Source organism: Chloroflexota bacterium (assembly GCA_013152435.1).
Classification (GTDB): domain Bacteria; phylum Chloroflexota; class Anaerolineae; order DUEN01; family DUEN01; genus DUEN01.
Map to the genome: position 1 here is coordinate 1 of JAADGJ010000111.1, position 57,671 is coordinate 57,671.

42 protein-coding genes (1 of these 42 running past the window's edge) are annotated in these 57,671 nt (G+C 63.1%); 19 read left to right on the plus strand and 23 right to left on the minus strand.

The features are described from left to right. The 4 genes from GXP39_15720 to GXP39_15735 all read right to left on the minus strand — a co-directional run. Window positions 1-1,889, minus strand: a 1,889-nt coding sequence (locus tag GXP39_15720; GenBank protein NOZ29483.1) for an alpha/beta fold hydrolase, incomplete at its 3' end; no start/stop codon positions are given. A gap of 12 nt (window positions 1,890-1,901) precedes the next feature. Beyond that, window positions 1,902-2,969, minus strand: a complete 1,068-nt coding sequence (locus tag GXP39_15725; protein NOZ29484.1) for a hypothetical protein — start codon at window positions 2,967-2,969, stop codon at window positions 1,902-1,904. A 4-nt stretch (window positions 2,970-2,973) separates the two neighbouring features. After that, entirely contained in the window at window positions 2,974-4,401 is a 1,428-nt protein-coding gene (locus GXP39_15730; GenBank protein ID NOZ29485.1) for a sulfatase-like hydrolase/transferase, read from the minus strand. A 317-nt stretch (window positions 4,402-4,718) separates the two neighbouring features. Continuing rightward, window positions 4,719-6,041, minus strand: a complete 1,323-nt coding sequence (locus tag GXP39_15735; GenBank protein ID NOZ29486.1) for a hypothetical protein — start codon at window positions 6,039-6,041, stop codon at window positions 4,719-4,721. A gap of 294 nt (window positions 6,042-6,335) precedes the next feature. Here GXP39_15735 and GXP39_15740 point away from each other — a divergent pair, with 294 nt between their 5' ends. Then, the gene (locus tag GXP39_15740; GenBank protein NOZ29487.1) at window positions 6,336-8,444 is read left to right on the plus strand and encodes a glycosyl hydrolase; all 2,109 of its coding nucleotides are present in this window, start codon (window positions 6,336-6,338) and stop codon (window positions 8,442-8,444) included. Window positions 8,445-8,684: 240 nt separating this feature from the next. Here GXP39_15740 and GXP39_15745 read toward each other — a convergent pair whose 3' ends face one another. From GXP39_15745 to GXP39_15785, 9 genes are all read right to left on the minus strand, one after another. After that, window positions 8,685-11,918, minus strand: a complete 3,234-nt coding sequence (locus GXP39_15745) for a glycoside hydrolase family 31 protein (GenBank protein ID NOZ29488.1) — start codon at window positions 11,916-11,918, stop codon at window positions 8,685-8,687. 36 nt (window positions 11,919-11,954) lie between these two features. Further along, a complete protein-coding gene (locus GXP39_15750) occupies window positions 11,955-12,923 on the minus strand; it encodes an acetylxylan esterase (protein NOZ29489.1) in 969 nt (322 codons plus the stop codon). A gap of 154 nt (window positions 12,924-13,077) precedes the next feature. Further along, complete coding sequence (gene bglX / locus GXP39_15755; GenBank protein ID NOZ29490.1) at window positions 13,078-15,240, minus strand: beta-glucosidase BglX; 2,163 nt, start codon at window positions 15,238-15,240, stop codon at window positions 13,078-13,080. Between the two features lie 429 nt (window positions 15,241-15,669). Next, window positions 15,670-16,821 (minus strand): mandelate racemase/muconate lactonizing enzyme family protein, encoded by a 1,152-nt coding sequence (locus GXP39_15760; GenBank protein ID NOZ29491.1) that lies wholly within the window; start codon window positions 16,819-16,821, stop codon window positions 15,670-15,672. A gap of 183 nt (window positions 16,822-17,004) precedes the next feature. Beyond that, window positions 17,005-18,372, minus strand: a complete 1,368-nt coding sequence (locus tag GXP39_15765) for a polysaccharide lyase 11 (protein ID NOZ29492.1) — start codon at window positions 18,370-18,372, stop codon at window positions 17,005-17,007. A gap of 328 nt (window positions 18,373-18,700) precedes the next feature. Then, window positions 18,701-19,600, minus strand: a complete 900-nt coding sequence (locus GXP39_15770; protein NOZ29493.1) for an aldo/keto reductase — start codon at window positions 19,598-19,600, stop codon at window positions 18,701-18,703. Between the two features lie 64 nt (window positions 19,601-19,664). Then, window positions 19,665-20,531, minus strand: coding sequence for a carbohydrate ABC transporter permease (locus GXP39_15775; GenBank protein ID NOZ29494.1), 867 nt, complete (start codon window positions 20,529-20,531; stop codon window positions 19,665-19,667). A gap of 15 nt (window positions 20,532-20,546) precedes the next feature. Beyond that, on the minus strand, window positions 20,547-21,461 hold the full coding sequence (locus GXP39_15780) for a sugar ABC transporter permease (protein ID NOZ29495.1): 915 nt from the start codon (window positions 21,459-21,461) through the stop codon (window positions 20,547-20,549). Window positions 21,462-21,549: 88 nt separating this feature from the next. Continuing rightward, the gene (locus GXP39_15785; GenBank protein NOZ29496.1) at window positions 21,550-22,845 is read right to left on the minus strand and encodes a sugar ABC transporter substrate-binding protein; all 1,296 of its coding nucleotides are present in this window, start codon (window positions 22,843-22,845) and stop codon (window positions 21,550-21,552) included. Window positions 22,846-23,138: 293 nt separating this feature from the next. On the opposite strand from GXP39_15785, the gene GXP39_15790 reads away from it, so the two are divergent. Continuing rightward, window positions 23,139-24,374, plus strand: coding sequence for a response regulator (locus GXP39_15790; GenBank protein NOZ29497.1), 1,236 nt, complete (start codon window positions 23,139-23,141; stop codon window positions 24,372-24,374). On the opposite strand, the gene GXP39_15795 is transcribed toward GXP39_15790, so the two are convergent. The 6 genes from GXP39_15795 to GXP39_15820 all read right to left on the minus strand — a co-directional run bounded on the left by GXP39_15795 (window position 24,360) and on the right by GXP39_15820 (window position 32,944). After that, the gene (locus GXP39_15795; protein NOZ29498.1) at window positions 24,360-26,600 is read right to left on the minus strand and encodes a response regulator; all 2,241 of its coding nucleotides are present in this window, start codon (window positions 26,598-26,600) and stop codon (window positions 24,360-24,362) included. The two genes, GXP39_15790 and GXP39_15795, sit on opposite strands and share 15 nt — an antisense overlap. A gap of 114 nt (window positions 26,601-26,714) precedes the next feature. Continuing rightward, window positions 26,715-28,457 carry a glutamine--tRNA ligase/YqeY domain fusion protein gene (locus GXP39_15800; protein NOZ29499.1) on the minus strand — a complete coding sequence of 581 codons (1,743 nt, stop codon included), beginning with the start codon at window positions 28,455-28,457 and terminating at the stop codon, window positions 26,715-26,717. A 49-nt stretch (window positions 28,458-28,506) separates the two neighbouring features. Next, complete coding sequence (locus tag GXP39_15805; GenBank protein ID NOZ29500.1) at window positions 28,507-30,021, minus strand: glutamate--tRNA ligase; 1,515 nt, start codon at window positions 30,019-30,021, stop codon at window positions 28,507-28,509. Between the two features lie 49 nt (window positions 30,022-30,070). Beyond that, window positions 30,071-30,565, minus strand: a complete 495-nt coding sequence (locus GXP39_15810; protein NOZ29501.1) for a four helix bundle protein — start codon at window positions 30,563-30,565, stop codon at window positions 30,071-30,073. 83 nt (window positions 30,566-30,648) lie between these two features. Next, window positions 30,649-31,845, minus strand: coding sequence for an MFS transporter (locus tag GXP39_15815; protein ID NOZ29502.1), 1,197 nt, complete (start codon window positions 31,843-31,845; stop codon window positions 30,649-30,651). 16 nt (window positions 31,846-31,861) lie between these two features. After that, the gene (locus GXP39_15820) at window positions 31,862-32,944 is read right to left on the minus strand and encodes a DUF362 domain-containing protein (GenBank protein NOZ29503.1); all 1,083 of its coding nucleotides are present in this window, start codon (window positions 32,942-32,944) and stop codon (window positions 31,862-31,864) included. A 237-nt stretch (window positions 32,945-33,181) separates the two neighbouring features. Between GXP39_15820 and GXP39_15825 the strand changes: the two genes are divergently transcribed. Continuing rightward, window positions 33,182-34,567 carry an NTP transferase domain-containing protein gene (locus GXP39_15825; protein NOZ29504.1) on the plus strand — a complete coding sequence of 462 codons (1,386 nt, stop codon included), beginning with the start codon at window positions 33,182-33,184 and terminating at the stop codon, window positions 34,565-34,567. 67 nt (window positions 34,568-34,634) lie between these two features. Here the strand turns inward: GXP39_15825 and mgtE are convergent, their stop codons facing one another. Next, window positions 34,635-35,984, minus strand: coding sequence for a magnesium transporter (gene mgtE, locus GXP39_15830; GenBank protein NOZ29505.1), 1,350 nt, complete (start codon window positions 35,982-35,984; stop codon window positions 34,635-34,637). A gap of 561 nt (window positions 35,985-36,545) precedes the next feature. On the opposite strand from mgtE, the gene GXP39_15835 reads away from it, so the two are divergent. From GXP39_15835 to GXP39_15885, 11 genes are all read left to right on the plus strand, one after another. Then, window positions 36,546-38,969 (plus strand): AAA family ATPase, encoded by a 2,424-nt coding sequence (locus tag GXP39_15835; protein NOZ29506.1) that lies wholly within the window; start codon window positions 36,546-36,548, stop codon window positions 38,967-38,969. Next, window positions 38,962-39,804 carry a universal stress protein gene (locus GXP39_15840; GenBank protein NOZ29507.1) on the plus strand — a complete coding sequence of 281 codons (843 nt, stop codon included), beginning with the start codon at window positions 38,962-38,964 and terminating at the stop codon, window positions 39,802-39,804. The genes GXP39_15835 and GXP39_15840 overlap by 8 nt, the downstream gene beginning before the upstream one ends. A 20-nt stretch (window positions 39,805-39,824) precedes the next feature. Further along, a complete protein-coding gene (locus tag GXP39_15845; GenBank protein NOZ29508.1) occupies window positions 39,825-41,450 on the plus strand; it encodes a DUF3459 domain-containing protein in 1,626 nt (541 codons plus the stop codon). A gap of 37 nt (window positions 41,451-41,487) precedes the next feature. Beyond that, window positions 41,488-41,934: a protein kinase gene (locus tag GXP39_15850; GenBank protein NOZ29509.1), complete on the plus strand. Its 447-nt coding sequence runs from the start codon at window positions 41,488-41,490 to the stop codon at window positions 41,932-41,934. A gap of 44 nt (window positions 41,935-41,978) precedes the next feature. Continuing rightward, a complete protein-coding gene (locus tag GXP39_15855; GenBank protein NOZ29510.1) occupies window positions 41,979-42,464 on the plus strand; it encodes a hypothetical protein in 486 nt (161 codons plus the stop codon). Window positions 42,465-42,670: 206 nt separating this feature from the next. Beyond that, a complete protein-coding gene (locus tag GXP39_15860) occupies window positions 42,671-44,698 on the plus strand; it encodes an ABC transporter substrate-binding protein (GenBank protein ID NOZ29511.1) in 2,028 nt (675 codons plus the stop codon). Window positions 44,699-44,896: 198 nt separating this feature from the next. Beyond that, a complete protein-coding gene (locus tag GXP39_15865) occupies window positions 44,897-45,886 on the plus strand; it encodes an ABC transporter permease (protein ID NOZ29512.1) in 990 nt (329 codons plus the stop codon). Window positions 45,887-45,955: 69 nt separating this feature from the next. Then, on the plus strand, window positions 45,956-47,065 hold the full coding sequence (locus tag GXP39_15870) for an ABC transporter permease (GenBank protein ID NOZ29513.1): 1,110 nt from the start codon (window positions 45,956-45,958) through the stop codon (window positions 47,063-47,065). Between the two features lie 25 nt (window positions 47,066-47,090). After that, window positions 47,091-48,131 carry an ABC transporter ATP-binding protein gene (locus GXP39_15875; GenBank protein ID NOZ29514.1) on the plus strand — a complete coding sequence of 347 codons (1,041 nt, stop codon included), beginning with the start codon at window positions 47,091-47,093 and terminating at the stop codon, window positions 48,129-48,131. Window positions 48,132-48,143: 12 nt separating this feature from the next. Continuing rightward, a complete protein-coding gene (locus GXP39_15880; protein ID NOZ29515.1) occupies window positions 48,144-49,235 on the plus strand; it encodes an ABC transporter ATP-binding protein in 1,092 nt (363 codons plus the stop codon). Between the two features lie 5 nt (window positions 49,236-49,240). Next, window positions 49,241-50,764 (plus strand): hypothetical protein, encoded by a 1,524-nt coding sequence (locus GXP39_15885; protein NOZ29516.1) that lies wholly within the window; start codon window positions 49,241-49,243, stop codon window positions 50,762-50,764. Between the two features lie 200 nt (window positions 50,765-50,964). On the opposite strand, the gene GXP39_15890 is transcribed toward GXP39_15885, so the two are convergent. Then, window positions 50,965-51,165 (minus strand): hypothetical protein, encoded by a 201-nt coding sequence (locus tag GXP39_15890; protein ID NOZ29517.1) that lies wholly within the window; start codon window positions 51,163-51,165, stop codon window positions 50,965-50,967. A gap of 309 nt (window positions 51,166-51,474) precedes the next feature. On the opposite strand from GXP39_15890, the gene GXP39_15895 reads away from it, so the two are divergent. From GXP39_15895 to amrB, 5 genes are all read left to right on the plus strand, one after another. After that, window positions 51,475-52,560: a cytochrome c biogenesis protein ResB gene (locus GXP39_15895; protein ID NOZ29518.1), complete on the plus strand. Its 1,086-nt coding sequence runs from the start codon at window positions 51,475-51,477 to the stop codon at window positions 52,558-52,560. Then, window positions 52,557-52,997, plus strand: coding sequence for an NUDIX hydrolase (locus GXP39_15900; protein ID NOZ29519.1), 441 nt, complete (start codon window positions 52,557-52,559; stop codon window positions 52,995-52,997). The genes GXP39_15895 and GXP39_15900 overlap by 4 nt, the downstream gene beginning before the upstream one ends. Next, window positions 52,991-53,797, plus strand: coding sequence for a c-type cytochrome biogenesis protein CcsB (gene ccsB, locus GXP39_15905; protein ID NOZ29520.1), 807 nt, complete (start codon window positions 52,991-52,993; stop codon window positions 53,795-53,797). Before GXP39_15900 ends, ccsB begins: the two co-directional genes overlap by 7 nt. A 294-nt stretch (window positions 53,798-54,091) precedes the next feature. Further along, window positions 54,092-55,330 carry an AmmeMemoRadiSam system radical SAM enzyme gene (amrS, locus tag GXP39_15910; protein ID NOZ29521.1) on the plus strand — a complete coding sequence of 413 codons (1,239 nt, stop codon included), beginning with the start codon at window positions 54,092-54,094 and terminating at the stop codon, window positions 55,328-55,330. A gap of 55 nt (window positions 55,331-55,385) precedes the next feature. Continuing rightward, window positions 55,386-57,134, plus strand: coding sequence for an AmmeMemoRadiSam system protein B (gene amrB / locus GXP39_15915; GenBank protein NOZ29522.1), 1,749 nt, complete (start codon window positions 55,386-55,388; stop codon window positions 57,132-57,134). Here amrB and GXP39_15920 read toward each other — a convergent pair. Together GXP39_15920 and GXP39_15925 are read right to left on the minus strand one after the other, a co-directional pair. Continuing rightward, window positions 56,980-57,378: a hypothetical protein gene (locus GXP39_15920; protein ID NOZ29523.1), complete on the minus strand. Its 399-nt coding sequence runs from the start codon at window positions 57,376-57,378 to the stop codon at window positions 56,980-56,982. The two genes, amrB and GXP39_15920, sit on opposite strands and share 155 nt — an antisense overlap. A 30-nt stretch (window positions 57,379-57,408) precedes the next feature. Then, window positions 57,409-57,671 carry the final stretch of a universal stress protein gene (locus tag GXP39_15925; GenBank protein NOZ29524.1) on the minus strand. Its footprint extends 571 nt past the window's final position, so only the last 263 of its 834 coding nucleotides appear in the window; the start codon falls outside the window, past its right edge; the stop codon is at window positions 57,409-57,411.

Genomic DNA, 57,671 nt, shown 5'->3' on the forward strand with positions numbered 1-57,671 from the left:
CGCCGGATGCCGCCGGTGCGTCTCTCATCCGTGTCCAGTCGAAACGGCGGCGGTCCACACACGGAGATGAGCCCGGCCAGCCGCTCGTTCAGGGCGCCCAGGTGTAGCCCGACCAGAGCACCCAGGCCGTATCCCAGCCCCCAGATCTGTTTCGGGTCGACATAAGGAAGCTGGGCGAGCGTATCCAGCGCCGCTCGGGCGTCTCGCACCATCTTCCCAAGCAGTGACCACCGCGGGTGTCGCTCGTAGAAGCCCTCGGCCTCCTCCACGCGTCGGCCGAATCCGATCTGGTCGAAACAGAAGACGACGAAGCCGGCGCGCGCCAGCGTGCGGAATACCTGCTCGCCGCGGCGGTACGAGGCGACGTAGCCGCTGGCGAAGGAGAAGGGGTGAAGCCAGAGGATCGCTGGCGCCCGCTGGCCCGACTCGCTCAGCCCGGCGGGCATATACACGTCCCCGTTGATGTACTCGCCGAAGACGATCTGTGCCTTCTCCAATCCCTCGCCAGCGTCCTCCCGCCCCAGCATGGCGGCGATATGTGCGGGCTCTTCGCCGTAGTGCCCGCCGGGACTGCCCGCCCGTGGCGGCGATTCGCCCAGCATCCATCGCACCTGAGCGCGTATCTCCTCCCGTCTCGCCTTCCACTCTGCCACAGTACGCACTGGGGCGCCATTCTCCCGGATCAGGACGTCGTCTAGACCGCGTGCGGGGAAGCTCGTGGGCTCTACCCGGTCGTCGTTGCGTTGACGCCATGTCTCCCAGTCCCAGGGATGCACGAATCGCTCAGGGAAGGCGTACTCGCCGCGGCCGAAGTGCGTATCGCACCAGTCGAGGTACCGCTCGATGACGGTTGGCCACGTCTCGTGGCGGCCGGGGCGCCACAGGATGCGTAGCCGACCCTCGACGCCCAGTAGCCTATACACCTCTCGGACGGCCAGGTAAGTTTGTTGCATGGCCCAGGTGCTCTCCACGCCGTCGTTCAGCGCGATGCTGAGCAGGCACGGGCGTGGCGCGCTGAGGGCTACCAGCGCGTGGAGGTCCACGGGCAGCTTGTGCTCGCGGCCGACGAAGAAGCGCAGCCGAGGATGGAACCAGTCGGGGAACACGCGGGTGAGGAGCTCGATCCCCTCGCCGAAATGTTGTTCGGAGAAGTGACGCGTCGTCATCGTGCCGCCTGCCCCGGAACTGCTGGAGATGACGACGGCGATGCGTTCGTCCAGCGCGGCGGCGATGAGGGACTGCTTGCCGTTGCGGGAGTGACCGGTGATGGCGATCCGCTCGATGTCCGCCTGCGGTACGGTGGCCAGGTAGTCCACGCACCGGCTGGCGGCCCAGGCACGGCGGGTCAGCCGGGACCAGTCGTACTCGGGATACGCCTCCGCGAACGTGTCCGTGTCATCCCGGGAATCGGAACCGGCGTAGACGCAGGCCAGATATCCTCGCCGCAGGGCGATCAGCGCCCAGGCCCGGTGGTTGTGCTGCGTCATGAAGACGGGGAAGGGCCCGTCGCCGGGTGGGATGAGCAGCTCCAGCCACAGCCGAGCGCGGTGTCCCGGCCCGAAGGCGAGCTGCACCTGGCGCACCGTCGCCTCATCTTCCACTCGCTCGTCCAGGATATGGGCCTGTAGGTTGCCCGGCGGAGGCGGCACCTGTCCCAGCATCCACCGCTGCAAGCGGGTTTTCAATTCCTCCCGGCGCTCCCGCCACTCGTCTGCGCTCGTGACAGGTTGTCCGTCTTCGCGGGTCAGCAGGTCGGGCAGATCGGCGTGGGAGGGCAGCGCGTCGAAATCGGGGGGTAGCTCTCCCGTTCGCGCCAGCCATGCCTCCCATGGCTCGCTGGGTGGCAGGATGCGACGCAGTTGCTCCAGATACGCGTGGCGTTTCTCCATGGCCTGTCTCCATCACCATCTGCTATCCAGCACGGCTTGCCAGAAGGCCCGGATGTTCTCCAGCGGGGTATCCGGGATAATGGTGTTGCTGGTGAAGAACACCAGCGAGGCCCTATCCCGGCAGATCTCTATGGCCCGACGCACCTCGGCGCGCACGTCCTCCGGCGTGCCATGCGGCAGCGTGGTCGTCACCGACATGGGGCCAAAGATGAGCAGCGGGTCGCCGTCACGGGTGCGCAGATCGACGATCCACTCCAGCTTCATGCCGCATTCCCTCTGGAAACCCTGTAGCCCGCCGATGCCGCAGGCCAGCACGTCGTGGATCAGCGGACGCCAGTCGCCGTCGCAGTGCCACACGATCTTGGCCCCCACCTCCAGTAGCGGCTCCAGGGCGTACTCGACCCATGGGAAGTACTCACGGCGCAGGAACTCCGGCGAGACCATCGGCCCTTTTTGAGTGCAGATGTCCTCGCCGGTGAGGATGGCGCGCGGGTGGATCCCCTCCCGGATAGCCCGTGCCCGCAGGATGGCGTGCTGGCGGCCGCGCTCGGCGCTGAAGCGGATCAGCCTGCGGTAGCGCTCGGGATAGAGGGCCAGCGCCGTCAGCGCGCTCTCGTAGCCGAACTCGTGATACCATAGCGCCTTGGGGATCAGCTCCCAGTCGGCCGGGCACCACACGATGTCACCGCACTGGGCCTGTCTGGTCTGGAAATCGGCCAGAAAGTATTCGTAAGCTTGTTCCTCGTCGAAGCTATCCTCCATCTCCTCTGGATCGGGCAACGCCTCGGTGGCGGCCAGCACGTCGTCCACGGTGTGGCTGCTTCGCTCCTCCAGGACGTTATGATCCACGCAGCGGTAGGCGCCTCGGGCGATGGGGACGAAGATGTCGATGACGCCGTCGGAGCCCAGGACGCGCTCCGCCTCCAGCCCCCAGCGAAATGGATCGGCCCAGTACTCCTCCTCGGAGCAGCCGGTTAGCGCCTGGATGTGGTTCGGCGCCGCCAGCCAGCCGCCCAGGACCGGCGGCCGGTCGGGCCGTTCGAGGGCGAACGCTTTCGCCAATCGTTCCTTTTTCTCCACGGGTCTACCTCGCTGATCTGCCCGAAGCTCGGTGCTGGAGGAAGAAATGCATAGGAGATGGTGCGGGGTGATCGCACACCTCGTTCAGTTGCGCCGGGAGGGGCTGCCCCACCACGGCCTCCAGCCGCGTTCGCTGCCTGGCCACAACCTCCGGATACCGATCGTGGACGTTGTTCCTCTCCTCGGGATCGCTGGGCAGGTGGTATAGCTCGGGCTGGGGATCCTCCTCGCCCACGCTGACCACGTAGTTCCACTCCGCGTCGCGCACGGAGGCCCGCCCGCCGGCGTTGCCGGCCACGAAATCGGCCCACCCGATCACGACGTGGTCTCTGATCACATCTCGCTCGCCGGTGACCAGCGACCAGGCATCCTCCCCATCGACGTTGGCGTAGGGCACTTCGAGCAGGCGCAGGGCTGTGGGCAGGAGGTCGTGGCTCTGCACGAAGGCGTCGATCTGTTTGCCTCGTGGGCCGTCGGGATGGCGGATATACCACGGGATCTGCGTGTTGAAGGGATGCAATTCATCCGGCCCCTTGCCGAAGCGCGTGTGATCCTGGAGCTGGGTGCCGTGGTCGCTGGTTACCATCACGACCGTGTCATCCCATAGCTTCAGCTCGTCCATCTTGTTCAGGAACGCGCCCACCCATTTGTCCACGAACGTTACCTCTCCCCAGTAAAGCGCCTTCATGCGCTCCTGTTCCTCGGGTGTGGTGTCCTCGTTGTTCGGATAGATGAAGTCGATCCCATCGTAGGGATAGTAGCGATCGGCGTACGCTTTGGGAGGGTCCCAGGGCTCGTGGGGGTCAAAGGAGTCGATCCAGAGGAAGAAGGGGGCGTTGGCGACGTTGTCCTCCAGCCATCGCATCGCCGCGCGGAAGACCCGCGCGCATTGATAATCCTCCTCGCGGGCGCGGCCGCGCTGATTCCACAGGTATTGGACCAGGTGCAGTTGAGGCGAGTCCAGAGGCTGCCGGGTGTGCTTTTTGAGCTGTTCCTCGATCATCTCCAGCGTGCCGCCGCGCCAGTTGTCCGTCTCCTGGCCTCGGACGAACTCGTAGGTGCAGAATCCCCGGGTATAGTTCATGGTGGGCTTGAACATATGGTAAGTGTCGGCGATGAGACCCGTGAAGTAGCCGCGCTTCACGAGGATCTCGGCCAGGGTGTCCTGCTCGGGCGGGATCTTGTGCCAGCCCGGGGCGTGGTGCCAGTGTCCCCGGCGGTCGAAGTTGTAGCGCCACGGGAAGGATCGCCTGCCCGTGAAGAAGGCTCGGCGCATCTGCAACGTGGGCTGCCCTTCCCCAAAGGCCTGCTCGAAGGACACCGCCTCCCGGGCGAAGGCGTCCAGATTGGGCGTCTCGATGTGGCTCATCTTCTTGCCCGGGCCGATGATGTCGGCCCGGAAGGTGTCCAGGCAGATGACGATGAGGTTCATGGCCGACTCCTTCTAGGAATCTGATGAAGATGCACCGTCGAGACGCAGAGAGCGCAGAGATTCTCAAAGCGAGTATGAGGATCTTTGTGTACATAACTGTACACAACTGGAGTTTGGCCTTTTTCTTTGAGGCCCTATATATGCGGCCTCTTTTATGGCATCCCCCTATATCTTGGTATGGGTAGCGAAGGGCACTGCCCTTCGCTACCCAAAGGGCCAAACCAGAGTTTGTGTACATCACTGTACACGAGAGATCCCTCTCAGCTTCGCTATTTCCTCTCTGCGTCCTCGGCGTCTCTGCGGTTTTCAGTGGACCGCTAGGCGAACTGGGGCAGGTGCTCGCGATGTGCCTCGAACAGCTCCCGCATGAGCTTCTCGATGTCCTCCATCGCCAGCCGTGCCTGCGTCTGTGGATCCTGGATGAAGGCCTGGAGCGCCGTCTTGTAGTCGCCGGTCAGCGCTGCCTCGGCGGTGAGCTGCTGCGTGGTGATGTGGTTGCGCAGGGTGGCGGCGAGCGGCTCCGGCAGCGCGCCGATGTGTACCGGCTGGATGCCGTAACCGCCGACCAGGGTGTTCACCTCCACGATGGCGTCGTCGGGCAGGTTCTCGACGGCTCCCTGGTTGGGCACGTTGACCACGTGGATCGCGTTGCCGTGGGTCAAGAGCGCTTCCATGATCTCCACGACCTCGATGGCCTCGGCGCTGGGGAGCACGTCCAGGGAGACCTCCTCCTCCTGGCCGCTGGTCCACGCCTGCACCAGGCGCTCCCACCGCTCGCTGCGCTCTCGTTCATGGCTCATGTCGTGCACGTGGATGCCGTACTTCATCGCCAGACCCTGCAGCCGACCCTGATACGGCTCCTCCAACTGGCTCAGCGCCGGGAAGAACTCGGTCACGTGGCTCCAGCAGTAGGGGAGCACCCCGTACGTCTCCAGTCCCCAACGCACCACCGGCTGCTCGACGTGCTCCAGTATTAGAGGAAAGGCGCTGCGCCCGTCCCGGAGCCGCACGTCCAGCATGAAGGCGCAGTGGTTCAGCCCGGCGGCCGGGGCTGGGACCAGGATCTCCTCGGGATCGACCTGTGCCCATTCCGCCAAATAGCGGGCATTGCGGGGGATGGAAGCACAGGTGCACAACCCTACGGATCTCACCTCCGGGCGATGACGGCGCAGGGCTGTGATGATGGCGCTCACCGGGTTCGAGTAGTTGAAAACCCACGCCCCAGGTGCCACCTGGCTGACGTCGTCGGCCACGCTGGCCAGCACGGGGATGTGGCGGAAGGCGCGCATGATCCCGCCCGGCCCGATGGAATCAGCGATGGCCATGTAGACCCCGTATTTGGCCGGGATCTCGATGTCCTTCTCCCAGGCGTCCATCCCGCCCACGGAGATGGCTGTGATCACGAAGTCGGCGCCGACCAGCGATTCCCGTTGGTTCGTCGTGCTCTCGATGGTGAGATCGGCTCCCTCCCTCTCGACCAGGATACGGCACAACCGATCCATCACCTCCAGCCGATGCGAATCGATGTCCATGAGTGTGATGGTGCTGCCCGCCAGCACCTCGGAGCCGATGAACAGGCGCATGAGCTGGGGGACGAAGGTGCTGCTCCCGCCGCCGATGATGGTGATCTTCGTACCCATGAGCTTCTCCTAGTGTGATGGAAATTTTGCGAAACAGCCCACGATGTCCATCGCAAGCCCTTGAGGGGCGCAGCCCCTCAAAGCCTCCCCGCCGTATTTCCACGCGAAAAGCATCCGCTGCCGCAGTAGAGACGCTGACTTTGCAGTTCTTTTGGTGATATAGTAGCCCAGGTTGACGGGAATATCAAGGAGCCCTGCGTGGAATACACGGATGAGTGAGGGGTCCCTTGGGCGCCTGTGCCGGGTCTGTTGACAGATCGCCGCCGCCGATCTAGGATAGGTTCCGTCCGGGGGATGGCGGATCGGACGGCCGATCGGTCGCAAGTGATAGCCCGAAAGGAGCGGTGGTCCGTGAACAGGAACGAGATAGCCAACCGACTGGCGGAATATGATCGGCGGGCGGGGGAGCTTGTCGCCCGGATGAGCCTGGAAGAAAAGGTGGACCTGATGGGCGGGAGGAGGAGCCTGCTGAGCATACAGCTCCGGGACGGCGGGCGCTACAACAAGGTCCCCTATCCGGCTGGCGGCAATGAGCGTCTGGGGATCCCTCCCCTGCTGTTCTGTGACGGCCCTCGCGGGATGGTCCCCAATCACGGGACGTGTTTCCCGGTCTCCATGCAACGGGGCGCCAGTTTTGACGTGGAGTTGGAGGAGCGCGTCGGCGAGGCCATCGCCAAAGAGATCCGGGCGGTGGGTGGCAACTATTTCGGCGGCGTCTGCATCAATCTGTTGCGGCATCCGGCGGGCGGCCGGGCGCAGGAGACGTACGGGGAGGATCCGTTCCATGTGGGGCAGATGGGGGCGGCGCTGGTCCGGGGCGTGCAGAAGCACAACGTGATGGCGTGCGTCAAGCATTACGCCCTTAACAATCAGGAGACCACCCGGTTTAAGGTCGATGTCACCTGCGACGAGCGCACGCTGCGGGAGGTGTATCTTCCGCACTTCAAAGAGTGCCTGGACGCCGGGGCGGCCAGCGTGATGGGGGCCTACAACAAGTTCCGGGGCGTGCACTGCTGCCATAACGCCTACCTGCTCCGGACGATCCTGAAGGAGGAGTGGGGCTTTTATGGGTTCGTGATCAGCGATTTCTTCTGGGGCGTGCGGGACACGGTGGAGGCGGCCAACGCCGGATGTGACGTCGAGATGGCGCACACGAAGTACTACGGGAAGAGGCTGGTGCGGGCCGTCAGGCGGGGCGACGTCCTCGAGGCCGTGATCGCCGAGGCGGCGCGACGGATCGTGCGGACGATCTTGATGTTCACCGAGGCAGCCGATCCTCTGGGCGATTATCCGGAGTCGCTGCCCGCCTGTGAGGAGCACATCCGGCTGGCCCTAGAAGTCGCTGAGAAGTCGATCGTCCTCCTCAAGAATGAGGCGGGCACGCTGCCGTTCGACAGGGATCGGGTGAAGAGGGTGGCGTTGTTGGGCCGGTTGGGCGATTTCGCCAACATCGGTGATCACGGCTCCAGCCGGGTGTTCCCGCCCTATGTGGTGACCCCGCTGGAGGGGTTGCGGAAGGTACTAGGGCCCTCCGTCGAGATTTTGTATGGCGAGGGTAAGGATCTGGAGGAGGCCCGGCGGATCGCGTCGAGGGCGGATGCGGTCGTGTTCGTCGTGGGCTATGACCATCGGGATGAGGGGGAGTACGTGGAGTTCCTGGGCGGCCTGATCAAGGTCGGAGGGGACCGAGACGATTTGCGGCTGCACAAAGGGGATGTGGATCTGATCCGGGCCGTGGCGCCAGCGAATTCGAACGCTGCCGTCGTGCTGATCGGCGGAAGCGCCATCGTGGTGGAGGAGTGGAGGGATCAGGTGCCGGCGATCCTGCATGCCTTCTATCCGGGCATGGAAGGGGGCACGGCGATTGCCAGGGTCCTCTTCGGCGAGGTGAATCCGGGCGGGAAGCTGCCCTTTACGATCCCCGCCGATCCGGCTCATCTCCCCGAGTTCGACAAGTACGCCACTCGCGTGGAATACGATCTCTATCACGGGTACACCAAGCTGGAGCGGGAAGGGCATGTCCCGGCCTTTCCCTTCGGCTTCGGGCTCTCCTACACGACCTTCCGCCAGACGAATGCCTCCTTCGAGGTGGACGGCGATCAGGTGGTGGCCTCCGTGGACGTGACGAATATGGGGAAGCGCACCGGGGATCAGGTGGTGCAATTCTACGTGGGGTTTGAGAACTCCACCGTGGACCGCCCGAAGAAGCTCCTGCGGGGTTTCCAGCGGGTGACGCTGCAGCCGGGGGAGACGAAGAGGGTGCTGATCTCCTGTCCCATCGAGCGGTTGCGCTGGTACAATCCGGAGACCTCCTCTTGGGAGTTGGAGCGCATGGAGTACCAGGCTTATATCGGCTTCAGCAGCGATGAAAAGGACCTGCTGAGGGGCGCTTTCTCTCTTTGACGAGGGGCAATGGGGGATGAAGCATCGCTTCGTCCTTCGCAGCGTTTCCCAGCCCTCTTCCCGTGAGTGCCCATATATACGGCTTCTTTTGTGGCGTAACCCTATATCTTGATGTGGGTGGCGGAGGGCGCTGCCTTCCGCCACCCGAAAAGCCAAACTGGAGGGAGGCTTCGTCCCCTCCAGAAAAGGCCTTTCTCCCGCCTGGCCTCGGCCCAGTTCCTTGTGGAGATCGAATAGAGGTCAGGTGGAAGCGGGCCGTGACGCGTACCGCAGATCGCTCACCGGCGTGCCGGCCTCGTCCACGAAACGGAAGTAGAAGCCGAACATGCGACCGGAGAACTCCTCCTGCGGGCCGCGCGTGGCCTTAACCAACACCTCGTTCCACCCGGCGCGCAGCGTGACCGGCGCCCGCAATGGCTCGATCACCCGTATGCCGTCCGCTGCGAATACGAGCTCCCCATTGCACCACAGCTTCAGCTGCTCCTCGCCGGACAGCTCCGCCCACACGGTCCGCTCGTCCGGGGACCACACGGCGCAGGCCGCGTAGGCCACCGCATCGCGAATCGGTTGGGGAAGCCCGTCCTTCTTGGTCGACAGCAGATGCGTGAAGTTCACATATCCGAAGCTGTCCAGCACCTCGTGCTCCCGCCATCGCATCCGGCCGTCCCGGCCTTCCATAGTCGCCTGGGGATCGACGCCGTGCTCCGGCGGGTACGCCGTTTCGAAGCCTTGTCCCCCGTTGGGGAAGGGCCCTGCGGTCAACCACGGGCTGGCGTAGGCATGAGTGAGCAGCGCCGTGCTTTGCAGCGTGTGCGTTGCGCCGCCCACCGAGGCCTCCGCTGTGACCTCGACCTCCGGGCTACACACCGTCGGCTCCTGAGTCCGCTCCAACGCCCACCACGCATCGGCGATGCCTCCGCTCCCGGCGGCGCTCTGTCCCTCACCCGTCGGAGACGCTCGCCATCCGGGGGGCGGCGTCAACGAGAACCGGGCCGTCAGATCGGGATTGCCCCAGGGATTCCGCACGTAGGCTCGCACCAGCAGGTGGCCCGGCTTGGCGCCCAGCGAGACCTCCACGCCTAGCTCGGGCGTCCGCACTGGCGCCTCCCGGGGTGTCCCCCCCGGCGTGATGATGACCTGAATCGGCGCTCGCACGGGGTGCTTGCCCAGGTGCACGGTCAGCAGCCGCCCAGCCGGATCGTAAACCCACCCTTCGCCCTCGGCCAGCGGCTCGCCGTTCACCTGCACCTCGGCCGGGGGATCGCTGTCGTGCAGGATCACGTGCCAGATCCGGGCGTTGGGCATGCCCTGGAACTCCCCTTCCGATGCGGCGATGGCGATCTCCGGCTTCTCCCCCTCACGGTACGTGATCCGTGTCCTGGCGTACTCGCCGCGTTCGTATGCATAGGTGTCGCCGTCATCCTCGTACAGATCGAACGTGGCGTCGCCGCCGGGGTAGACGTGCAAAGTGACCTCGTCTAGCGGACGCTGGTCGGCGAAGAGGACCTCGGGGCCCATGGGGATCAGGCTGCCGCCTCGCACGAACAGCGGCAGCGTGTCCAACGGCGCCTCCGCCTCGATCGTGCGGCCGCCCTCCCAGCGTCGCTCCGTCCAGAAGTCGTACCAGGTCCCGTCGGGCAGGTAGACCTCCCGGCGTCGGGCGCGCGGCTCCACCACGGGCGCGACCAGGAAGGCGGGGCCGAACATGAACTGATGTTCCGCCGCCACCGCGGCGGGGTCGTCTCCGAAGTCCAGGACCATGGCTCGCATAAACGGCCGTCCCGTCTCGTGCGTCCGGCGAGCGCAGGCGTAGATGTACGGCAGGAGTCGGTAGCGCAACCGCATGTAGCGGGCGCAGATCGCCTCTACCTGCGGGCCGAAGGTCCAGGGCTCGTTGCCGGGCCGCGTGCCGTGGGTGCGGAAGATGGGGCAGAAGGCGCCCCACTGATACCAGCGGGCGTACAGCTCGCCGCCGAAGGAGGGCGTGAGGAAGAACCCGCCGATGTCGGTGGTCCAATACGGCTGGCCGGAGAGGCACACCTCCTGGCCGACGATCACCTGATCGCGCAGCACATCCCAGTCGGCGTTGATGTCGCCTGACCACATGAGCGTGCCATATCGGGGGATCCCGGCCCAGGCCGTCCGGGCCAGCGCGCACACGCGCAGATCGCTCTCCTGTCGCTGGTGCTCGTACAGGCCCCTGGACCAGAGGAGCGAGTAGATGTTGTGGACCCGCTCGCGAGGGCCCAGGAAGTGCTGAACGCCCTCGCTGTGTTTCTCCACCTCCCCCATGTCGGTCCAGTAGGCGCGTATCCCCTGGCGCCAGAGAGGGCGGACATGGGCCCACCACGCGGCTCGAGCCTGGGGATGGGTGTGATCGAACACAGCTCGGGGATCGGAGTCGATGTCCACCAGGAACCCTCGGCGATGGAACTCTTGGAAGGTGAGCGCCTGCCGGTCGATGAAGGGGTGCTGCGCCTGCATGACCCGGAAGCCCATCTCCCGCAGCGTCTGCAACATGGCGGCCGGGTCCGGCCAGTCGGCCGCGTCCCAGGCCAGATCCCCGAACCGCTTGAACCAATGCCAGTCGATGACCAGGACGTCGCATGGCAGGTTGCGATCCCGGTATCCCCGGGCGATGTGCATCAGTTCCTCGGCGCTGCGATAGCGATTCTTGCACTGGATCAGCCCCAGCGCCCAGCGCGGCGGCAGTTCCGGCTGGCCAGTGAGTTGGGTGTAGCTCTCCAGGATGCGATCGGGGGCTGGCCCGTAGATGAGGAAGAGGTCCAGCTCGCCGTCGTCCAGCAGGATGGTGAGGCGTTCCGGGTGCTCCTCCCCGGAGGGCTGGGCGTGCGGCCAGGGGGGCGGGGCCCAATCCGGTCGCATGGGTGCCGGCATCGTCTTCCCCTCGGCGATCACCCAGCGGGATGGCCAGGAGGAGTTGAGGAAAAGACCGTATCCGGCGGTGGTGAACGCCAGTGGGATGCCGCCGTTGCCGCTATGCCGCCCGGCGTCCCACTCCTGCCACATGCGGCGCTCGCGGCCGCGCAGGTTGAGCTGCGAGAGGGCTCCCTGGCCCAGGCCGTAGACGCCCACACCCTTTGGGAGCGTCACCCGACACACCCTTCGGCTGCCTTCCCACTCGATGCCGGGCGCGTCCTCCGGTGTGGACGCCACGATGTTGCCCTGTGCATCCACCAGACGTAGCCGGAAGGGGTCCCGCCGGATCTCGGCCCGCAGCTCGGACGTGGCCAGGATGATCGTCTCCTCCCCGACGGTGAGCGAGGTTTCCAGGTGCGGCGCCGGATCGACGGCCAGGGTGAACGTCTCCTCCGCCCGGAACTCCCCGTGGGGGGCCAGGCGAACGCGAAGGACGTTGGCCGCTGTGAATCGCACCTCCAGGAGTGCATCGTCCACCGAGAGCAGCGCGCCGCCCGGGATAGGCGTGGCTTCTTGCACTCGTGTGATGGTCATGGGGCACCCCTCCATTCGATAGGTGGGTGGTTCCGTCTATCCCCACAGACGGGTCAGGAACCGGATCTTTTCGACCGTTTGGTAGGGGCCGCCGCCCTCGTGGTTGTTGTAGCGGTAGATGCGGATGTCCTTGGGGCCGCCGTAATGGTTGTACGCGGCGAAGACCGTGGATGGCGGGCAGACGAGGTCCATGAGGGCGACGGAGAACAGGGCCTGTGCCCGGGCCCGGGCTGCGAAGTTGACGCCGTCAAAGTAGGAGAGCGTGTGAAAGACGGTGTCGATCTTATCCCGGTGCACGAGGCAGTATTTGGCGATCTCGGCGTAGGGCGTCGCGTCGGTGATCTCCGTGGCGCGGCGATAATGACATAGGAAGGGCACGTCGGGCATGACGGCCTGGACGTCGGGCACCAGGCCGCTGACGGCGAGGGTGACCCCGCCGCCCTGGCTCACGCCGGTAATGGCGATGCGCTCCGGATCCAGGGCCGGATGTGACCGGGCGGCCTCCACGGCTCGTGCGGCGTCCGTGAACACGCGACGGTAGTAGTAGGTCTTGGGGTCCAGGATGCCGCGGGTCATGAACCCAGGGTAGTGGGGATTGGACCCGTCCGGTTCGGGATCGGGCGTATCGCCGGGAGCCCAGGTGCTGCCTTGGCCCCGGGTGTCCATGACCAGATGGGCATAGCCGACGCTGCTCCATAGGAGCCAGTCGGTGGGAAAGCCACGACCGCCGCCGTAGCCGATGTACTCAACGACGCAGGGCAGCGGTTCCTGGCGATCCCGGGGCAGGAGCAGCCAGCCTTTAACCGGCTGGCCGCCGTAGCCGTTGAACGTGACATCGAAGGTCTCCACCGTGCGCAGCCCGTAGTCCACAGGCTCGAACCGGGCATCCAGCGGGGTTTGCCGTGCTTCGGCCAGGGTCTGTTGCCAGAAATCGTCGAAGTCGGACGGCTCCTCGCGGGCGGGCCGGTAGACTTTCAGTTGATCCAGGGGCAGATCGAAGAGCATGGCCTATCCTCCCGGGGAAAGTTTGCCTGACGAGTGATCGCCTCGATCGCCACAAGGCGACTCAGGGACCCTCGGGCTACAGTATGGACTACGAGATCATGGTTTGTCAACTGACCCCTGCGGGGCTTCGTCAGTGATGTGGCGCTATCCTCGCCTACTCGACGACCTCGAACGACCCACGCAGGCCGTCCGCCGAGCTGCCGCCGATCCAGAGATGGAATCCCCCGGGCTCGGTGACGAACGCCATGTCCCGATTGTGGAAGCGCAGATCGTCCGTATGCAGCGTGAACTGGATCGTGCGCCTCTCGCCGGGCTCCAGCCGCACCCGCTGGAAGCCCTTCAGCTCCTTTACCGGCCGAGTGACGCTGCCGACCAGGTCCCGCACGTAGAGCTGGACGATCTCCTCGGCGGCTACAGAGCCAACGTTCTGCACGTCTACGGACGCCACCAGGCTTTCGCCGAGGCGGATGCGCTCGCGGGACAGCCGCAGGTTCTCGTACTGGAATCGCGTGTAACTTAGGCCATAGCCGAAGGGGAACAGCGGCGTCGGCGCCACGTCCAGGTACGAGGAGAAGAATCCAACCGGATCCAGCGGCGTCCCCAGCGGGATCTCCCGATCGACTTGCTGCGGCGGGCGGCCCGTGTTCTTGTGCGCGTAGTAGATGGGGATCTGTCCCACGGCCCGAGGGAACGTGACCGGGAGCTTGCCCGACGGTGACTCGTCGCCGAACAGGAGGTCGGCGATGGCGGGGCCGCCCATGGTGCCCGGGTGCCAGGCGATCAGGAGCGCGTGCACCTTGTCGACCACGCGACTCAGGGTCAGCGGCCGCCCCGTCATGACCACGGCGATGGTCGGCTTGCCCTCCGCAGCCACGGCCTCGATGAGCGCCTCCTGCGCTCCGGGGAGGTCGAGGAACGCCCGGCAATGCGCCTCGCCGCTGAGGATGGCGTCCTCGCCCACGAACAGGAGGACGACGTCCGCCTTCCGGGCGGCCTCGATCGCCTCATCGAACTCCTTGCGGCCGTCGCTGCGCGGGCTCTCCAATCCGGGGGCGAAGAGGACCTCGGCCTTCCCCTTCAGCCGCTCCCGGATAGCTCGCAGCGGCGTGATCGTGTCCTCCGGCCGGCCATCGAAGACCCAACAGCCGAGCTGATCGGCAGGGGCGTCTGCCAATGGCCCGATGACGGCGACGGCGCGCACGTCCCCGGAGAGCGGCAACACGTCCTCCTCGTTCTTCAGGAGTACGACGCTCTCCCGCGCCAGTTGGCGGGCCACCTCCAGATGATCCGGGGCCAGCAGGACGGACTGGCGCGTTGGGTCCACGTAGGGGTTCTCGAATAGGCCCAGGCGCATCTTGACCCGCAGGATGCGGCGCACGGCCTCGTCGATGAGCTCCAGAGGCACCTCGCCCTCGGCGACCAGCGCCGCCAGGTGCTGGCGATAGCTCTGGCTGACCATCTCCATATCGACGCCGGCCGTCACCGCCGCCCGCGCCGCGTCCTTCTCATCAGTGCAGAAGCCGTGGACGACCATCTCGGTGACGGATTGCCAGTCGCTAACGACGAAGCCGTCGAAGCTCCATTCGCCCTTCAGGATCTGGCGCAGGGTGAACGCGTTGCCCGTCGCCGGGATGCCATTGATCTCGTTGAACGCGCTCATCACGGTGGCCGTTCCGGCCTCGACGCAGGCCTTGAACGGCGGCAGGTACACGTCGCGCAACGTCCCTTCGGGGATCAGCGTCGTGTTGTAGTCACGGCCGCCCTCCGCCGCGCCGTAGCCGACGTAGTGCTTGGCGCACGCGGCGATGCGGTCGGGAGCGGACGGATCCTCCCCCTGGAAGCCGCGCACCATGGCCCGTCCGAGCTGCGATGTGAGGTATGGATCCTCGCCGCCGCCCTCGGCGATGCGGCCCCAGCGCGGGTCCCGGGCGACGTCCACCATGGGCGCGAAGGTCCAGTTGACGCCGACGCTGGACGCCTCCCGGGCGGCGATGGCGGCTGCCTGTTCCACGAGCTCGGGATGCCACGCGGCGGACTGTCCCAGCGGGATAGGGAAGACGGTGCGGAAACCGTGGATCACGTCACGCCCCATGATGAGCGGGATGCCTAGCCGGCTCTCCTCCATCGCGATGCGCTGGTAGCGGTTGTACGTCTCCACGTCCACGACGTTGAGGAAGGAGCCGACCTGGCCTTGTCGGATGAGCTCCTCGCGCTCCTCCCCGGCCCCGCTGATCTGGGCCATCTGGCCGATCTTCTCCTCCAGCGTCATGCGGGCGAGCAGTTCGTTGGTCTTGGACTCAATCGCTTTCTCGTTCATCGGCGTTTACTCCCCCTTTCAGTCTAATGGATCTGAATCGGGCGCAGATCAGGCGGACGCGCCCGTCACACTTGGTGAGTGCCCCATGTTCCCGGGTAGTTTGCCAGTAAACGGGCAGTTCTTCAAGTCCGTCATCGAGCCAATCCCTGTGGGGTGGGCCTCACACTCGCCCATGGGCATCAATTTAAGCATCTCGCTCATGTTCCGTAGGGGCAACCCTTGTGGTTGCCCAGAACGATGGGATCGGTGATCTGGGGCGGGCGCCCACAGGGGACATTCCTACCATGGGGTTAGGCATCGTAGGGGCAGCCCCTTGTGGCTGCTCGAAACGGTGGGTGGGGGCGATGATCTGGGGGGCGGGCGCCCACAAGGGGCGCCCCTACCGTGAGATAACACCAGCGGCGATTCATGAATCGCCGCTACCAGTGCCTACATAGAGGTCTCTTCGAACCGCCGCAGCGCGTCGGTATCCACATCCACGCCCAGGCCCGGCGCGGTGGGGACGGCCACCATCCCGTCGCGGACTTCGAAGCGCGGCACGGTGAGTTCGTCCCGCAGCGGGTTCTCCGACCGATCCATCTCCAGCAGCGGCTCCGGCGCGAGCATGCGGCCGGGGAGCATGTCCAGCGTGCTGGCGAAATGCAGCGCGGCGGCGAAGGCGATGCCTGTGCCCCAGCAATGCGGCGTCAGGTTCGTCTCAAAGGCCCGTGCCAGCGCCGCGATGCGGCTGACCTCGGTCAGGCCGCCCGCGGCGCAGATGTCCGGCTGGGCGATGTCCACGCATCGCCGCTCGAACAGGCGCCGAAAGCCCGCGCACAGATACTCGCACTCGCCCCCGGCGATAGGGATGGCCGTCCGCTGCCGTAGCTCCGCGTATCCCTCGTAGTCCTCCGGCGACACCGGCTCCTCGAACCAGCCGATGTCCAGCGGCTCCAACGCTCGTGCCAGCGCCAACGCCTCCCACAAGGCGTACGCGTGGTTGGCGTCCATCATGAGCTTCACGTGCGGCCCGATCGCCTGGCGCACGGCCCGCACGTTCTCGACATCCTGTTCGATGCCGAGCCCCACCTTCATCTTCACGGCTGTGAACCCCTGGCGGACGTACTCCGCCGCCTCCTCCGCCAGGCGCCGCGGCAGGTTAGGCCCTTCGGTGAAGTACATCCCCGTGGCGTAGACGCGCACGTGGTCGCGTCGCCGGCCGCCGAGCAGGACGGAGACCGGCTGTCCCAGCAGCTTGCCCTTCAGATCCCACAAGGCGATGTCGATGGCGCTGATGGCGGCCACCAGGACGCCGCGTCGGGCGTAGTCCAGCGAGCGACGGTACATCTCCTGCCAGAGGGCCGCCTGATGTTGGGGATCCTTCCCGAGGATCAGCGGCGCCAGAAAGTGGATGCCTGCCTCCACGACCCGGGCGGGGCCGTATCCCTCGCCCCAGCCGTACGTCCCGTCATCGGCCGTAACCCGCACGAGACATACCGCGCGGCGATCGTACTCCCATTGGGAGAAATAGAAGGGCCGCTGGAGCTGTTGTTCGACGACGAAAGTCTCGACCTTCGCTATGTCTGGCAAGGTGATCTCCATCGTGGGTGGCGCCACACGGAAACGCAAGATGTGGAAAAGGACGGTGCGGTCACCGTCGATCTGTTCCCCGGGAAGGCCTGGAGGGGCTTGCCCCGGGTGGAGGCGATTCATGAATCGTCTTTGCCATTGTATAAAATGCCGTCAACCCGTGCGGTCGGCGAACGGTGGGCGCCGGCCTCCAGCTCACAGCCCGCCCAGGTTCACCAGGTTGTAGCCGACCCCCGTTAGACGCTGGTTGGCCGCATAGCACGGGTGGGCGTATCGTCTCAGCGCATCCGGCGTGTCCTCTGCATGGCGATCGGCCCATATTCGGATCGTCCCGTCGGGATAGTAGGCCAGGACTTGCTCGCCGGGGTGATCCATGAACTGGGAGCCCATCGCCATGGTGCCGCCGATCCGCCCCAGTTCGTTCCCGTGGCGATCCAGCACGGCCCCGTCCTGCCCGGGGAGGCCGCGGACGAGCTCGTGGTAGCCGTCGCCATCGAGGTCAACCGGCAACGTGCCGTAGACGCTGAAGGGCAGCGATATGGGCTTCCCCGTCAGCGCATCGAAGACGAACTCATCTCGCTCGTAGTGGAACCGCCCGTCTGGGCCGCATGTCTTTCGGCCGATGCGGATGGCCATGGCGAGGAGCCGGTGCCCGTCGCCCAGCCGCGCAACCCAGCCCATGTCCATATGCCCGTGATCCACATCGCCCCACACTCGGCGCCCTGTCGCGTCGAACAGGGCCACCCGGGGCGTCGCCTCGGGGTCGCTCTCCCGGCAGGTGTAGATGTACCACCGGCCGCTCGCGTCGTCTCGCACGGGCTGCACGATGTCGGAGTGGCCGCGGTAGACGTGACGATCGGCGCAGAACAGCTCACGTCCGGAGTCGAGCTCGATGCAACGCTCGCCCCACATGACCTCCTGTATGCCGTCGTCGTCCAAGTCTGTGATGGCGCACATATGGCTGCCGCGGGCTCCCGGCTCATCTTTGACGATGTGATGTTCCCATCGGGGCGTCATGTCGGGGTTCCAACCCTGCAGGAACATATCCCCGTATGTACCCTGGGCGGTGACGAGCGTTGACGTGTCGCCCACCTGTCCGCCGAGGATGAAGTTGCGGAACGTGTGGCTGAGGGATTGACCGTATCCTGCGTGATTGGGCCAGGGCCACCGGCCGGTCGTCTCGCCGGTGTGAGGGTCGAGTCGTTCAAGCACGTAGTGGCTGATGCCGAGGGGATGTTTCGGGTCCGTGTTGTTGACGAACCACACCTCGTCGACGCCATCCCGGTCCAGATCGAAGGCGAACACGGGGCAGAACCAGACGCCGGGGATGACGCCAGGGCCCAGGTCACGTTTCCACAGGATATCGCCGTCGAGCGTGAAGAGAGCGAGCTTCAGCGTGTCCGTTGGGAAGAAGAACATCTCGATGTAAGGGTCCACATCGAAGTCGGCGCAGTAGGCGACCAGAATCGCTCGTTGGCCGCTTGCTCCCATGGACACGGGGAGCGCTCGCAGTTGGCCCAACGGGGAGGATAGAGAGACTTCTAGCACTGGCTGCAGATCCATGACCCGTTGCTCCCAAACCACCTCTCAATAACATCGTTGCATGAGCAGATCGCTCAACGGTGATTCCTCAGAAGATGATACACGGCCATTGCGGAGAGGGCAAGGAGGAGCGATGAATCGGTGGTCCAGGAAGAAGCGAGCGAAGACATCATCAGCGATGACATCTTCGCTATTGAAGATGAGACCACTACGAAGCCGTCGACACTTCTGCGGTATACTCCTTGGTGGGGCGAGGGAGGGGAAGTGACCCGACTCAAGCACTCTGCGGGCTCTGAAGGGAAGCGAGCATATCCGCCTATGCGCGCCCTGGATGAGCTTATCTATACTGTTACAGTTGCTCGATTTCGCGAATGAGGTCGGGCGGAAGACGCGTCCCGTCCGATACTGCCACGTTGCCCATGATTCGCTCCGGCTTTGTAGTAGCCGGGATCACAGTGGCAATGTCTGGATCAGAGAGCAAGTAGCGGAGTGCAAAATGAGGTAGCGATTCTCCATATTCTGCGGCCATTTGTTCTACAGAATCAAGCTTGCGAATCATCTCTTCAGTCACAAACTCAGGTCGTTTTTGAACGAGCTTCTCTCGCAAGCTTCCCAAGAGTCCCATGTGGAGTGGGCTACCTAGAACGACAGCCACATCGCGGGCTGCGGCGGTGGGGATCAAATGCTTCTTGGCTTGTTGGGTCACCAAGTCGTACTTGTTATAGGTCAGAACAGAGTCGAACTCTCCGGTTTCGAGTGCACGACTCAATAGATGAAGGTCTGCCCCAGTGATGCCAATCCCCTCTATCAGGCCTTGACTTTTCAGTTCTTGTAAGGCTTGCATTATGCCGCCTGGACGGAAAATTTGGTCCCAGCCGGCTATCTCTGCCTCATGAATTTGCAGTAACTCGATCTTGTCACGGCGTAGCCGCCTCAGGCTGCTCTCGAAACTGCGCCAAACGCCGTCTCGCGTATAATCGGAGCGACCGCATGCAAGCATTCCCACCTTCGTAGCGAGGTAAATCTGTTCCGGCCAGTTTTGAAGCGCGTAGCCGATGATGTGCTCACTATAATTATGACCATAGAGAGGGGCAGTGTCGATGAAGTTGACTCCTAGCCTCAACGCAGCACGTACAGTTTCGGCAGCCTTTTCGATGATGATCTCATTATCGCGACCGCCCAACCATGCTCCTCCCAAGCCGACCTCGCTCACCTGCCAGCCTAAGCGGCCAAAGCGTCGATAACGCATCTTCACCTCGCTACTGGAGCGTCCCGGATTCTGTTCAAAGCCTGAGCTTGTCTTGGGTAGCAGTTTAGCCCTTCAGGGCACCTCCGGTTAGACCGGCGACAAAGTAACGTTGGGCGAAAAGGAAAAGGAAGAAGATCGGCAAGGCTGAGATGAGTGAGGCCGCCATCAAGTCGGGCCAGAGAACATCTCCAGCTCCTGTCCCAGCAGGGCCTGCCATCTGGGTCGCTCGTGCGATCACCGTCTGCATCACCTGGAGCCTTCCCGACGGGGAGGTGATGATTAGGGGCCAAAGATAGGATTCCCAGCCTCCCAGGAAATGAAGCACACCAATGGTTGCCAGAGCCGGTTTGGACATAGGCAAAGCAATGTTGAAGAAGATACGGAAGCGGCCTGCGCCATCGATAAAGGCCGACTCCTCGATTTCATTGGGGATTGTGCTGAAGAATTGGCGCATCAGGAAAATGCTGAACGTCGAGGCCATGCCTGGCAATACGATAGCAGGAAAGGTGTCATACAACCCCAAACGTTTAATGATCAGAAACTCGGGGATCATCAAGACTTCGAATCCCAGCATGAGCGTTGCCAGAAACAAGGCAAAGATGGCATTCTTTCCCGGAAACTCTGTCTTGGCGAACCCGTAACCGGCCATCGAATCGATCAGTAAGTTGCCAGCAGTCATTGTGATGGCGATAGCCGCTGTATTTCCGATTACTTTCAGAAGATCAAAGGCCTTCCAAATTCGTCTATATGACTCAAAGGTCAAAGGAATTGGCAGCCAGATGAGGGGGCGTCGCACGAACGTGGCCAAGTCGACGAGTGAGCTTCGCAGCATCCAGTATAGCGGGAAGGCGAAAACCACGAGGCCGATGGTCAGCAATACGATGTAGGCGACATGACTCAAGAATACTGTCCAGCGAATTCGAGCTGTCACAGCGCAGCCTCTCTCTTAGTCTGCCCGGCTCAGGCGAAGTTGGATCAGTGAGATTAACAGAATAATGGCCAATAATACAAAAGATAGAGCACCAGCATAGCCGAACATACGATACTGAAAGGCGTTATTGTAGGTGTAGAGCGCAATAGTCCGCGTGGCGTTCTCCGGCCCACCTTGGGTAAGGACATAGGGCTCCGTGAAGACCCGGAATCCCCCGATAGTCCCAAGAACGACCACGAACGTGATTACCGGACGCAAGTGAGGCACGATCACATTGAGGAAACGTTGCCATCCGTCGGCGCCATCCACCTTTGCAGCGTCGATGAGGTCACGCGGCGTGTCCTGCAAGGCGGCCAGGAAGATAATACTATTGAAGCTTGTGCTCTTCCAAAGGCTCATGATCATGATGGAAATCAGAGCATAATGTTTGTCTCGATACCAGGCGATGGGTTCCAGACCGGCCGCTTTGAGCAGTTCATTGAAGACACCATCCGGAAACTCGTATAGGACTTTGAAAATCGTAACGGTAACGACCGCTGATACGACGACAGGAATGAAATAGATGGAGCGTATCAGGCGCATACCCACGAATTCTCGATTAAGAAGCATGGCGACTGCGAGAGAGAGGAGTACATTTAAAGGGACTGTGACCATTACGAAGATCAACGTGTTTCGAAAGGATTGCAGGGCAATGGTGTCGCGAAATACGTTGACGTAATTTCGAAGGCCAACGAATTGTGGTGGCTGGAAGCCTGAATAGTTCGTGAAGGAGAGGTAAAAAGCGTAGCCAGCCGCGAAGAGGACGAAGACTCCGATGATTAACGCAGATAGAGCAATGAACATATATCCGTCAATGGCTTCCCGTACCCTCATTGGGCGCCATCGCCGTCGGGAAGTGCTCTTACGCAGGTAACCTGTACGCGCAGCCATACGGTTACTCCCTTATCTTACCATTGGTGCCTGCACAGATGGTTCAGGGGGCCGCCATTCGCAGCCCCCTGTATGGACCCGCGAGACCCTATTTGGCTTCGCGACGCAGCATTTCGTTCGCCTCATCGTTGATCCGTTTGAGCTCAGCAGCAACATCAGCATTGGGGTCTGCGAAGATCTTCTGGAGGCCTCCCTGGAAGATCTCGAAATACCCTTTTGCGAATAACGGATGGACAGGCAGTACGGACGCATTAGCCACGGCATCCTTCAATCCCAAGAATTGAGAGAAGTCCCGCTTGGTCTCCTCCAGGTCGTAGGTGGCTAGATTGCCGGCTGGAGCCCCTCCTGTGACCTTCATCCATTTGTAAGCACCCTCGGGCGTCACCATTTTGGTTAGCAACTTGAACGCTATGTCGGGGTGTTGGCTGCTTTTGGCGATCATCAGTGGTGAACCTCCAGCCACGTTTGCGCACTCTTTTCCACAGGGAAGTGCTGCCATGCGCCACTTGCCAATGGTCTCGGGATATTTTTGGTCCACGCTTCCTAGCTCCCACCCGCCGGCTTGCATGAAAACGACTTCGCCCTTTTGCCACAAGACCCAGCGTCCGTTTTCCATCTTCATGATATCCGGGTTTACACACTTGTACGTGTGTATGAGATCCCACATGAATTGGATAGCTTCAATGACTTCTGGCGAGTCGAAAGTAAAGGCGGTTCGTTCGGGATTCATCATATCGCCGCCGGCCTGAAAGATCCAATCTCCTGACCACCATGCAGGGCCGGGGCTGAAGGCAAAGGGATGCTCTAGCCCCATACTGTCCTGGAAGACTTTGCACACAGTCAGCAACTCATCCCAGGTCTTTGGGGGCTCGACCCCAGCCTGCTCAAACAAGTCAGTACGGTAGATCATGATGTTGGGTGAGATGTAGTATGGAAGTGCATAATGTTTCCCATTTCGAGTGGCGAATGCCAGGAAGCGCTTCGGGTACCAATTTAAATCGATGTTATACTGCTTGATGTAGTCATCCAGGGGTAGTGCCATGTCCGCGTCCAGGAGCATGGGGATCTGATTTTCGTCCTGGATAAAGAGATCGGGCAAATCACCTGCGGCCACTCGCGTTTGGAAAACATTGATCCACTCACCATGTGCCAGGCTCAAGTCTCGCTTGATGTGCACGTTGGGATTTTCGGCTTCGAACTCGTCGGCGATTTGGTTGTAGTAATCACAACCTGGCCCGCCACAGTACGCGCTGAACTCGATTTCGATCTTCTCGGTGGGAGCCTTCTCCTTCTCGGCAGCCGGTGCTGGTGCTGGCGGGGCACAGGAGATCACCACGAGAACCACAATGGCCAATAAGCTGAGAGAATGTGTCATGCGTTTCATAGCGCTCCTCCTCTTTACCTTAATACGGCTCACCGAGCGTGTGCCTTCGGTTGCCCATTATCGCTGTGATCTTCGTCTCTCACCTCCTTTCCGGCGACCGAGTTCAAGGCAGCCTTGCTATTGGCCGCATACTGTCCCGATTTCTCTGAGCTGTTCTAGATGATGACTCAGCAAGGTCAGGCATCCCGCGCTCACGGACCATGCTTATGCTATATAATTATAGAGTGAAAGTTTCAGAGATGGCACACTTGTAACGTCGAATCTGTGACATCTTGTGTCATGTGAGGGATATCATGAGCTTGCCCAGAGCCGACTTTAATCGCTGGGTTGCTGATGCCTATCAACATCTATACGATCTGGTCCACCTTCGCACCCATCCTCTGACGGGCATTCTGATCCCTGATCCCTCTCTCCGTCGCAAAGAGAAGGCTTGGCGGCTGCATCACATCCTCCTCGATGTGATCGACGAGCTGGACCCCGGGCCGCAGGCTCCGGCTTTCTCTCGTGAATGGCGCCGTCATCGGCTCATGGTGTTACGTTACGTGGACGGCCTCGATCCGCAGTCCGTGGCGGATCAATTGGCCATCAGCCGCCGCCACTTCTACCGTGAACATGAGGCGGCCATCGAGGCGGTCGCCAGCATCCTCTGGGATCGCTACGTGGCCCGCATGGAGTCTCCCGCCGCGCAGCCGGAGGCGGTGAGCCAGGAACCTGCCGACCGGCTGGAACTGCTACGCCTGGAAGCTGCCCGGCTCAGCCAGGCTAATCGGTACTCCCACTTGGCCGATGTGGTCGAAGGAGCCGTCGAGTTAGTGCGGGAGATGGTAAAACAGAAGGAAATCCATCTGCTCCTCGACATGGAGCCGAATCTACCCAACGTGGGCATGGATCGCAGCATGCTAAGACAACTTCTGCTCGAGGTGCTGAGTTATGTGATAGGGAGCCTTACAGGAGGGGAACTCCGAATCCAGGCGGTGCATGAAAGGGATCACGTACGACTGACCATATGCAGCCGAGGTGGGGAAAAGGAGCAGGAGAAAACCCAAACGGATGAGGAAGATGTGCGCATCTCCATGCTGCAGGAGCTGGCGACCGTGCAGAATGCTCGGCTCTTGCCCATCGCCGATGATGTGGGGAGGGGCGGCTTTGAGCTTGAACTGCCCACGGCGCCGCCTCGCACGGTCCTGGTGGTGGACGATAACAAGGACGTGCTGCAGCTTTTCCAGCGCTATCTTCAATCGCATCATTATCGGGTCGTCACGGCCCAGAGCAGTGCTGAGGCGATTCGATTGGCCCGGGAACTGCAGCCATATGCCATCACGCTCGATCTGATGATGCCGGAGCGTGATGGGTGGAATGTGCTGCAAACGCTCACTAACCAGCCGCGAACTCAGCATATCCCTGTCATTGTCTGTACCGTGCTTAGCGCGAAGGAGTTGGCGTTGTCGCTGGGGGCCACAGCTTTCCTGGAGAAACCGGTCACGGAAGAGACGCTTATATCCGTCCTGAGGGTGCTAGAGGGAAGATGAGGGGAGTTGCTGCTCAACGCGATCTGGGGTGCTCTTTACCGGGCGGATGGCCCCGATTGCGTTGGCTTTCAGAATGGCCTGGATCCATTGTAGCACTTCGCCCGGCATCAGCCCCTCGGCTTTGGTGATCACCATGCTCCCGCCCAGAGCTTCCACATGATCAAGCTCATCCTGCGCGGAGACGATGATGATGGGAGTGTCTCGCCACTGGCTTGATGATCGGAGGCGTCGGATCACCTGGGCGCCGTCCATGTCGGGCAGCATCAGATCCAGCAGGATCAGGTCGGGGCGGTGCAGCCGGATCATGTCCAGCGCCTCCTGGCCGCCATATGCGCTGAACACCTGGTACCTCCGAATCGGGCTATCCAGCATCCGGCTCAGAAGACGAACGAAATCGCGATCGTCGTCGACGACCAACACACGGGTTACATTCTCCCCGAATCGGCGCAGGACGTCCCACAGATCCTGATGGGACACTGGCTTGATCAGGTACCCATCTACGGCTAGTTGTTGCCGCAGTGGCCCCTCACCAGCCAGTGGACAGGCGATGAACGGCACCCGCAATCCCCAACTGTGGGCAGTCTCCTCCAGGTGCTCGGCCGGGATCGGCTCATCGCTGCTGTCGAACAGAATAGCCTGTGGCATGAGCTGTCGTGCCATGTCCCGGGCCTGTTCCAGGCTGTAAACGGCCACGGTGCGGTACCCGCGTATGTGTCGAGCCAGCAGTCCGGCCGCCGATGGGCTATGGGTGACGGTCAGAAGTATGGGGACTTCTCCCCATTGGTCTGATGGGATGGGTTCCTGGGTGAGAGGGCGACTGCCATCATTTGCGGCCAACTCCTGGACGGTTATGGGGAGACTGAAGTAGAAGGTGCTGCCTTTGCCTACTTCACTCTCCACCCAGATGCGTCCACCGTGCATCTCCACGAATCGTTTGCTGATCGCCAGACCCAGCCCCGCACCTCCGTGGCGCCGACGCGTCGACCCGTCGGCTTGTCGGAACTCCTCGAAGATGCGAGAGATGTCCTCGGGGGCGATACCCACGCCTGTATCAGCTACCCAGAAGAGGATGTTGCCAGCCTCTTTCCGAACGCCCACGGTGACGCTCCCCTGCTCGGTGAAGCGAGCGGCGTTGTTCAGCAGATTGAAGAGTACCTGTCGTATGCGTGTGGAATCGACCCAAATTCGCGGCAGACCCGGTTCGATCCTCACATGCAGGGACAGACCACGTGTCTCCACCAGGCTGCGGGCCGTGTTCACTGCCTCCTGAACCAGGACGGCCGGATCCACCTCTTCCGGCAGCAGGCTCATCTGTGCTGCCTCGATGCGCGCCAGGTCCAGCACGTCGTTGACCAGCGTCTGCAGGTGGCAGGCGTTACGGTGCACGATACTCAGATCGCGCATATAGGAGGGCGGCAACGGCGCACCATAGTATTCAGGCGATTGCGCCATCATTTCAGTGAACCCGACGATGAGGTTAAGCGGCGTGCGCAGTTCGTGGCTGATGGTCTGGGCGAATTGTTGCTTGAGCCGACGAGCCTCTTCTGCTTGATCGCGGGCCAGCGACAGCATATAGTTGACCCGTTCCAATCTATATGTGGCCTCGTCCAGCGCCTTCAGCACACGGCTCAGCTCGGCCTGTCGCTCTCGGGCGATCCGCTCATTACGACGGGCCTGCTCATAGCCGTTCCAGGCCCAGGCTAACGCGATGTAAAGGTTGCGAGCGGCCAGCCACGAGGCTAGCGTGGTCAGGAGGATAACCGCGATGGGGAGCCAGGTGTCCACGGAGAGGAAGGGCGTATGAAGATAGGATCGGTTGATCATGATAGTCAGTGCGCTAGCCAGGAGAGCGATCAGGAACACGGCCTGCTGGCTCATGAGGACGCTGGCGAAGATCACAGGAAGGATGAATAGGTGGGAGAGCTGGCTGATACGGAAGGCGAGGACGGCGCACGCGATGGCAAGGAGTAAGCCTCCGGTGAAAAGGACGGAGGCGACGGAGAGAGCACGGTCCCGCAAGAGGTGGCCAAGGCCCCAACTCAGGATGAGCAGCAGACTGCCCAGCCACGCTTCCAGGGGGGCACTTTCCCCGGTCACTGGCCACACGAGAAGGGTCAGCCATATGTAGCCGATCGCCCCAATGAGAAGCGCGATGATCCTGAACGATTCAGCGCGCAATTGCATTAGATTGTCGCATAGATGAGACATCTCATGCGTCGCGCTCATGGCTGCCTCCTGACGCCAAAAGGGCCTGTAATCGCTACAATGCGAGCCTCCTTCTCCTACGCTTGGGAGAAGACGAGACTACATGTCTCTTCCGCCATGCGAAGCTCAATAAGATCATGTGACCTGTTTGGCGCCGACGCGCTTCTCGATCTTGGCCCACGTGTCTCGCAACGTGACCGTGCGGTTGAACACGAGCCTGCCATCCGCCGAGTCCGGGTCTACGCAGAAGTACCCCTTCCGCAGGAACTGGTAGTGATCCCCGACCTTCGCGTTGGCCAGGCTGGGTTCCACCTTGCAGGACGTGAGGATCTCCAGAGAGTTGGGGTTGATGTTCGCCTTGAAGTCGGCCCCCTCCTCGTCCACCTCGTCCGGGTTCGCCTTGAGGAACAGGCGATCATACAGGCGCACCTCGGCGTCCAGCGCGTGGGCGGCCGAGACCCAGTGCAGCGTCCCCCGCACCTTGCGCCCGTCCGGCGTCACACCGCCCCGGGACTCGGGGTCGTAGGTGCAGTGGAGCTCGACGATCTCGCCGGCCGCATCCTTGACGACGTCCACGCACGTGACATAGTACGCGCCCTTCAGCCGCACCTCCCGGCCGGGAGCCAGGCGGAACCACTTCTTTGGCGGGTCCTCTCGAAAGTCATCCCGCTCGACGTACAGCACCCGGGAGAAGGGCACTTTGCGCGTGCCCATGCTGGGATCCTCTGGGTTGTTCTCGATCTCGAACTCTTCCACCAGGTCCTCGGGATAGTTGTCGATCACCAATCGGAGCGGTCGCAACACCGCCATGGCCCGGGGAGCCCGCTTGTTCAGATCCTCCCGGAGGCAATGCTCCAGCAGGGCGATATCGATGACGCTGTTCGTCTTGGCCACGCCGATGCGGTCGCAGAAGTTTCGGATGGCCTGCGGTGTGTAGCCTCGCCGCCGCATCCCCGCCAGGGTGGGCATCCGCGGGTCGTCCCAGCCGTTCACGTACCCCCCCTCGACGAGCTCTCGCAGCTTGCGTTTGCTCAGCACCGTGTGGCTGAGGTTCAGGCGAGCGAACTCGATCTGGCGTGGGTGGTGGATACCCAGCTGGTCGAGGAACCAGTCGTACAGGGGGCGATGGTCCTCGAACTCCAGCGTGCAGATGGAATGGGTGATCCCCTCGATGGAATCCGACTGGCCGTGAGCCCAGTCGTATGTGGGGTAGATGCACCACTTGTCGCCGGTTCGGTGGTGACTGGTGTGGATGATGCGGTACATGACCGGATCGCGCAGGTTCAGGTTGGGAGAGGCCATGTCGATCTTCGCCCGCAGGACGCGTGCGCCGTTGGGGAACTCGCCGGCGCGCATACGCTCGAATAGCTCCAGGTTCTCCTCAACCGAGCGGTTGCGATAGGGGCTCTCCTTTCCCGGCTCCGTCAGGGTCCCCCGATATGCCCGTATCTCCTCGGGGCTCAGGTCGTCTACATAGGCCTTGCCGGCCTTGATCAGCTGTATGGCGAACTCGTACAACTGGTCGAAGTAATCGGATGCGTAGTACAGGCGATCGCCCCAGTCGAACCCCAGCCAGCGAACGTCCTCGATGATGGCCTGTACGTACTCCTCGCTCTCCTTAAGAGGATTGGTGTCGTCGAATCGCAGGTTGCACAGGCCGCCGTATTCCTCGGCGATGCCGAAGTTCAGGCAGATGGACTTGGCGTGGCCGATATGCAGGTAGCCATTGGGCTCCGGGGGAAAGCGCGTGTGCACCTTCCCCCCAAAACGATTGGTCCGGATATCTTCCTCGATGATTTCTCGGATGAAATCGGTGGGTTTGGATTCGGCTGAAGCCTCGCCAGCGGCCTGGCTCTCACCTTTCCTCGGTTCTCCCATAACCTTTCCTCCTCAGTGGGTTCGGTGAAGGGGTACATGGTGCGAGCAACTACGTCGTCTCGGCGGCGACGAGTTGCTGCAGAAGCTCCATAGCCCGGTCACATCGGGCCAGGGCCTTCTCTCGCCCTACGGCCACGATGCTGACGAACAGGGGCGGGGCCACCTTCTTGCCCGTGATGGCGATGCGCAGGATGCCGAAGAGGGGCCCTGCCTTGACGCCCAGCCGCTCGGCCAGGGCTCGCATCTCCGCCTCCATGAGGTCGGGATCGAACTCCGGCAGATCGGCCAGGACCTGCCGTGCGGCCCGCAGTGCCTCCAGCGATTGCGCCGCCGTCATCTTGCGGCCGATCAACAGCTTCGGATCGTATTCGCCCGGCTCCTTGAAGACGAAATCCACGATCTCGGCCGCCTCAGACAGCTTTTTCACCCGCTCCTGGACGGCCGGCATCAGCACCGGCAGCCCGGGGTGGCGGGCGATCTCCTCCTCGGGGATGCCGAGCCCCTTGGCCAGGAACGGTAGTACTCGCCGGGTGAACTCCTCGGTCGGGAGCTCACGGATGTAGACGCCGTTCATCCAGTCCAGCTTCTCGTAGGAGACGACGGAGGGCTTGGGGTGGACATCGGCGATGTCGAATCGCTCAATGGCCTGCTCTCGGGTGAAGAGGTCGTTCTCCGGGTCGTACGACCATCCCAGCAGCGCCAGGAAGTTGAACAGCGCCTCGGGAAGGTATCCCTCTTCTCGGAAGTCTCGGATCAGGGTTGGGTACTCGACGCCGTTGATCACCGGCTTGCGTTTGGACATCTTGCCCTTACCGCTAGGATCGAGCAGCAGCGGCAGGTGGGCCATGATCGGCGGCTCCCAACCGAAGGCCCGGTAGATCAGGATGTGGCGCGGTACGGAGGGGAGCCACTCGTCTCCTCGCAGGATGTGCGAGATCTCCATCAGATGGTCGTCGATGACGTTGGCCAGGTGGTAGGTCGGGTACCCGTCGGACTTCAAGAGCACCAGATCGTCCAGGGTGTTCACGTCCACGGTGATCTCGCCCCGGATCACGTCGCGGAAGGTGATCTTCCCTTCGTCGGGCACCTTCAGGCGCACCACCGGGGTGATCCCTTGAGCCTCATATTCCGCTCGTTGGGCCGCCGTCAGATTGCGGCAGTGGCGATCGTAGCCGATCCGTTCCTTGCGTTTCCGTTGCTCCTCTCGCAGCGCGGCCAGGCGCTCCGGCGAGCAGTAGCAATAGTAGGCGTGCCCCTCCTCGATCAGCTTGCGAGCGTGTTCCTGATAGATGTCCAGCCGTTGGGATTGAAAGTAGGGGCCGTACTCGCCGCCGACCTCGGGCCCCTCATCCCAGTCGAGCCCCAGCCATCGCAGGGATTCCAGCAGATCGTCCAGCGCCTCCGGATGGTAGCGCGTTCGATCCGTGTCCTCGATGCGCAGGATGAAGCGGCCGCCGGTGTGGCGGGCGTATAGCCAGTTGTAAATCGCCGTGCGGGCCCCACCCAGGTGGAAATAGCCGGTGGGGCTCGGGGCGATGCGCACGCGTACGGGTCGGTGGGTCATGTTGAGAACCTCCGTTTCGTGTTCCGTATTGCATATTGCGTGTTACGTATTAAGGCGGTGGAAGCGGGACATCGGATAGCAGCCCTGATAGCTCTCCCTGGTATGAATCCAGATCGGCGTGGTAAGCGACTTGCTCTTCTTTGAAAACACGCTGACGTTGCCTTGGAATGATCGTCAGGAGCAGCCGGATGATCTGTGCCAGGAGGTTGAGCCGGTGCTCCATCACAGAATTTCCTAGAACATACCTGCTCTTGAAATACCAATCACGGCTTTCCCGGGCCGATCCAAGGGCGTATTCATAGAATCGGGCGCGGTCTCGGCCGGAGCCACGCGAGTAGCCTTCGGCGATATTCGCACTGATGGAGCATACTGCACGGTACAATTGGTCCGACAGGCCATGAGTTCGCCGATCCTGCATGAGCTTTGTCGCGTCGAGCCACCCGAGGTCTGAGAGGAACAGGGCGAGCCGATACACCTGCATCTTCCACAGGACATCCGTCGTGATGATCTCCGGCACTGTTTCAAGCCATTCCTCGTAGTTCATGGCCACTCCCCTGCCTCCCACGCATTACGCAATACATGACACGCAATACGCACCACGCAATACGCATCACGCATCACGCAACCCTACTCCCTCCCCCCCAGCCACCTCGTCCCAAGCACCCCCAACGCCAGCGCGACCCCTGCCGTGATCCCAAACATCGCCCGGATGCCGATGGCGTCGGCGATGGTACCGCTGAGCCCCGGCCCGCTGAACATGCCGATGGCGTAAACGGCCTGGTGCAGTCCCATGGCGGTGGTGCGCTCGGCGTCCTCTACGTTCTGGATGCTCAGCCCCATCAGCACCGGGTAACCGATGCCCATGGACATCCCGATGCAGAATTGAGCGGCGAAGACCAACGGCAGCGTTGGCGCCAGCGCGGCCCCTCCGATGCCCACGGCCAGGAGCAGGAAGCTGATGTAGACGAGCCGCCGGGCGCCGATGCGCTTGACGATGGCGGTCGCCGTCAGGTTGCCCAGCGTGAGGACGGCGATGTTCATGCTGGTGAGCATGCTGAGCATGACGTCCGTGGCCCCCAACTGCCTGGCCAGGATGGGGATGAACCCGAAGGTGGCCGCCCAGTTTGCATATTGAGCCACGGCGCTGAGGACGGAGGGAAGCAGCACGTCCCGTCGGGTGATCAGGTGCCCGATGCCCTTGATCGATGGGCGCCGGCGGGAACGGCGCTCCTCCCGGGCCGGCAATACGATCAGGATGGCCAGAACGGCCGCGCCTGCGGCCAGGAAGAAGGGAAGGGAATACCCCCCCAGGTTGTTCAAAGAGCCAGTGATCCCTGTGGCCAGCATGCGCCCCACCGACCCGATGAGGGTGAGCATGGCGCTGGCACGTACGGCCTCCTCTGGCGGGAACAAGCTGCTGAACACGACGACCAGCGGCACCCAGGTGCCGGCCGCCAGCCCGGTGATGGCCCGCCCGAGGATCAGCCCGTTGACGTTGTCGGCGGAGCCCATGGTCCAGGCCCCCAGACCGGCCAGGGCGAACCCGCCGATGATAAACGGCTTGCGCCGTCCCAGCCAGTCGGCCGTGATGCCCAACGGCAGGCGGATGATCGCCTGCCAAAGCCCGTACATGGAGAGCACCACGCCGACCAGTGCCAGATTGTCGGTCTTGCTCGCGGTGTAGACGGGCAACGTCGGCACGTAAAGATACAGGGCGATCCAATACAGGAAGACGGCGATGATATACAGCGTAAGGGTCAGCCGCCGGGCGCCGGTCATGGCCGGTGTAGCGACCGTCGAGCGGGTGGCCGCGGTGCGACACATTGTGGCATGGCTCCTTTCACGATGTCGGCTGTCTGCGCATCTCGAAAGCCGTCGTTTCCGGCCCCCCGGTGATGATCTGGCGGAATCGTGCCTCCACGCGCTCGCTCCGCCAGTGACGTTGGCGTGGATAGGTGCTGTGACGGCGGAAGGGACGGCACAACGCCTCCAGGTCGCCGTTGCCCGTCATCTGGATCTGTTCCAGATCTCCCTGGCCCAGTCCGCCCTGGTGTGCATACCATAAGTAGCCGATCTCGAACGGATCAAACCCCATGAGCTTGGCGGCCACCGCGTCCGCTGCCACAGGGTCCAGGCTGGCTACGGCGGCATGGAGCGGCACCGGATCGCCCCATGTCGGTCCCTCGCCCTCCATGGCCTCCCAGGCGTCCAGCACAGCCAGATGGGGACGGATCACCCGGGCCACCAGGAAGAGGTTGAGGTGCATGACCGGGTAGCTTTGATGCAGGCGTGCCTTATCGCTGGGAGATCTGCGGGCAAATGCGAATCGCATCTCATCGACGATGGGGAGCAGCTTGATCCGCAGTGGTAACATGTTATAGGCCCGCCACAGGATGGAAGGGCTCGAGCGGGGCTGTAATGCCACCCGGGCAATGAGCGCTCCCATGGTTACATTCTTGATAGACGCCGTGATCAAGACGAGATCGTGCGTTTTGGGCGGCCCTACGGAGATGATGAAGTCCGACTCCACCGCTGTGGCGGAGAGGGCCAGCATCTGCGGGCGTAGCCGATGGTCGTACGTCTGAACGGGATATGTGCGCTCGTCCCTGTTGAAATCCACCAGCTGGACGTCGTAGGCATCCACCAGCGCGTCGTATCCGAAGTTGCGATATCCCACCCCGGTCGGCGCCAGCGCCGCTCCCTCACCGATGAGCACCGGACCGCTGTATCGTTCGCGTAGCCAATCCAGGGTGGCGCGCAGCGCATCCACATGGGTGGCGGCCAGCTGGCGTTTCACCGACACCAGGTTCGGCTTGATTAGCACACGCCGTTTCCCGCTTAAATCGATAGGCCCCAACGCCTCCAGGGCCGCTCTCACAGTTTCGTATCGGCTGTTCCCCGTCGTCAGTGCGACCGTGCTCATCGCGTTCCCTTTCTCCTCTACACCCGCTCGATGGGGCTCATTATAGCATACCGTTGGTCTCAGGCAATCATATGTGGCTGCCCGTGTGCATTCCTCTCGGCCCTTGGCCTTGCCTGGTCCGGTCTGGAGGTGGTGGCCCCGGGGCGGGATAGGACGTCGGATTGTTCACTTTCCTGGCGCATGCTATACTGGTTGTCGCAAGAACGTGGAAGATCTTCTCTGTTATGGAGGCCGTAGATGGCGCCGATTCAGACCGCTGTCATCCTGGCAGCCGGCCAGGGCACCAAGTTCTGGCCGTATAACGTCGTGCGGCAAAAGGCCGCGTTCCCCATCGCCAACGTCCCGGCCGTTCGCCGGATCGTGAACGATCTCGTCGACCTCGGCGTGACACGTATTGCGGTCGTCGTGGGGGCAGGCGAGGCCAGCGTGCGGGCTGCCTTGCACGACGCTCCCGGCGACATCGTCTTCGTGCGACAGCCGGATCCTGACGGGACCGCGCCCGCCGCCCTGCTGGGTGCGCATGACCTGGGCGAGGACTTCCTGGTCGTGTCGGGCGATGTGGTCACCGCCCGGGAGAATCTGGCCGCCTTGATGGAGCGCTTCTCTCAGGACCGCCCGTTGGCGGCCGCGCTTATCCAGCCGCTGGAGAAGGAGCGTCCGCAGGACTGGCTCGTCGCCTTCCCGGAGGGGGATGTCCTGCGCGGGATCGAGGGGCATGGCCGTGAGGGCGCGCATCGGCTGTGTGGGATCTACGCCTTTCGGCCGGAGGCGCTCCCGTACCTGCGGGACAACCCGGGATTGGTGACCCGGGTGCCGGTCGGCGGGATGCCGCCGTTGGAGGCGGAGATCGCCCAGTCGCTGCAGATGATGATCGACGCGGGACAGCCGGTGTTGGCCGTGGAGACGTCAGGGTACCACGTGGACCTGGACAAACCCTGGCATATCCTGGAGGCCAACTATTATGCCATTCAAGATATGTCGTCTCGGCTGGAGATGGATGTTATCCCGGATTCGGCCCGGATCCACGGCGGAGCGGAGATTCACGGCCGGGTCGTGCTGGGGGAGAACGCCGTCATCGGCAATCGAGTGGTCGTGGAGGGTGATCTCTGGCTGGGGGATGGGGCCAGCGTCACCAACGGCGCCATCCTGAAGGGGCCGGTGGTTGTTGGGCGAGAGACCAAGGTCCGAGATTATTGCCAGATCGGGGGGTACAGCGCGCTGGGCGACCGGGGGGTGTATGGCCATGGGGCGGAGTTCAGCGGCGTGGCCCTGGATACCGTGTACGCCTATCACTACTGCGAGATCTGGGGAGTGGTGGGGCACGCCGTGGACTTTGGAGCGGCCACGGTGTGTGGCAATCTGCGCTTTGATGATGGCGAGACCGTATGGCGGATCAAGGGGCGGCCGGAGGTGCCCCCTACGCACGCCTCCAATGCGGCCTACTTCGGCGACTTCAGCCGCACGGGGGTGAACGCCATCATCATGCCCGGGCGGCGGATCGGCGTTTACTCCTGTGTGGGCCCCGGCGTGGTTCTGTATGACGACCTCCCCGACCGCACCTTGATCACCGTGAAGCAGGAGCTGATCACCCGCCCCTGGGGACCGGAACGATACGGCTGGTAGACATTACGCACCTACGCAACACGCAATCCGCAACACGCAACACGTAATACGCAACACGCAATACACACTATATTCCCAAAATGAGCTTCGCCACATACAGGTAGATCAACAGCCCGGTCGCGTCCACTAGCGTGCTCATGAACGGTCCGGAGACGATGGCCGGGTCGATATGGAGCCGGCTGGCCAGGATGGGCAGGAGGGAGCCGACGATATTGGCCCAGAGCACGATCAGCAGAAGCGCGGCGGCGACGGCGCCCGCCACAGCGGGACTGGTCCCCCAGGCTAGGGCTCGCAGGTATCCGACAGCGCCCATGGCGATCCCCAGCACGAGCCCCACGCGCAGCTCGTGCCAGAGCACCCGGATAGCGTCGCCGGGCTCGATGTCCCCGATGGCCAGCGCCCGGATGATGGTGCTGATCGTCTGGGAGCCTGCATTCCCTCCGGTGCCGATCAGCAGCGGGATGAAAAAGGTGAGCGAGACCACCATGGCCAGCTCGTGCTCGAATAGCCGGAGCACGGTGCCCGTCAGAGTCTCGGTCACGAACAGCAGGAGCAGCCATCCGATGCGGCTGCGGGCCACCCGGGTGACCCGGCTGTCCAGGTACGGCCCGGCCAGGGGCTGCGCACCGCCCAATCGCTGGATGTCCTCCGTGATCTCCTCTTGCAGCACGTCCACTAGGTCGTCCACTGTGATGACACCCAGGAGCCGATGGTGGTCGTCCACCACGGGCAGCGCCAGCAGGTCGTATCGGTCCATCAGGCGGGCGCACTCCTCCTGGTCCGTGCCCGCGGGCACGCTGATGACCTCCGGGTCCATGATGTCCATCATGCGCTGGTGGGGCTCCGCCATGATGAGCTGGCGCAGGGTGACGGTGCCGCAGAGCACGCCGTTGCGGTCGATGACGAACAGCTGGTCGGCGACGTGGCCCTCGGGATGCCACCGCCGGACGGCCTCCAGCGCCTCAGCTACCGTCGTGCGGCGGCGCAACGCCAGGAACTCCGAGGTCATCAGGCCGCCGGCCGTGTCGTCCGGGTGCATCAGCAGCGGGCGCACCTCTTCCGGGTCCTCCAGGCTGGCCAGGATCGCCTCCGCCTGTTCGGGCGGGATGTCGCCCAGCAGATCGGCGGCCTCATCCGGCTCCATTTCATCGACGATGCGGGTCAGCGCCTGGGGGGACAGAGTTTGCGCCAGCTTGGCCGCTTCCTCCTCGCCCAACTCCTCGAGGATGTCAGCCGAATCGGCCGGATTCAGTTGGGGGAGCAGCTTCGTCTGGTCTTCCCGCTCAAGCTCGGAGAACACCTCGGCCTGGTCGGCCGGGCGTAGGCTCTCGATAATGGCGACAGCCTGGTCGAAGTCGTTGTTTTCCAGTGCGGCGCGCACGCGATCCAGCGCGCTCTCGATGAGCAGGCGCTCCATGATAGCCTCCTTCCCTTGGCGGGGACCTCGCGCGAACGCACGGGATCTCGCCGCGTCAGACTCGCCGCCGATCCGATCGCCCAGGCGGCTTGCCGTCTGAGGCGGCGGTCACGTGTATGGCTACGGCTTGCGAGAGATCTCCGGATGCGCGCTCCCCGAGAAGGGCGGAGCGGCCGGTCAGGAGGCGAGGGAGGTGGGCACGCGGCGGCCCTTCGGGGAGCGACGTATGAAGTTGTTCATAACGCCACGACCCCAGGCCGCACGGCCCAGATAGGGGCGAGGCCGGAGTCCGTGTTGGGTGCTTTGACCCGGACTGGGAGGTATCGAACTCTCGTCCATCGTGTCCTTTCTCACCGATCTTTATCCGATATCGGCGATGATCGTGGTGCCATTATAGGAGTGGCTGTTGGGGTTGTCAATGATTTCAAGCCGGTTTCGGCACAGCCTGCGTGATTAAGGGGCGAATTCGGTTGACAACGGTACTTGTCGGACATACAATGGACGCAGCGTGTATCATGATTCACGAAGGTCGTCAACGTTCATCGGAAAAGGAGGCAGATCGTGGCAGCCGTCAGAGAGTTGGGGCCTGATGCGTTGTGTCGACGGTGTGATCCCGAGCAATTCCCGTTTGAGACCACGGATGACATAGAGGACTTACACGAGATCATCGGCCAGCCGCGCGCGGTGGAGGCCGTCCAGTTCGGCATCGGCATGGAGCGCGAGGGGTATAACATTTTCGCTTTGGGGCCGGCCGGGACGGGCAAGTACACCCTCGTTCGGCAGGCCCTGGAGCAGCGGGCGGCTACGGAGCCGGTCCCCTTCGACTGGTGCTATGTGAACAACTTCGCCCAGCCGTATCGCCCTCGCGTGTTGCGTCTCCCACCGGGCACCGGCGTCAAGCTGCGGCGGGATATGGAGCAGCTGGTGGAGGAGGTCCGCACGGCTCTGTCCTCCGCCTTTGAGAGCGAGGAATATCGCACGCGTCGGCAGGTCATCGAGGAGGAGTTCAAGGAGCGCCAGGAACAGGCCTTCAACGAGCTGCGACAGCGGGCGCAGGAGCGGGGACTGGCTTTGCTCCGCACGCCGGTGGGCTTGGTCTTCGCCCCGTTGCGAGATGGCGAGGTGCTCCCGCCCGAGGAGTTCCAGAAGCTTCCCGAGGAGGAGCGGAAGCGGCTGGAGGCCGAGGTGGAGGTCATGCAGGAGGAGCTGCAGAAGATCATCCACCAGATGCCTCGCTGGGAACGGGAGATGCGGGAGAAGGTGCGGGAGCTGGATCGGGAGATCACCAACTTTGCCGTGGGCCACCTCATCGACGAGCTGCGGAAGAAGTACGAGGAGCTCCCGGATGTCGTGGAGTACCTGAACGCCGTGCAGCAGGATGTGATCGAGAATGTGCGGGATTTCCTGCGGCCGGAGGAGCCCCGACAGGGTGCCCCCATAGGGCCGGTCTCACACCTGATGACGGGGCCGCCGACGCTGCGTCGCTATCAGGTGAACGTGTTGGTGGATCACAGCGAGTCGAAGGGCGCACCGGTGATCTATGAGGACAACCCGACGTACCAGAACCTGGTCGGCCGGGTGGAACACATGGCCCAGATGGGCGCCCTGGTCACCGACTTCACCCTGATCAAGCCGGGAGCGCTCCATCGGGCCAACGGCGGATACTTGATCCTGGATGCGCGCAAGGTGTTGCTGCAGCCGTATGCCTGGGAGGCGCTCAAGCGGGTCCTCCAATCGCGTCAGATCCGCATCGAGTCGCTGGGCGAGATGCTCAGCCTGGTGAGCACCGTCTCCCTGGAGCCCGAGCCGATCCCTTTGGATGTGAAGGTGGCCCTGTTGGGGGATCGGCTGCTCTATTACCTGCTGAGCTCCCTGGACCCTGACTTCGGCGAGCTGTTCAAGGTGGCGGCGGACTTCAACGAGGAGTTCGACCGCAGCGACGAGAACCAGATGCTGTATGCCCGGCTGATCGCCACCCTGGCTCGCAAAGAGGGTCTGCGCCCGTTCGATCGGGGGGCGGTGGCCCGGGTGATCGAGCACAGCTCCCGGCTGGCGGGCGATGCCGAGAAGCTCTCGACGCGCATGCGGAACATCTGCGATCTGCTCCGGGAGGCGGATTACTGGGCCGGCCGATCGGGGAATGGAGCTGTGACGGCTCAGGACGTGCAGCGTGCCATTGATGCGCAGATCTATCGCTCCGACCGGGTGCGGGAGAAGCTCCAGGAGGAGATCCTGCGTGGCACGATCCTGATCGATACGGAAGGGGAGCGGGTCGGCCAGGTGAACGGGCTCTCCGTGATCCAGTTGGGGAATTTCGCGTTCGGTCGGCCCAGCCGGATCACGGCCCGGGTGCGGATGGGGCGGGGCGAGGTGATCGACATCGAGCGAGAGGTCGAGTTGGGCGGCCCCATCCACTCCAAGGGTGTGTTGATCCTCTCCGGCTTCCTGGGAGCGCGCTACGCGGCCGAGCGTCCCCTTTCGCTCTCCGCCAGCCTGGTGTTCGAGCAGTCCTACAGCGGGGTGGAGGGCGACAGCGCGTCATTGGCGGAGCTGTACGCGCTGCTCTCGGCCATCGCCGAGGTGCCCATCAAGCAATCGTTGGCGGTGACCGGCTCGGTGAACCAGCATGGCCAGATCCAGGCCATCGGTGGGGTCAACGAGAAGATCGAGGGGTTCTTCGACGTTTGCAAGGGGCGAGGGCTGACAGGGGAGCAGGGCGTGCTCATCCCGGTCTCCAACGTGAAGCATCTCATGCTGCGGTCCGACGTGGTGGAGGCCGTGGCGGCCGGGCAGTTCCATATCTATCCCATTGAGACGGTGGATCAGGGGATTGAGCTTCTGACCGGGATCCCCGCGGGCGAGCGGGATGAGGAGGGGAACTACCCGGAGGGGACGATCAACTATCTGGTGGAGAAGCGGTTGGCGGAGCTGGCGGAGAAACAGGCAGCGTTTGCAAAGGCGGCCGAGGAGGAGGGGCATGAGTGAGGGGGAGCGCGAGCGAGGGATTCGACGTATCCTGGTGGCGCTAGACGCTTCGCCGCACAGTCTGGCGGCGCTGGAGGCCGCGGCCGAGCTCGCCGCCCGCCTGGAGGCGGAGTTGTTGGGCCTGTTCGTGGAGGATATCAACCTGTTGCGGCTGGCCGGGTTCCCCTTTGCGCGAGAGGTCGGATCCCTGTCGGCGACGCCTCGTCCGTTGGACAGTCAGCACATCGAGCGAGAGCTGCGCGCGCAGGCGGACCGGGCGCGTCGGGCCATGGCGAGGGTCGCCGGGCGTGCCCGGGTGCGCTGGTCGTTTCGGGTCGTGCGTGGTCAGGTGGCGTCGGAGGTGTTGGCGGCGGCCTCGGAGGCGGATCTCGTCAGCCTGGGAAAGGCGGGATGGTCGTGGACCGTGCGGGGGGAGATGGGCTCCACCGCCCGTTGGGTGTTCTCGCAGGTCCGGTGCCATGCGTTGCTTGCACGGCAGGGCGGCCGGCTGGGCGCGCCCATGGTGGTCCTGTACGATGGATCTCCCTCGGCTCAGCGGGCTTTGGAGACCGCGGCGAGCCTGGCTCATGGAAAGGAGCCCCCGGTGGTCTATATCCTGGCGGATGACCAGGAGCAGATGAGGCAGCTGCAGGCTCGGGCCTCCGCCTGGCTGCAGGAACGGGAGATCGCGGCGCGTTACCGGTGGCTGACCAGCGCCGATCTGCCGCAGCTGGCCCGGATCCTCCGATCGGAGGGGGTCGGCTTGCTGGTATTGCCCGGCGAGAGCTCCGCTCTGCCCGGGGATGTGTTGCAAACCCTGTTGAACGAGATCGATTGCGCACTGTTGGTGCGATAACATCGGAGGGAAGATCGTTCATGTGTTCGGAGTACCTGTGGTGGCAGACCGGCGTCATTTATCAGATCTACCCGCGCAGCTTCAAGGACACGACGGGGAACGGCGTTGGCGACCTGGCGGGTATCATTGAGAAGCTGGATTATCTGACCGAGACGTTGGGGGTGGATGCGATTTGGATCTCGCCCTTCTATCCCTCGCCGATGGCCGACTTCGGTTATGATGTCGCCGATTACACGGACGTGGATCCGCTCTTCGGCGATCTCACCACGTTCGATGAGCTGGTGGCGGAGGCCCACGCCAGGAATCTACGGATCATCATCGACTTCGTTCCCAACCATACCTCAGATCAGCATCCATGGTTTCTGGAGTCACGCTCCTCCCGTGAGAACCCCCGGCGGGATTGGTACGTCTGGAAGGATCCGAAGCCGGACGGATCGCCGCCCAATAACTGGCTCAGCGTGTTCGGGGGATCGGCCTGGGAATGGGACGAGACCACCGGCCAGTACTATCTCCACTCGTTTCTCAAGGAGCAGCCCGACCTCAACTGGCGCAACCCGGCCGTGAAGGAGGCCATGTTCGATGTGGTCCGCTTCTGGCTGGACCGCGGAGTGGATGGCTTCCGGATCGACGTGGCGCATTTCATTATGAAGGATCCCCTGTTCCGTGATAATCCGCCCAATGCCCATCCGGGGGACAACCCGTACAAGTCGTTGGGGGAATACGACTCGCAGCTCCATCTGTATGACAAAGGGCATCCGGACGTTCACGCGGTGTTCCGTGAGTTTCGCCGTATCCTGGACTCGTATAACGGGAATTGGCCCCGGATGTCCGTCGGCGAGATCCATGTCTTCGATTGGGATGAGTGGGCCAGCTACTACGGCGAGCACCTGGACGAGTTGCACATGCCCTTCAATTTCGGGTTGATCCATGCGGAGTGGACTCCCCAGGCCGTGCGCCGGGTGGTGGATTCCGTCGAGGCGGCGTTGCCGCCGGGCGCCTGGCCGAACCACGTGTTGGGCAATCACGATGAGCCTCGCATCGCCAGCCGCTACGGACGCACGCCGGCCCGGGTGGCCGCCATGCTGTTGCTCACGCTGCGTGGCACGCCCACGCTCTACTACGGTGATGAGATCGGCATGGTCAACGTGGATGTCCCTCCGGAGCGCCAACAGGATCCCTGGGGAAAGCGTGTGCCCGGCCTGGGCCGGGATCCGTGCCGCACGCCCATGCAGTGGACCCCTGGGCCCAATGCCGGATTCTCCCCTCCGGAGACGCCGGAGCTGTGGCTGCCGCTCGCGCCCGATTATCGGGAGGTCAACGTGGAGCGCGAGCTGGCCGATCCGACCTCGATCCTGAACCTGTATCGGCAGCTGCTGGCCTATCGCAGGCGGACGCCCGCGCTGCAGTGCGGAGGATATCGCCCCCTCGATGATGTGCCGCCGTCGTGCTACGTCTTCCTGCGCGCTGTGGACGATCAGCGGCTTTTGGTGGCTCTCAACTTCTCCGGCGAGGAGCAGAAAGTGGCCCTCCCGGCCCTGGGTGAGGGGAGGGTGGCCATTTCCACCTATCTCGATCGTCAGGGGCCGGTGAATCTGTCCGGATTATCCCTGCGGGGGCATGAGGGCGTGATCGTTGAGCTGCGTTGATGGCGGAGACGGGGAAGCGAGGGGACAGGAGGAGCACATGGCGGACTCCGTTCAGACCCTGTTAGATGTCCTGGATCGCAATCTGCAGAGCATTTGGGATGGTGATGTGGAGACCTATCGGGCGACCACGGCCGAAGATGTCTCCTTCTTCGAGTGGTATATCTCGCCTCAGCGCATCGATGGCATCGACTTTCATCTGCGTGAGCTGAAGGTGCACGCCCGCGTGTTGGGCGGGGGCTCGGACGCGGTTCGCATCGAGCATGAGGTTCTCCAGCCGCGCGTGCAGATCTATGGGGACACGGCGATCATCACCTATACACTGCTGACCCGAGCCGTAAGCTCGGCTGGGGTCGTTCACAAGAGCCACAACGAGACCCGTGTCTTCCATAACTTCGGCACGGATGATGAGCCCCAGTGGAAGCTGGTGCATTGCCACAAATCACCCATCGCCACGGAGGAGAGCCTGGCGGCGTTACGTCGCTGACCCCTCTATGCCCCTTTCGGATGCGAGCGCATGGCAGGGATCTCGTGACCGACGAGCGGATGCTTCCTCGCAAGTGGACGCTGCGGGCGTATGACCGGCGGGTCGTCTTCATTAAGCGGCGCCATGAGCGCACTGAGCATGTGGTGATGAAGGCGCTCTTATGGGCGCTTTACCTGCCTCGGTATCCCGATCTTTCCGTGGAGGTCTCCATCGGCGATCGCTACAAACCGGATGTGGTGGCGGTGGATGCGTTCGGCCGTCCGCTCTTTTGGGGAGAGGCCGGTGAGATCGGCGTGGCCAAGATCCGGTCGCTGGCCAGACGCTATCGGCGCACGCATTTCGCCATTGCCAAGTGGGATACCCGTCTGGATCCTTTCATTGCCATCGTCGAGGGTGCGCTGGCGGGCCTTCGCCGTGAAGCCCCGTTTGACCTGATCTCCTTCCCCGCGGACAGCGCCGAGCGTTTCATTGACGACGAGGGTCGGATCCATATCCGGCATGCGGACGTGGAGTGGGTTCGGCTTCCCTAATCCCCTTTAACCGCCTGCCTTTTGGCCGATAGGGATGATTTATGCCGATGAGTTATCCGTACCATCCCGGAAAAGGCCCCCAAATTAGCCAAAGTCGGGTTTGATATGGTAAGATATTACCGGAACTTCCCCCGACAGCTTCGAGCTCCATGAAGTGGATGTAGGTCGAAACCCCATGTGGTATACCAAACAAGGAGGTTGGTACCATGCCTAGATCCATGCGTCTCAATCGGCTACTGCTCGTCCTCGTCATGGTGGTCGGTTTGTTGGCGCTGGCAGCGTGCGCTCAGCAGCCGACAGCGGCACCCGAGCCAACTCCTACACCCAAAGAGGAGGCTCCGGCCCCCGCTCCGGCCCAGCCGAAGCCGGAGGAGCGTGTCTCCAAGTACAACGAAGCTCCCATGTTGAAGGAGTTGGTCGAGAAGGGTGAGCTGCCCCCTGTGGATGAGCGGCTCCCCGAGGAACCCCTGGTCATCGATGTGGTGGAGGAGATCGGCCAGTACGGCGGCACGCTGCGTCGCGGGTTCCTTGGCCCCTCGGATCACAACAACTACACCCGAGTGGTCTATGACGCCCTGGTCCGCTTCTCGCCCGATGGCACGGAGGTGATCCCTCACATCGCCAAGGGGTGGGAGTCCAACGAAGACTTCACCGTGTGGAAGGTCTTCCTGCGGAAGGGGCTGAAGTGGTCCGATGGCCATCCGTTCACCGCTGACGACATCATGTTCTGGTACGAGTACATCCTCCTGAACAAGGACCTGACCCCGAGCGTCCCGATCTGGATGCAGAACCAGGATGGCTCGGTGGCCAAGGTGGAGAAGCTGGACGACTACACGGTCCAGTGGACCTTCAAGCAGCCGAACACCGCCTTCCTGCTGGAGTTGGCCAACAAGGACGGCGCTGACAAGTCCATCCACAACCTGGCCTTCGTCCCGGCGCACTACATGAAGCAGTTCCATCCGGCCTTCGTGGACGAGGCGGAGCTGCAGGCCAAGGTGGAGGAGGCGGGCTTTGATACATGGACCGAGCTCTTCGCCGTCAAGGCCATGCCGCACCTGAATCCGGAGCGCCCCAGCACCGCTGCGTGGATCCCGGACAACTCCTCCGTCTCCGATCAGGTCTTCGTCCTCAAGCGCAACCCCTACTACTTCGCCGTAGATCCGGAGGGCAACCAGCTGCCGTACATCGATTACGTGCGGTTCACCTTCTTTGCCGACAAGGAAGCCCTGAACCTGGCGGCGGTGGCTGGCGAGATCGATATGCAGGGCCGCCACATCAACATGAGCAACTATCCGGTGCTGGTGGAGAATCAGGAGAAGGGCGGCTATCGGGTGGTCACGTGGCCGACCTTCGGCGGCTCCGACGCCGTGCTGATGTTCAACCAGACCTACGTGGCGAAAGACCCGGCGGTGGGCGAGCTGCTGCGCAATCGGGACTTCCGCATCGCTCTGTCCTACGCCATCGACCGGGAGAAGATCAAGGAGCTGGCTTTCCTGGGTCTGGGTGAGCCGCGTCAGGGTGTGCCGGCGCCCAACCATCCCTACTATCCGGGCGACGAGTGGGCTTACAAGTACACCGAGCATGACCCGGACAAGGCCAACGAGATGCTGGACAGCATCGGCCTGACCGAGCGGGATGAGGAAGGGTTCCGGCTGTTGCCCAACGGCGAGCGGCTGGACCTGGAGATCAGCGTCGTCCCGGCCTTCGCCAACTGGACCGACGTGGGCCAGATCGTGGTGGAGAACTGGGCGGATGTGGGCATCCGGGCCCATGTGGAGATCCGGGAGCGTGCCCTCCACTTCCAGATGCGCAACACCAACGATCTGATGATCGAGATCTGGAACGAGGACACCACCGGCTTCCCCTTCAGCGGGCAGCCGAAGATGGATCCCCGCAGCGACCCGGCTCTGACCTTCGGCCCGCTCTATCGGAAGTGGTACCAGACCAACGGCGCCGAGGGCATGGAGCCGCCGCCCGAGGTCAAGAAGCTGGTCGAGATCATCGACGAGGCCAAGGTCTCCGGGCGTGAGCGGCAGATCGAGCTGGCTCAGGAGCTGTTCCGCCACTGGGTGGACAACCTGTGGGAGATCGGGACCGTCGGTCTGACCCCCATGATCCAGGGTGTGATCGTGGTCAACCAGGATCTCCACAACGTGCCTGAGACGGCTGGGAACGACTGGCCGCTGCGCACGCCGGGTAACACCCGCCCGGAGCAGTACTTCTTCAAGCGATAAGGTCGTCTAAGCCAGACTCCTCAAGCGACGGATTATCGCTGACGGATCTCAGTCCACGTGGGCGGGCCGACCTGGCTTCTGCCCACGTGGACATCTTTCGCCCACCCTAATACCACGGCATGAGTGGGGGCGAGGCATGCCTTTCCCCTGCTCTTCACGTTTCAGCGTGGCGCTATCACCCGATGAGGTGTATTGGATATGCTCCAATATATCGTCAAGCGTCTGTTGCTTCTGCCGTTCCTTCTGTTCATCTTCTCCGTCTTCGCCTTCTTCATCATCCAGGCGCCGCCCGGTGACTTCGTCACCAGCTACGTCGCCGAGTTGGCGGCCTCAGGGTCGTCCATGGATCAGGCCCAGATCGACGCGCTGCGGCAGATGTACGGCCTGGATCAGCCCATGTACGTGCAGTATCTCAAGTGGATAGGCCGAATCCTGCGAGGGGATTTGGGCGTGTCCCTGGACTGGCAGCGCCCCAACCTGGAGCTGATCAAGGAGCGCTTGCTGTTGACGGTGATGTTGGGGGCCTTCACCTTTGGCTTCACCTGGGCGCTGGCCATCCCGATCGGCATCCTCTCCGCTACCCGTCAGTACTCATTTCTGGATTATTTCTTCACCGTGTTCAACTACATCGGCGTCGCCACCCCCACCTTCATGACCGCCCTGGTGCTGATGTGGCTGGCCTTCAAATACTTCGGCATCAGCATCACCGGCCTGTTCTCGCCGGAGTATGTGGACGCGCCCTGGAGCTGGGGCCGGGTGGTGGATCTGCTCAAGCACATGTGGTTGCCCGCCGTCATCCTGGGCATGGACGGCACGGCCCGGCTGGCTCGTATCATGCGAGCCAACCTGCTGGACGAGCTCAACAAGCCGTATGTGGAGATGGCCCGCGCCAAGGGGATGCCCGAATGGAAGCTGGTGCTGAGATATCCGGTGCGTCTGGCCATCAACCCGTTGATCAGCACCATCGGTTGGTATCTGCCCCTCCTCTTCTCCGGCAGCGTCATCGTGGCGACGGTGCTGAATCTTCCCACCATCGGGCCCATGTTGCTCCGATCTCTGACGAACCAGGACATGTTCCTGGCCGGTGCGATCGTGCTGATCTATTGTCTGTTGGCCATCATCGGCACGCTGATATCGGACATCTTGTTGGCCTGGCTGGATCCTCGTATCCGAATGGAGGGCTCCTGAGGTATGGCTCGGCCTCGCGAATCTGAATCCCTCACATCATCGTCGGCCGATAACCGGTTGATGAGGTCGATGGCCGACTGGACGGAAGAAGAAGACGCCTTTTATGTGGCCCCGAACTGGAAGCTGGTCTGGTGGCGCTTCAAGAAGCATCGGCTGGCGCTCATCAGCGGCGTGGTCATCCTCCTGGTCGCCATCGTGGCCCTGGTCCCCGATTTCTTCAGCACCCAGGACCCGAACGAGACCAGCACCATGGAATCCTTCATCCCGGTCCAGCATGTCCATTTCATCGACGAGGGCCGCATCCGCCCCTTTGTGTACGGCGTGGTTGGGAAGCGTAACCCGAAGACGCTGCGCATGGAGTGGCATATCGACGAGACCAAGAAGATCCCGGTTCGCTTCTTCGCCAAGGGTTATTCGTACAAGCTGCTCGGGATCATCTCCACGGACATCCACTTCCTGGGGCCGGTCTCCCCGGACGAGGAGGAGAAGATCCACCTGCTGGGGACGGATCGGCTGGGACGGGATCAGTGGTCTCGACTGATGCATGGGACCCGGGTCTCCCTGTCCATCGGGCTGGTGGCCGTCTTCTTGAGCATCTTCCTGGGCATCCTGCTCGGTGGCATCTCCGGCTACTTCGGCGGCACCGTCGATCTGATCATCCAGCGCCTCATCGAGATCCTGCAGTCGCTGCCGCCGATCCCCATCTGGATGGCGTTGACCGCGGCGCTGCCCCGTGACTGGTCGGTGGAGCGGGTGTACTTCGCCATCACCGTGATCCTTTCGCTGATCGGCTGGACCACGCTGGCTCGCGAGGTGCGGGGGCGCTTCCTGGCCCTACGGGAGGAAGATTTCGTGGTCGCCGCCAAGCTCTCCGGCTGCGGGCGGGCCCGGATCATCTTCCGCCACATGTTGCCCACGTTCACCAGCCACATCATCGCCGCCAGCACCCTGGCGATCCCGGTCATGATCATCAACGAGACGTTCCTGAGCTTTCTGGGGCTGGGCCTCCGGCCGCCGGCCATCAGTTGGGGGGTGTTGCTACAGGAGGCGCAGAACCTGCAGTCGATCGCTCTGGCGCCCTGGCTGCTCCTGCCCGGCCTGGCCGTGATCATCACCGTGTTGGCCCTGAACATCCTGGGCGATGGCCTGCGTGATGCAGCCGATCCCTATAGTCACTAGTTCCCGGCACAGAGGTTCTTCGTCGATGGATACCCAAAGGACGTCGATCCTATCCGTACGGAATCTGAAAACTTATTTCTTCCTGGACGAGGGCACGGTCCGGGCGGTGGACGGGGTGAGCTTTGACGTGTTCCCCGGCCAGGTGGTGGGCATCGTGGGCGAGAGCGGCTGCGGGAAAAGCGTGACCATCAAGTCGATCCTGCGCATTGTGGAGAGGCCCGGCCGCATCGTGGGGGGGGAGATCCGCTTCCGCCCCCGGGCGAACGGGGTGGTGAAGGGGGAGAACGGGTTCATCGACCTGGCCCGGCTGAACCCTCGCGGCCCGCAGATGCGCGCCATCCGGGGGGGCGAGATCGCGTTGATCCCACAGGAGCCGATGGCGGCCTTCAGCCCGGTGCACACCATCGGCGATCAGATCGTGGAGGCCATCCTGTTGCATCAGAAGATGAGCAAGCAGGAGGCCTGGGAGATCGCCGTCGGGCGCCTGCGCGAGGTGGGGGTCCCCAGCCCGGAACAGCGGATGAATGCCTATTCGTGGGAGCTGAGCGGTGGGCTGCGCCAGCGGGCCATGATCGCCATGGCGCTGTCTTGCAATCCCAGGCTGCTCATCGCCGATGAGCCCACGACGGCCATCGACGTCACCACCCAGGCCCAGGTCCTGAGCCTGCTCCGCTCGCTGCAGGAGCAGCACAACATGGCCATCATCTTCATCACCCATGACCTGGGGGTCATCGCGCAGATCACGGACTATGTCGTCGTGATGTATCTGGGCCGGGTGATGGAGACCGGACCGGTGGAGGGCATCTTCTATAACCCGCAACATCCGTATACGAAGGCTCTGCTCAAATCGATCCCCTCCATCCACTCGCCGCCCCGGACGCTGCTGCCCACCATCGAGGGGTCTATCCCGCCGCCGTTCAGTCGCCCGCCCGGGTGCCCGTTTCACCCGCGCTGCTCGGAGTTCATGCCGGACGTCTGCAATCGGCGCATCCCGGCCTTGCACCCGGTCAATGAGGAGCAGTCTGCAAGCTGCTTCCTGTACCACGACATAGCTGAGGAAGAGTGAGCGATCGCTGTGATGGATACCGTGACCCGAGATGATCAGGTGCTGTTGGAAGTCAAGAACCTGAAGAAGTACTTCCCCATTCGGAAGGGATTCTTCAGGAGGGTGGTCGGCCAGATCCGGGCCGTGGATGACGTGAGCTTCTTCATCCACGAGGGTGAGACGCTGGGACTGGTGGGGGAGAGCGGTTGTGGGAAGACCACCACGGCCCGGTGCATCCTGCGTGCTCTGGATCCCACGTCCGGGCAGATCCTGTTCCGCACCCAATCCGGCCGGGTGGTCGATGTGGCCACCCTCTCCGAGGATGAGATGCGCCCTCTGCGCCGTGAGATGCAGATGATCTTCCAGGATCCCTTCGCGTCGCTCAACCCCCGTATGAACCTGCTGGACATCGTGGGCGAGCCGCTGCTGGTGATCGAGGGGATCAAGAGCCGCAAGCAGCGGGCCGAGCGCGTCGCCGAGCTCCTGCGTCTGGTGGGCCTGCGCCCGGAGTACATGCAGCGCTTCCCGCATGCCTTCAGCGGCGGCCAGCGCCAGCGCATCGTCATCGCTCGGGCTCTGGCCCTGAATCCCCGCCTGATCGTGGCCGATGAGCCCGTGTCCGCGTTGGACGTCTCCGTGCAGGCACAGGTATTGAACCTGCTGTTGGAGCTGCAGCAGAAGCTTCATCTCACCTATCTGTTCGTCGCCCATGATCTGAGTGTCGTGAAGCACATTTGCGATCGGGTGGCCGTCATGTACGTCGGAAAGATCGTGGAGATGGCGGCGACCGAGGAGATCTTCAGTACTCCCAGGCACCCGTATACGGCCGCGTTGCTCTCGGCCGTGCCGTTCCCGGACCCGAGGATTCGTCTGCGAGGCACCGTGCTGAGCGGGGAGGTGCCCAGCCCGGCCAACCCGCCGTCGGGATGCTATTTCCACCCGCGCTGCTCCTACGCCATGGATGTCTGCCGGACGGAGGCTCCTGTGCTGGAGGAGGTTTCGCCCAATCACTTCGTCAGCTGCCACCGGGCCCGTGAGCTGGAGCTTGTGGGCATTGGCGGCATGGAGATCCCCGGCCTGTCTGAGCATGCTTCCGGCGCTTCGGTTCATCCACCGTCGGGATGACGGCTGTGAACGTCCCCGGTGCGCTTCTTGGCATGATGTGGGGATTTGTGCAGGATGGGGCGCCACGGCCTGCCGGGTCGTGGGGCGCTCGTTGGGATCGCTGGGCGCCTCGGGCGCTCATGGGCGCGTTGTTCGTGGCCCTGCTGGTGGCGGCGGGGCTATTCGCCTGGCACGGGGGGAATGCCATCCTCTTCCCGTATCCGGTGGATTACGGGGAAGGCCCTCTGCTTGACCAGGCCGTGCGGCTCTCCCGGCTGGAGAACATCTACCGCCCCGATATCTCCACTCCGCCGTATACCGTCTCCAACTATCCTCCGCTCTTCGTGCTGCTTCAGGCCCCATTTGTTCGCTTGTTCGGCCCCGCGTTCTGGTACGGCCGGACCATCTCCTTTCTAAGCGTCCTGGCGGCCGCCGTGTTCATCGGGCTGACGATCCACGCGCTTACCGGGGATGGAGTCGCCGGGGCTGTGGGCGGCCTGTTGCTTTTGTCGATTCCCTATGTCCTGCATTGGGGGCCGCTTTGTCGTGTAGATTCGTTGGCCCTGGGGTTGAGCTGGGCCGGGCTGTGGGTGATCGTCCGTTGGCCGCACCGGCGCTGGGCGTTGGGCGGGGCGATCATGCTCCTGACGGCGGCCGTGTACACGCGTCAGTCGTACGCCCTGGCGGCGCCCGCGGCGGCCTTCCTGTGGCTGTGGGGGCGGCAGGGGCTCCGACGGGCGTTGGCGCTGGCGATCGGGGTCGGCGGCCTGGGCCTGGGGTTGTTCGCCTTGCTGGAGTGGGTCACGGATGGGGGCTTCTTCTTCCACATCGTGACGGCGAACGTCAATACGTTCTACATCCGGCGGGTGATCCGCCATGCGATCCAGATCGTGCGCTTCATGCCGGTGTTGTCGCTGGGAATGGGGATCACGGTGGGGTGGCTGGCCTGGTCTCGTTCCAGGGCGGGGTGGTTGGTGGGCCCCTACGCGGTGGGCGGCGTTCTGACGGCGATGACCATCGGCAAGGTTGGGTCGTCGGTGAACTATCTGTTCGAGCTGTCGGCCGCGTTCGCCTTGGCGATGGGCGTGTTGCTGGCCGGACTGCGTGGACATCGCTGGCTGCGTCCCCTGTGGCTCCTGTTGCTGATCGTGCAGGTGAGCGCGCTGGTGATGCTCTCGCAGACGGAGTATGCCAGGTGGGTTCTGGACAAGGTGGCGCAGCGATCCGAGATCGAGCGGTTGATGCAGGTTGTGCACGAGGCTGATGGCACGGTATTGGCCGATGAGTACATGGGGCTGATCCCGCTGGACGGCCGACCGCTATACTTCCAACCGTTCGAGTTCAAGCAGCTCGCCCAGGCGGGGATATGGGATCAGCGGCCGTTCCTCGATGCCATCTCCCGTGGCGACTTCGCCGTGATCCTCATTTATGACGCGCCCGGGTGGCGCTCCCGTCGGGCCCGATGGACTCCGCAGATGTTACGAGCCATCTCCTCGCATTATCGAGCGGTGGATCGCGCCGCGTATACGACCGTGTATCGCCCCAGGTAGACGCCCCTGGAGGCGTCGCGCGGGAGTCTGGGTTGAGGGGGGTACGAGGGACGGCCCTCCCCGGGCCATTCCGGAGGGGCAGATCGGCGTTTCCGTGGGGACCCTGTTTATGGATAGGGCCGGAACCTCGCCGTGGCTGCATGGAGCCGCCGGCGAGCGTCCCGGCCCATGAGTGTCGAACCGGCGAGGCTTTGGCGTCCTTATGGCCTGGCCGGTTGATGGCGAGACTGCAGCCGCTGACCCGAGGAGATCAGCAGGTTGCCAAGGCTCACCGCAATGCGAGCCCAAAGCCCCGGCTTCTTCACTCGTCCCGCCTCAAAGCGGGCGAGGAGCTCACCTCTTTTCACCCTCTCCTCGTAGTCCATTCGCCCCAGCTCCGCCGCCAACAGAGGGTTCATCATCGTCGTCCTCCTCTACCTGTCCACGAAAATTTCGGGCAAGACATGGCCCCACCCTGGCCAGATGCTCGGCGAGCCGGTGGGGCCTGTCGGTTATGCGATTTGCCCATGTGGGAGACCGGTCTCCTCTCGGCCGATGCCCACGAGCGCCTACTGTACCCTTGTTTGCCCATTCCGTGTGTAAGCGATCCTACAATTTAGGCGAGATCTCCTATTCCTTGCACTTGTATGAAAGGATGCGTTTAGGCATTGGCGTGGCGTCAAAATGATGCTACAATGAAAGGGCCTATTCTTCTCGGAGGCGATGGTCAGGTGGCACATCGTATCTTTCGTCGCGCATGGTATTTTCTGGCCCGCATGGACGTGGCCGTCGTCCTGATCCTGGTCGTTGTTCTGCTGGCGATTGTGGGATCTTGCTTCCCACAGCTCCCTCCCAAGACGGCCGCGGATCCAGATCTGCGGGCTCAGTGGGAGACCGTGACGCGCTCTCGATACGGCGCCTGGGCGAATCTGCTGAGTGCGATCGGCGTCTTCCGCTTTTTCCGGTCCCCTCCCTTCCTGATTGCTTCCGGCCTGTTGCTTCTGGCCACGCTGGTGTGCACACTTCAGCGCTGGCCGGGGATCTGGCGTCAGGTCTCCCGTTGGTCCATCCGGGGCTCCGATGCCATTTTCCGGTCGGCCCCCTTCCGTGCCCAGTGGTGGGTGGCTCCAGATGCGTTGCTGCCTGATCCGATCCATGAGCTCTTATGGAAACACGGGTTTCGTGTATCGGTGGAGATGATGGGCGATGGCGTCTATCTGCGGGGAGATCGCAATCAGTGGACGCCTTTGGCGACCGTGGTCACCCATCTGGCGGTGTGGGTGTTGTTGCTGGGGGTGGTGATCAGCGGGGCGCTTGGCTGGCGTGAGGAAGTGGTTGTGCGTCCCGGTGATGTGGTGACGTTGAAGCACCATCGGGATCTGGCCGTGCGCCAGGAGGGCTTTGAATTCGTGCGCTATCCGGACGGCAGCCCCGCCGATTACGAGGCCCGGATCGCCTTGTTGGAGCGGACGCGTGTGGTGAACGAGGGCTCGGTGCGGGTGAACCATCCGCTGAAATATGAAGGGATCCGTTTTTACCTACATGGCTATGCGGGGCAGGGAGGGGCTTACCTGGTGGCTTTGCAGGCCGTGTATGATCCCGGCTATCCGGTGATCGTCGTTGGGGGGATCCTCTTGTTGATCGGCATGATGGTGAGTTTCTATTTCCCGCATAGCTGCGTCTGGGTTCGGATGGGGCGAGACGGGGAGCTTCGCATAGCGGGCAGGGCGGGGCGATATGCTTACGCCTTCGACCGGGAGTTCGCGACCCTGGTGAGAGCTCTCCGGGCGAGGCTTGGCGTGGAGGGCGTGGAGTGACCACGCGCTTTCAGCTTTCCGCGGGTGGTGTGGTCTGTCGTCGCTCTCCCGAGGGCGAGATCGAGGTGGCCCTCATCGCTACGAAGGGAGGGGAGCGATGGGGACTGCCGAAAGGGCTGGTCGAGAAGGGGGAATCGCTGGAGGAGACGGCCCTGCGCGAGGTGCGGGAGGAGACGGGGCTGGAGGCCGAGATCGTCGATCGGTTGGAGCCCATCGAGTATTGGTACTGGTGGGAGGAGGAAGGGGAGAAGGTCTGCTATCATAAAAAGGTGTACTTCTTCCTGATGTGCCACCGTGGCGGGGATGTGTCCCGACATGACTTTGAGGTCGATGACGTGCGGTGGTTTCCCATCGACGAGGCGATTGAGCGGGCCTCGCACAGGACGGAACGGCAGGTACTGCGTCAGGTGAAGGATCGAGGAAAGTTGCCGTGTTGATCGGTTTTGCCTATGTGGCACTGTGGGCCGCGGTGATGATGTACTTCGTGTACCTCAGGAGGGGATGGGAGTGGGCAGGGCAGACGGCAACCGGGTTGTCGCTTGTCCTGTTGGGGCTGCTGGCGGCCGCCCTGGTATCCCGTGGGATGGCGGCCGGACGCTGGCCCCTGGTCAACCATTATGAGGTCTCGCTCCTGTTCACGTGGATGATCGTGGCCGCTTATCTGCTTTTGGAGGCCTCCTGGCGTGAGCGGCGGGCTGGCGCTTTCGTGTTGCCGATCGCCCTGGCGATGGCCACGTATGCCGTGACCCGCCCTGCCGCCGATCAGGCGATCGCGCCGCTGCCCCCGGCGTTGCGCTCCCCCTGGTTCCAGGTGCACGTGCTCAGCGCCATGATCGGGTACGGGACCTGTGGCGTGGCGGCGGGGTTGGGGGTCATGTGGTGGGTGCAGCGAGCACCGGGAGATGGGGACCAGGAGAGCTTCGCCGACACGGTGGAGCGCATGATGGTCCGGGCCGTGGTCTGGGGATTCCCCTGGCTGACGCTGGGCATCCTGGCGGGGGTGATCTGGGCGCAGGACGCCTGGGGGCGCTATTGGGGATGGGATCCTAAGGAGACGTGGGCCCTGATCACGTGGCTGTGGTATCTCTTGATCCTGCACGCGCAGGCGCTCCGGGGATGGCGCGGCCGCAGAATGGCCGGCCTGGCGATCGTCGGCTTGGGGATCGTGCTGTTTACCTTCGTTGGGGTGCCCTGGCTGGTGCGCGTGGTGCGTCTGGAGAGTTTGCACACCCCTTGAAGGCGCCCGAAGGGCCATCGCCGCCGCCATCGGCCTGTCTTCCGGGCAGGCATGGGTGTCCCGATGGATATGAGTCGCACCTTCCGAGGAGAATAGGCGACGTTCAGTGGGTCTCCGTCGACCGTTGTGGTGGATACACGAGGAGATCCCGCCTCTACGCCCGAAGCGCATATCTCATGGCAGAGGGGAGATCCCTCGCTGAGTTGGATGGCTTTGGGGTGAATGGCGATGAAGAGAGTGTCCCGACGCCGGTTTTTGCTCAAGTTAGGGGCATTGGGGGGCATTGGCCTCGGCATGGCAGCGGGCTTCATCGATCATCGCTGGTGGGAACGCCGTGTGAGCGGAGCTACCGTCCGGCCGACCCCCTCCCCTCCCTCGCGTTGGGCCATCGAGGCGCGTCACTACACCTCCTTCGTGGGTGAGGGGACCCTGAACTGTTCGGCCTGTCATAAGGAGACGGGGGAGTCGCTGGAGGTCTCCTACTGTCACACGCCGCACTCGGGCACATACGTGCGGTGCGACCTTTGCCCGCATCAGTGCGTCATCGCCGACGGCAGGCGGGGGCGCTGTCGGGTGCGGGAGAATCGGGGTGGCCGGTTGTACTCCATGGTCTACGGCAACCCCTGTGCCGTGCATGTCGACCCCATCGAGAAGAAGCCGTTCTTCCACTTCCTGCCTCGCGCACCTGCCTTCTCCCTGGCCACAGCTGGTTGTAACCTGCGGTGCCTCTATTGCCAGAACTGGACGATCTCTCAGGTCCCTCCGGAGGAGACGCAGAACATCGATCTCTCGCCGGAGGACGTGGTGCACTTCGCGAAGCGCGATGGCGCGCCGGTCATCGCCTATACGTATTCCGAGCCGGTCGTCTTCTATGAGTACATGTTAGAGACAGCGCGACGCGCCCGGGAGGCGGGGCTGCGGAACGTGGTGATCTCCGCCGGCTTCATCGCCACGGAGCCATTGCGAGAGCTGTGCGCTGCGGTAGACGCCATCAAGATCGATCTGAAGGGCTATGATGAAACCTTCTATCGGAAGGTGTGCAGCGCTGAGCTGGGGCCGGTGCTGGAGGCGATCCGTACCATCTATGAGTCCGGGACGCATCTGGAGATCGTCAATCTGGTAGTGCCCACGTTGAACGATGATCTGGAACAGCTGCGATCGTTGGCTCGGTGGGTTGTGCGAGAGCTGAGCCCGGATGTTCCCCTGCACTTCAGCCGGTTTTACCCTCAGTACAAGCTGACGAATCTCCCGCCGACGCCTGTGGAGACGTTGACCCGGGCGCGAGAGATCGCGTTGGAGGAGGGGGTGCGGTTCGTCTACGTGGGGAACGTGCCGGGCCATCCGGGGAACAACACCTACTGCCCCGGATGCGGCCGCCCCATCATCGTGCGCCAGGGATTCGCCGTGCTGGAGTACCGCCTGAAAGGGGGCGCTTGCGCCTATTGCGGCGAGTCGATCCCGGGCGTGTGGTGGCCTGGTGAGCCCCCGAGATCCTCGATCATACCCATACCTTTGGGGCGCCCCGACTATTGAGCCGATCCCCGTCCCGTGGTCTTCCAAGATGCGTCCTGTTGGCGAGGTGGCCGATATGATGTATGCGCTTCACAGGCTAACGCTCTGGCTTCTGGTGGTGGGGTGTACGCTCTTCTGCTGTGGGTGTGGCCGACCTGAGCCTTCGCCCACGCCGGAGGGGACGGAGGTCGCGTCGCCCGTCGTGACGACGATCGCCCCGGGAACGCCGGCGAGTGGCAGAATCCGTTCACCCGCTGTGGCTGGGAGCTGGTACCCCGACGACCCGGACGAGCTCGCCCGGATGATTGATGATATGCTGGCCCCCGTGGAGCCGGTGGATGGCGCTCCCATCGGGCTGATCGTCCCGCACGCAGGCTATGTCTATTCCGGGCCGGTGGCTGCTTATGGGTTCAAGCAGTTGGAGAACGGGCGATACGATGTCGCCGTGATCATCGCCGCCGATCATCAGGCGCCTGTCTCCGCCCCCATCTCCGTCTGGGCCGAGGGCGGTTTTGAGACGCCACTGGGGGTTGTGCCGGTGGACGAAAGACTGGCGAAGGCGCTGGTGGAGGCTGATCCGCACATCGTGTTCGATCCTGCCGCTCACGAGGGGGAGCATCCTATCGAGATCGAGTTGCCCTTCCTGCAGCGGGTCTGCCCGGCCTGCCGTATTGTGCCGATCCTGATGGGGGCGGATGATGAGGGGACGGTGCGGATCCTGGCCGATGCCCTGCTGCAGGTCCTGCCCGGTACCCGCTCGGTCATCATCGCCAGCTCTGATCTCGCCCATTATCCCTCCTACGAGGATGCGATGCGCGTGGATGGGGCCACGCTGGGGGCGATCGAGACGGGGGATCCGGGACGGGTGCGGGAGACCATCCGGGATCTTATGGCGTCTCGCGTTCCCAACCTGGTCACCTGTGCCTGTGGCGAGGGGCCGATCCTGGTGACGATGCGCGTCGCGGCCGGCCTGGGGGCGGACACGGTGACCGTCCTGCGTTATGCGAATTCCGGTGATTCGCCCTACGGGGATCGGGATCAGGTTGTGGGCTATGGCGCCGTGATGCTCTGGCGCTATGAGCCGCCCGATCTGACGGAGGGGCGGAGGGACGCGCTGTTGGCGATGGCTCGCTCGGCGATTGAGGGGTATCTGCGGACGGGCCGTATTCCCGAGGGGGGAACGGATGACCCGGTGCTCAATCGCCGGGCGGGCGCTTTCGTGACGTTGAAGAACCACGGCGAGCTGCGGGGGTGCATCGGCCACATCCGGGCGGATACACCGTTGTTTCGGGTGGTGCAGCGGATGGCGGTGGCGGCGGCCACCCAGGATCCCCGGTTCCCTCCCTTGACCTTGGAGGACCTGAGTGGTGTAGATATTGAGATCTCCGTTCTCTCCCCCTTGCATCGGGTGACGAGCGTGGACCGAATTCGGGTGGGGGTGGATGGCCTGATGATCGTGAAGGATGGCCATCGGGGGCTGCTCCTGCCGCAGGTGCCGGTTGAGCAGGGATGGGATCGAGAGGCGTTCCTGGAGGGCTTGTGTCAGAAGGCTCTCCTTCCCAGGGGGTGCTGGAAGGAGGGGGCCAGCCTGTACACGTTCACGGCGATCGTGTTTGGAGAGAGGGCGAGACGGGGTGAAACCTTCTATATATCGTGGTTGGTGTTGGTTTTTATCGCATATATTGTGTTTCCACTTTTGAGGTGGAAGGGCGGAGGAGATCCCCTCCGCCCTTTTCTGTCCGATGCGATCGCTTTTGGATATGGAAGGATGGCAGGCTACGTGCGGACGACGGAATCCAGCTCCCCATATGGGTTGATCTCGTAATCATCGGCGTGATCGTCATTGATCCATTGTCGTCCACGATATAGCGAAAGCGGTAGGTCCGACCCGCTGGTAGATCGATGCTGATGTGCCAATCCTCGTCGTCTCTCGTCTGCTCCAGGAGATGACTGTGGGTGCTCCAGTCGTTGAACTCGCCCGCCAGGGCGATGTGGTCCGCCCAGATATGCTGGGAGAGGCGGAAGGTCACCCGCACCATCCCATTGCCCAGATCCTTTTTCTCCAACATCGGGAGTCCCTCCTCCCAGGAAGATCGTGCTCAGGCTATCAACACGGACACGGTGGTGTCGCGTAGCACTCGATCCACGGTACTGCCGACAAGCCATTCCAGCAACGCCGTGTGACGATAGCTTCCCATGACGATGAGATCGATCTGATTCTCGTCTGCGGTCTCCACGATCTCGACGGCCGGCTGACCGTACCGGGCCAGACAGTCGGCGGTGGTGTGTTCCTGTACCTCCGTCAACCATCGTTCGATAGGGGCCGTATCCTCTTCCTTCACGGCCAGCGCGATCACCTCGG

Coding starts and splice junctions, on each gene's coding strand:
- GXP39_15730 (NOZ29485.1), bottom strand. CDS start 4,401: ATGAACCTCATCGTCATCTGCCTGGACACCTTCCGGGCCGACATCATC.
- GXP39_15735 (NOZ29486.1), bottom strand. CDS start 6,041: ATGGGTACGAAGATCACCATCATCGGCGGCGGGAGCAGCACCTTCGTC.
- GXP39_15740 (NOZ29487.1), top strand. CDS start 6,336: ATGGCGGATCGGACGGCCGATCGGTCGCAAGTGATAGCCCGAAAGGAG.
- GXP39_15745 (NOZ29488.1), bottom strand. CDS start 11,918: ATGACCATCACACGAGTGCAAGAAGCCACGCCTATCCCGGGCGGCGCG.
- GXP39_15750 (NOZ29489.1), bottom strand. CDS start 12,923: ATGCTCTTCGATCTGCCCCTGGATCAACTGAAAGTCTACCGGCCCGCC.
- bglX (NOZ29490.1), bottom strand. CDS start 15,240: ATGAACGAGAAAGCGATTGAGTCCAAGACCAACGAACTGCTCGCCCGC.
- GXP39_15760 (NOZ29491.1), bottom strand. CDS start 16,821: ATGGAGATCACCTTGCCAGACATAGCGAAGGTCGAGACTTTCGTCGTC.
- GXP39_15765 (NOZ29492.1), bottom strand. CDS start 18,372: ATGGATCTGCAGCCAGTGCTAGAAGTCTCTCTATCCTCCCCGTTGGGC.
- GXP39_15770 (NOZ29493.1), bottom strand. CDS start 19,600: ATGCGTTATCGACGCTTTGGCCGCTTAGGCTGGCAGGTGAGCGAGGTC.
- GXP39_15780 (NOZ29495.1), bottom strand. CDS start 21,461: ATGGCTGCGCGTACAGGTTACCTGCGTAAGAGCACTTCCCGACGGCGA.
- GXP39_15785 (NOZ29496.1), bottom strand. CDS start 22,845: ATGAAACGCATGACACATTCTCTCAGCTTATTGGCCATTGTGGTTCTC.
- GXP39_15790 (NOZ29497.1), top strand. CDS start 23,139: ATGAGCTTGCCCAGAGCCGACTTTAATCGCTGGGTTGCTGATGCCTAT.
- GXP39_15795 (NOZ29498.1), bottom strand. CDS start 26,600: ATGAGCGCGACGCATGAGATGTCTCATCTATGCGACAATCTAATGCAA.
- GXP39_15800 (NOZ29499.1), bottom strand. CDS start 28,457: ATGGGAGAACCGAGGAAAGGTGAGAGCCAGGCCGCTGGCGAGGCTTCA.
- GXP39_15805 (NOZ29500.1), bottom strand. CDS start 30,021: ATGACCCACCGACCCGTACGCGTGCGCATCGCCCCGAGCCCCACCGGC.
- GXP39_15810 (NOZ29501.1), bottom strand. CDS start 30,565: ATGAACTACGAGGAATGGCTTGAAACAGTGCCGGAGATCATCACGACG.
- GXP39_15815 (NOZ29502.1), bottom strand. CDS start 31,845: ATGTGTCGCACCGCGGCCACCCGCTCGACGGTCGCTACACCGGCCATG.
- GXP39_15820 (NOZ29503.1), bottom strand. CDS start 32,944: ATGAGCACGGTCGCACTGACGACGGGGAACAGCCGATACGAAACTGTG.
- GXP39_15825 (NOZ29504.1), top strand. CDS start 33,182: ATGGCGCCGATTCAGACCGCTGTCATCCTGGCAGCCGGCCAGGGCACC.
- mgtE (NOZ29505.1), bottom strand. CDS start 35,984: ATGGAGCGCCTGCTCATCGAGAGCGCGCTGGATCGCGTGCGCGCCGCA.
- GXP39_15840 (NOZ29507.1), top strand. CDS start 38,962: ATGAGTGAGGGGGAGCGCGAGCGAGGGATTCGACGTATCCTGGTGGCG.
- GXP39_15845 (NOZ29508.1), top strand. CDS start 39,825: ATGTGTTCGGAGTACCTGTGGTGGCAGACCGGCGTCATTTATCAGATC.
- GXP39_15850 (NOZ29509.1), top strand. CDS start 41,488: ATGGCGGACTCCGTTCAGACCCTGTTAGATGTCCTGGATCGCAATCTG.
- GXP39_15860 (NOZ29511.1), top strand. CDS start 42,671: ATGCCTAGATCCATGCGTCTCAATCGGCTACTGCTCGTCCTCGTCATG.
- GXP39_15865 (NOZ29512.1), top strand. CDS start 44,897: ATGCTCCAATATATCGTCAAGCGTCTGTTGCTTCTGCCGTTCCTTCTG.
- GXP39_15870 (NOZ29513.1), top strand. CDS start 45,956: ATGGCCGACTGGACGGAAGAAGAAGACGCCTTTTATGTGGCCCCGAAC.
- GXP39_15875 (NOZ29514.1), top strand. CDS start 47,091: ATGGATACCCAAAGGACGTCGATCCTATCCGTACGGAATCTGAAAACT.
- GXP39_15880 (NOZ29515.1), top strand. CDS start 48,144: ATGGATACCGTGACCCGAGATGATCAGGTGCTGTTGGAAGTCAAGAAC.
- GXP39_15890 (NOZ29517.1), bottom strand. CDS start 51,165: ATGATGAACCCTCTGTTGGCGGCGGAGCTGGGGCGAATGGACTACGAG.
- amrS (NOZ29521.1), top strand. CDS start 54,092: ATGGCAGCGGGCTTCATCGATCATCGCTGGTGGGAACGCCGTGTGAGC.
- amrB (NOZ29522.1), top strand. CDS start 55,386: ATGATGTATGCGCTTCACAGGCTAACGCTCTGGCTTCTGGTGGTGGGG.
- GXP39_15920 (NOZ29523.1), bottom strand. CDS start 57,378: ATGTTGGAGAAAAAGGATCTGGGCAATGGGATGGTGCGGGTGACCTTC.